Annotated in this window: 50 protein-coding genes, 2 tRNA genes and 1 pseudogene (1 of these 53 cut by a window edge); 22 read left to right on the plus strand and 31 right to left on the minus strand. The window is 64.1% G+C overall.

Going from position 1 to position 56,310, the window contains the following annotated elements; translation table 11 throughout:
- From A9K66_RS26150 to A9K66_RS26165, 4 genes are all read right to left on the minus strand, one after another.
- On the minus strand, window positions 1-642 hold the start of the coding sequence (locus A9K66_RS26150; RefSeq protein WP_197507523.1) for a glycosyltransferase family 39 protein. Its footprint begins 867 nt before the window's first position; 642 of the gene's 1,509 nt are visible here — the first part of the coding sequence; it begins with the start codon at window positions 640-642; the stop codon falls past the left edge of the window.
- 92 nt (window positions 643-734) lie between these two features.
- Window positions 735-3,305 (minus strand): FAD-dependent oxidoreductase, encoded by a 2,571-nt coding sequence (locus A9K66_RS26155; RefSeq protein WP_067329350.1) that lies wholly within the window; start codon window positions 3,303-3,305, stop codon window positions 735-737.
- A complete protein-coding gene (locus A9K66_RS26160; protein WP_082954097.1) occupies window positions 3,302-3,787 on the minus strand; it encodes a DUF559 domain-containing protein in 486 nt (161 codons plus the stop codon). Before A9K66_RS26160 ends, A9K66_RS26155 begins: the two co-directional genes overlap by 4 nt.
- A gap of 554 nt (window positions 3,788-4,341) precedes the next feature.
- Window positions 4,342-5,919 (minus strand): trimethylamine methyltransferase family protein, encoded by a 1,578-nt coding sequence (locus tag A9K66_RS26165; protein WP_066999726.1) that lies wholly within the window; start codon window positions 5,917-5,919, stop codon window positions 4,342-4,344.
- A gap of 255 nt (window positions 5,920-6,174) precedes the next feature.
- Between A9K66_RS26165 and A9K66_RS26170 the strand changes: the two genes are divergently transcribed.
- From A9K66_RS26170 to A9K66_RS26185, 4 genes are all read left to right on the plus strand, one after another.
- The gene (locus A9K66_RS26170; RefSeq protein WP_067329632.1) at window positions 6,175-7,335 is read left to right on the plus strand and encodes an MFS transporter; all 1,161 of its coding nucleotides are present in this window, start codon (window positions 6,175-6,177) and stop codon (window positions 7,333-7,335) included.
- An 89-nt stretch (window positions 7,336-7,424) separates the two neighbouring features.
- Entirely contained in the window at window positions 7,425-9,494 is a 2,070-nt protein-coding gene (locus A9K66_RS26175) for a prolyl oligopeptidase family protein (protein ID WP_067329353.1), read from the plus strand.
- A 32-nt stretch (window positions 9,495-9,526) separates the two neighbouring features.
- Window positions 9,527-9,649, plus strand: coding sequence for a capsid protein (locus A9K66_RS26180; RefSeq protein ID WP_066999731.1), 123 nt, complete (start codon window positions 9,527-9,529; stop codon window positions 9,647-9,649).
- 51 nt (window positions 9,650-9,700) lie between these two features.
- Window positions 9,701-11,080 carry an aspartate aminotransferase family protein gene (locus A9K66_RS26185; RefSeq protein WP_067329356.1) on the plus strand — a complete coding sequence of 460 codons (1,380 nt, stop codon included), beginning with the start codon at window positions 9,701-9,703 and terminating at the stop codon, window positions 11,078-11,080.
- Window positions 11,081-11,401: 321 nt separating this feature from the next.
- Here the strand turns inward: A9K66_RS26185 and mmsB are convergent, their stop codons facing one another.
- On the minus strand, window positions 11,402-12,286 hold the full coding sequence (mmsB, locus tag A9K66_RS26190) for a 3-hydroxyisobutyrate dehydrogenase (protein WP_067329360.1): 885 nt from the start codon (window positions 12,284-12,286) through the stop codon (window positions 11,402-11,404).
- A gap of 24 nt (window positions 12,287-12,310) precedes the next feature.
- Window positions 12,311-13,477 carry an isobutyryl-CoA dehydrogenase gene (locus A9K66_RS26195; RefSeq protein ID WP_067329363.1) on the minus strand — a complete coding sequence of 389 codons (1,167 nt, stop codon included), beginning with the start codon at window positions 13,475-13,477 and terminating at the stop codon, window positions 12,311-12,313.
- A gap of 138 nt (window positions 13,478-13,615) precedes the next feature.
- Between A9K66_RS26195 and A9K66_RS26200 the strand changes: the two genes are divergently transcribed.
- Together A9K66_RS26200 and A9K66_RS26205 are read left to right on the plus strand one after the other, a co-directional pair.
- A complete protein-coding gene (locus tag A9K66_RS26200) occupies window positions 13,616-14,221 on the plus strand; it encodes a dimethylsulfonioproprionate lyase family protein (protein ID WP_067329367.1) in 606 nt (201 codons plus the stop codon).
- A complete protein-coding gene (locus A9K66_RS26205; protein WP_067329370.1) occupies window positions 14,221-15,696 on the plus strand; it encodes a cobyric acid synthase in 1,476 nt (491 codons plus the stop codon). The genes A9K66_RS26200 and A9K66_RS26205 overlap by 1 nt, the downstream gene beginning before the upstream one ends.
- Window positions 15,697-15,974: 278 nt before the next feature.
- On the opposite strand, the gene A9K66_RS26210 is transcribed toward A9K66_RS26205, so the two are convergent.
- The 4 genes from A9K66_RS26210 to A9K66_RS26220 all read right to left on the minus strand — a co-directional run bounded on the left by A9K66_RS26210 (window position 15,975) and on the right by A9K66_RS26220 (window position 18,414).
- Entirely contained in the window at window positions 15,975-16,394 is a 420-nt protein-coding gene (locus A9K66_RS26210; protein WP_067329373.1) for a VOC family protein, read from the minus strand.
- 86 nt (window positions 16,395-16,480) lie between these two features.
- A complete protein-coding gene (locus A9K66_RS26215; RefSeq protein ID WP_067329377.1) occupies window positions 16,481-17,314 on the minus strand; it encodes a helix-turn-helix transcriptional regulator in 834 nt (277 codons plus the stop codon).
- A gap of 91 nt (window positions 17,315-17,405) precedes the next feature.
- A complete protein-coding gene (locus A9K66_RS29895) occupies window positions 17,406-17,576 on the minus strand; it encodes a hypothetical protein (protein ID WP_082954093.1) in 171 nt (56 codons plus the stop codon).
- A 52-nt stretch (window positions 17,577-17,628) separates the two neighbouring features.
- Window positions 17,629-18,414 (minus strand): TSUP family transporter, encoded by a 786-nt coding sequence (locus A9K66_RS26220; protein ID WP_067329380.1) that lies wholly within the window; start codon window positions 18,412-18,414, stop codon window positions 17,629-17,631.
- Between the two features lie 112 nt (window positions 18,415-18,526).
- Here A9K66_RS26220 and A9K66_RS26225 point away from each other — a divergent pair, with 112 nt between their 5' ends.
- On the plus strand, window positions 18,527-18,952 hold the full coding sequence (locus tag A9K66_RS26225; RefSeq protein ID WP_066999766.1) for a TerB family tellurite resistance protein: 426 nt from the start codon (window positions 18,527-18,529) through the stop codon (window positions 18,950-18,952).
- 15 nt (window positions 18,953-18,967) lie between these two features.
- Here A9K66_RS26225 and A9K66_RS26230 read toward each other — a convergent pair whose 3' ends face one another.
- The 5 genes from A9K66_RS26230 to A9K66_RS26250 all read right to left on the minus strand — a co-directional run bounded on the left by A9K66_RS26230 (window position 18,968) and on the right by A9K66_RS26250 (window position 25,300).
- On the minus strand, window positions 18,968-20,590 hold the full coding sequence (locus A9K66_RS26230; protein WP_067329383.1) for a dipeptide ABC transporter ATP-binding protein: 1,623 nt from the start codon (window positions 20,588-20,590) through the stop codon (window positions 18,968-18,970).
- Entirely contained in the window at window positions 20,587-21,456 is an 870-nt protein-coding gene (locus A9K66_RS26235) for an ABC transporter permease (protein WP_067329386.1), read from the minus strand. The genes A9K66_RS26230 and A9K66_RS26235 overlap by 4 nt, the downstream gene beginning before the upstream one ends.
- Window positions 21,453-22,400, minus strand: coding sequence for an ABC transporter permease (locus A9K66_RS26240; RefSeq protein ID WP_067329389.1), 948 nt, complete (start codon window positions 22,398-22,400; stop codon window positions 21,453-21,455). Before A9K66_RS26240 ends, A9K66_RS26235 begins: the two co-directional genes overlap by 4 nt.
- A gap of 28 nt (window positions 22,401-22,428) precedes the next feature.
- The gene (locus A9K66_RS26245) at window positions 22,429-23,907 is read right to left on the minus strand and encodes an ABC transporter substrate-binding protein (protein ID WP_067329392.1); all 1,479 of its coding nucleotides are present in this window, start codon (window positions 23,905-23,907) and stop codon (window positions 22,429-22,431) included.
- Between the two features lie 115 nt (window positions 23,908-24,022).
- Window positions 24,023-25,300, minus strand: a complete 1,278-nt coding sequence (locus tag A9K66_RS26250) for an acetylornithine deacetylase/succinyl-diaminopimelate desuccinylase family protein (RefSeq protein ID WP_067329395.1) — start codon at window positions 25,298-25,300, stop codon at window positions 24,023-24,025.
- Between the two features lie 255 nt (window positions 25,301-25,555).
- Here A9K66_RS26250 and A9K66_RS26255 point away from each other — a divergent pair, with 255 nt between their 5' ends.
- Together A9K66_RS26255 and A9K66_RS26260 are read left to right on the plus strand one after the other, a co-directional pair.
- A complete protein-coding gene (locus A9K66_RS26255; protein WP_066999783.1) occupies window positions 25,556-25,987 on the plus strand; it encodes a L,D-transpeptidase in 432 nt (143 codons plus the stop codon).
- A gap of 188 nt (window positions 25,988-26,175) precedes the next feature.
- The gene (locus A9K66_RS26260; RefSeq protein ID WP_127245695.1) at window positions 26,176-27,021 is read left to right on the plus strand and encodes a hypothetical protein; all 846 of its coding nucleotides are present in this window, start codon (window positions 26,176-26,178) and stop codon (window positions 27,019-27,021) included.
- A 141-nt stretch (window positions 27,022-27,162) separates the two neighbouring features.
- Here the strand turns inward: A9K66_RS26260 and A9K66_RS26265 are convergent, their stop codons facing one another.
- From A9K66_RS26265 to A9K66_RS26305, 9 genes are all read right to left on the minus strand, one after another.
- On the minus strand, window positions 27,163-28,149 hold the full coding sequence (locus A9K66_RS26265; protein WP_067329401.1) for a lipid A biosynthesis lauroyl acyltransferase: 987 nt from the start codon (window positions 28,147-28,149) through the stop codon (window positions 27,163-27,165).
- Between the two features lie 6 nt (window positions 28,150-28,155).
- Window positions 28,156-29,184 (minus strand): zinc-binding dehydrogenase, encoded by a 1,029-nt coding sequence (locus A9K66_RS26270; protein WP_067329404.1) that lies wholly within the window; start codon window positions 29,182-29,184, stop codon window positions 28,156-28,158.
- A gap of 38 nt (window positions 29,185-29,222) precedes the next feature.
- Window positions 29,223-30,494 carry a beta-ketoacyl-ACP synthase gene (locus A9K66_RS26275; RefSeq protein WP_067329407.1) on the minus strand — a complete coding sequence of 424 codons (1,272 nt, stop codon included), beginning with the start codon at window positions 30,492-30,494 and terminating at the stop codon, window positions 29,223-29,225.
- A gap of 17 nt (window positions 30,495-30,511) precedes the next feature.
- Window positions 30,512-31,702 carry a beta-ketoacyl-ACP synthase gene (locus A9K66_RS26280; RefSeq protein WP_067329411.1) on the minus strand — a complete coding sequence of 397 codons (1,191 nt, stop codon included), beginning with the start codon at window positions 31,700-31,702 and terminating at the stop codon, window positions 30,512-30,514.
- 46 nt (window positions 31,703-31,748) lie between these two features.
- A complete protein-coding gene (locus tag A9K66_RS26285) occupies window positions 31,749-32,030 on the minus strand; it encodes an acyl carrier protein (protein ID WP_066999801.1) in 282 nt (93 codons plus the stop codon).
- Between the two features lie 177 nt (window positions 32,031-32,207).
- Entirely contained in the window at window positions 32,208-33,353 is a 1,146-nt protein-coding gene (locus A9K66_RS26290) for a slipin family protein (RefSeq protein WP_067329414.1), read from the minus strand.
- Between the two features lie 354 nt (window positions 33,354-33,707).
- A tRNA-Met gene (locus A9K66_RS26295) sits at window positions 33,708-33,776 on the minus strand.
- Window positions 33,777-33,850: transfer RNA gene (locus A9K66_RS26300), tRNA-OTHER, on the minus strand.
- A 221-nt stretch (window positions 33,851-34,071) separates the two neighbouring features.
- Entirely contained in the window at window positions 34,072-34,620 is a 549-nt protein-coding gene (locus A9K66_RS26305; RefSeq protein ID WP_066999807.1) for a histidine phosphatase family protein, read from the minus strand.
- A gap of 163 nt (window positions 34,621-34,783) precedes the next feature.
- Between A9K66_RS26305 and A9K66_RS26310 the strand changes: the two genes are divergently transcribed.
- The 3 genes from A9K66_RS26310 to A9K66_RS26320 all read left to right on the plus strand — a co-directional run bounded on the left by A9K66_RS26310 (window position 34,784) and on the right by A9K66_RS26320 (window position 38,462).
- Window positions 34,784-35,734 carry an AEC family transporter gene (locus tag A9K66_RS26310; RefSeq protein ID WP_067329418.1) on the plus strand — a complete coding sequence of 317 codons (951 nt, stop codon included), beginning with the start codon at window positions 34,784-34,786 and terminating at the stop codon, window positions 35,732-35,734.
- A 152-nt stretch (window positions 35,735-35,886) separates the two neighbouring features.
- Window positions 35,887-37,344, plus strand: coding sequence for an NAD-dependent succinate-semialdehyde dehydrogenase (locus A9K66_RS26315; RefSeq protein ID WP_066999819.1), 1,458 nt, complete (start codon window positions 35,887-35,889; stop codon window positions 37,342-37,344).
- 95 nt (window positions 37,345-37,439) lie between these two features.
- On the plus strand, window positions 37,440-38,462 hold the full coding sequence (locus tag A9K66_RS26320) for an aldose epimerase family protein (RefSeq protein WP_067329421.1): 1,023 nt from the start codon (window positions 37,440-37,442) through the stop codon (window positions 38,460-38,462).
- Here A9K66_RS26320 and A9K66_RS26325 read toward each other — a convergent pair.
- A complete protein-coding gene (locus A9K66_RS26325; RefSeq protein WP_067329424.1) occupies window positions 38,459-39,379 on the minus strand; it encodes a sugar kinase in 921 nt (306 codons plus the stop codon). The genes A9K66_RS26320 and A9K66_RS26325 overlap by 4 nt on opposite strands.
- Window positions 39,380-39,533: 154 nt before the next feature.
- Between A9K66_RS26325 and A9K66_RS26330 the strand changes: the two genes are divergently transcribed.
- A complete protein-coding gene (locus tag A9K66_RS26330) occupies window positions 39,534-39,977 on the plus strand; it encodes a FixH family protein (RefSeq protein ID WP_067329635.1) in 444 nt (147 codons plus the stop codon).
- 7 nt (window positions 39,978-39,984) lie between these two features.
- Window positions 39,985-41,193, plus strand: coding sequence for a cytochrome c peroxidase (locus A9K66_RS26335; protein WP_067329428.1), 1,209 nt, complete (start codon window positions 39,985-39,987; stop codon window positions 41,191-41,193).
- Window positions 41,194-41,252: 59 nt separating this feature from the next.
- Here the strand turns inward: A9K66_RS26335 and A9K66_RS26340 are convergent, their stop codons facing one another.
- Entirely contained in the window at window positions 41,253-41,705 is a 453-nt protein-coding gene (locus A9K66_RS26340; protein WP_067329432.1) for an Lrp/AsnC ligand binding domain-containing protein, read from the minus strand.
- 165 nt (window positions 41,706-41,870) lie between these two features.
- On the opposite strand from A9K66_RS26340, the gene putA reads away from it, so the two are divergent.
- Window positions 41,871-45,479: a bifunctional proline dehydrogenase/L-glutamate gamma-semialdehyde dehydrogenase PutA gene (gene putA / locus A9K66_RS26345; RefSeq protein ID WP_067329435.1), complete on the plus strand. Its 3,609-nt coding sequence runs from the start codon at window positions 41,871-41,873 to the stop codon at window positions 45,477-45,479.
- Window positions 45,480-45,512: 33 nt separating this feature from the next.
- On the opposite strand, the pseudogene A9K66_RS29900 reads toward putA, so the two are convergent.
- The 4 genes and pseudogenes from A9K66_RS29900 to A9K66_RS26360 all read right to left on the minus strand — a co-directional run.
- Window positions 45,513-45,635 (minus strand): annotated as a pseudogene (locus A9K66_RS29900) (antibiotic biosynthesis monooxygenase); the annotation flags it as partial.
- Between the two features lie 9 nt (window positions 45,636-45,644).
- On the minus strand, window positions 45,645-46,505 hold the full coding sequence (locus A9K66_RS26350) for a TonB family protein (RefSeq protein ID WP_245307693.1): 861 nt from the start codon (window positions 46,503-46,505) through the stop codon (window positions 45,645-45,647).
- A gap of 216 nt (window positions 46,506-46,721) precedes the next feature.
- Entirely contained in the window at window positions 46,722-47,159 is a 438-nt protein-coding gene (locus A9K66_RS26355) for a hypothetical protein (RefSeq protein ID WP_067329442.1), read from the minus strand.
- Between the two features lie 5 nt (window positions 47,160-47,164).
- Window positions 47,165-49,354, minus strand: coding sequence for a TonB-dependent hemoglobin/transferrin/lactoferrin family receptor (locus tag A9K66_RS26360; RefSeq protein WP_067329445.1), 2,190 nt, complete (start codon window positions 49,352-49,354; stop codon window positions 47,165-47,167).
- Window positions 49,355-49,557: 203 nt separating this feature from the next.
- Between A9K66_RS26360 and hemP the strand changes: the two genes are divergently transcribed.
- The 5 genes from hemP to A9K66_RS26385 are packed head-to-tail and all read left to right on the plus strand — an operon-like array spanning window position 49,558 to window position 53,684.
- Window positions 49,558-49,764, plus strand: coding sequence for a hemin uptake protein HemP (hemP, locus tag A9K66_RS26365; RefSeq protein ID WP_066999851.1), 207 nt, complete (start codon window positions 49,558-49,560; stop codon window positions 49,762-49,764).
- Between the two features lie 50 nt (window positions 49,765-49,814).
- Window positions 49,815-50,876 carry a hemin-degrading factor gene (locus tag A9K66_RS26370; protein WP_067329637.1) on the plus strand — a complete coding sequence of 354 codons (1,062 nt, stop codon included), beginning with the start codon at window positions 49,815-49,817 and terminating at the stop codon, window positions 50,874-50,876.
- Between the two features lie 11 nt (window positions 50,877-50,887).
- Entirely contained in the window at window positions 50,888-51,781 is an 894-nt protein-coding gene (locus A9K66_RS26375) for a hemin ABC transporter substrate-binding protein (RefSeq protein ID WP_067329448.1), read from the plus strand.
- A gap of 6 nt (window positions 51,782-51,787) precedes the next feature.
- Entirely contained in the window at window positions 51,788-52,888 is a 1,101-nt protein-coding gene (locus tag A9K66_RS26380; protein WP_067329451.1) for an iron ABC transporter permease, read from the plus strand.
- Between the two features lie 7 nt (window positions 52,889-52,895).
- Window positions 52,896-53,684, plus strand: coding sequence for a heme ABC transporter ATP-binding protein (locus tag A9K66_RS26385; RefSeq protein ID WP_067329454.1), 789 nt, complete (start codon window positions 52,896-52,898; stop codon window positions 53,682-53,684).
- Here A9K66_RS26385 and rirA read toward each other — a convergent pair.
- Entirely contained in the window at window positions 53,681-54,142 is a 462-nt protein-coding gene (gene rirA / locus A9K66_RS26390; protein ID WP_066999863.1) for an iron-responsive transcriptional regulator RirA, read from the minus strand. The genes A9K66_RS26385 and rirA overlap by 4 nt on opposite strands.
- Before the next feature lie 195 nt (window positions 54,143-54,337).
- Here rirA and A9K66_RS26395 point away from each other — a divergent pair, with 195 nt between their 5' ends.
- A complete protein-coding gene (locus tag A9K66_RS26395) occupies window positions 54,338-55,633 on the plus strand; it encodes a DUF445 domain-containing protein (protein ID WP_067329456.1) in 1,296 nt (431 codons plus the stop codon).
- A 67-nt stretch (window positions 55,634-55,700) separates the two neighbouring features.
- Window positions 55,701-56,129, plus strand: a complete 429-nt coding sequence (gene phaP / locus A9K66_RS26400; protein WP_066999869.1) for a TIGR01841 family phasin — start codon at window positions 55,701-55,703, stop codon at window positions 56,127-56,129.
- The last annotated feature ends 181 nt before the right edge of the window (window positions 56,130-56,310 follow it).

Consider the following 56,310-nt stretch of genomic DNA (forward strand, 5'->3'; position numbering starts at 1 on the left):
GAAACGGCGATCGAAGATCGCCTCACGTGTTTCGCGGACGGACAGCGCCGCGAGGAACAGCGCAGCGAGAAAGATCACCTCATTGTATTTCGACAGCATTGCGGCAGCCGTCGCCAAGCCAAGCAGCACATAGGCGGTAGTCGAGCGCCGTTTCTGCAACTCGGCGATCACCAGCAGCAGCAGCGATGAAAAGCAAAAAACCGCGACCGAGTGGGTGAGGGCATGCTGCATCTCCCATACGATCTGTGGAAACAGCAGCAGGCCGAACATGGCGGCGGTCGCCGCGCGGGCCGTGTAGCCCAGGCGGCGCACTGTGGCGAAGGACGCGACCAATCCACCGGCCAGCAGCGTGTATTTGACGATCTTGAGCGCGAGAATGCTGGTTCCAACCAGCGAGGCCGTGAGGATGCCGAACCAGGTGTATAAAGGCGGCTGCGAGCCGCCATAGCCGGCCGCGAGGAAGCGCATCGCCATCAACTGTTCGGCGTCGTCGACGCCGACGCCAGTGCCCACGAAATGGGACGAGAGCGGCATCACCAGGATCTGGACCAGGCAATAGGCAAGTGCAAACGCGATTGCGGCACTGAAAGGACCGACCCGTTCATCGCAGAGCCAGTCGGTCCATTTCTCCAGCTGCCGCAAGGGTCGTCTTCTCATCTGATGCATTGGTGGCCGGTTGCTATATAGCCGGCCACCAACACGATCCGAAAGCGGTACATTGCGGCTTCCTGGAATCAGGTGCGCATCTTCTCGCCGCTCGGGTCGAAGGGCGGTTCGACGTTGATGCGGGCCGGGCGGCGGTGGCCGAGGATCTCGATCTCGAACAGGCCGGCGCTCTCGTCCTCGGCAAGGGCCGCCGGCACATAGCCCTGCGCCATCGACTTTTGCACGTAGTGCGCATAGCCGCCCGAGGTCACCCAGCCGACAACGCGCCACTCGCCATCGACGATGCCGCGCACGGCCGAAGCGCCTTCGGCGGCTTCGGAGCCGCGCACTTCCTTACCCGTCTCGTCGAAGCGCGGCGCGCCGTAGCCATGCGGTTTCTCCACCGTGCCATAATCCTTGCTGACCTTGGCCCAGATCGGCTCGTCGCCCATCACGTCGGCGTCCGCAGCATCGACGATGAAGGAGACGCGGCGCAGCTTCGGCCCTTGCGCCTGCTCCCTGGCAGCCGCCTCGCGGCCAATGAAGTCGTTCTTCTCCAGCTTGATGAAGCGGTCCATCGAGCCTTCGAACGGCCCGTAGATCGGACGCAACTCGCGGAACCAGGTAGGGAAGTTCTTTTCGAGACGCATCGACAGCAGTGCGCGCATGCCGAAATCGACGAGGCCGAATTCCTCGCCTGCTTCCTTGATCGTCTTGTAGACGAGGCGCTGATAGGCGGGGGCCATCCAGATCTCGTAGCCGAGGTCGCCGGTATAGGTGATGCGGTTGACCATGCAGGGCGCGCCGCCGACCGCCATCTCGCGGAAGTCCATGAAGCGGAAGGCCTTGGTCGAGACGTCGACGTCCACGAGTTTCTGCAGCAAATTCCGCGCGCTCGGTCCGGCGATCGACAGGCCGACCAGCGTCTGGTCAAAGCGGTGGATGCGCACAGAACCATCCTTGGGCAGGTGCTTCTCGAACCAGCGCATATGGTATTTCTGCGCGGCTGAAGAGCCCCAGATCATGAAACGGTCCTCACCGGTCTTGGCGATGGTGAAGTCGCCGATCAGCCTGCCGAACTCGTTGACCATCGGGGTGAGCACAATGCGGCCGGTCTTCGGCATCCGGTTGGTCATCAGCCGGTTGAGGAAATCCTCGGCGCCCGGCCCGGAAACTTCGTACTTGGCAAAGTTGGCGATCTCGGTGACGCCGACCCGCTCGCGCGTCGCGCGAACTTCCTCGCCGATCGGGCCGAAATCGTTGGAGCGGTGGAAGGAGACGATGTCCTTTGGCTCGGTGCCCTTGGGCGCGAACCAGAGCGGGGTTTCCAGTCCCCACGAGTCGCCCATGACCGCATTGTTGGCGAGCATCGTGTCGTAGAGCGGCGTCGTCTGCGCCGGCCGGGCGGCCGGCAGTTCCTCGTTCGGGAAGCGGATCGAGAAGCGCCGCGAATAGTTCTCGCGCACCTTGGCGTTGGTGTAGCGCAGCGTCGCCCATTCGCCGAAGCGGGCGACATCCATTCCCCAGACGTCGAAGCCCGGATCGCCGTGCACCATCCAGTTGGACAGCGCCAGGCCGACGCCGCCGCCCTGGCTGAAGCCGGCCATGACGGCGCAGGCGCACCAGAAGTTGGTCAGGCCCTGGACCGGGCCGACCAGCGGGTTGCCGTCGAGCGCGAAGGTGAAGGGGCCGTTGACGATCTGCTTGATGCCGGCCTTCTCGATGCCGGGGAAATGCTTGAAGCCGATCTCCAGCGACGGCGCGATGCGATCGATGTCGGGCGGCAGGAGTTCATGCCCGAAATCCCAGGGCGTGTTGACCGGCGACCACGGCTTGCAGGCCTTTTCATAGGTGCCGAGCAGGATGCCGTTGCGCTCCTGGCGGGTGTAAATTTCGCCCTTGAAGTCGAGCACGCCGATCATCTCGCGGCCGGTCGATCTGTTGAATTCCTCGACCTCCGGCATCGGCTCGGTGAGCAGGTACATGTGCTCCATCGCCAGCACCGGCAGCTCGACGCCGACCATGCGGCCGATCTCGCGCGCCCACAGGCCGCCGCAATTGACGACATGCTCGGCTTTCACCGTGCCTTGCTCGGTGACGACGTTCCAGGTGCCGTCGGCTTCTTGCGTCAGCTCGACGACGCGGTTGCGCAGCACGATCTCGGCGCCGAGTTTTCGCGCGGCCTTGGCGTAGGCGTGGGTCGTGCCGGAGGGGTCGAGATGGCCTTCGACGGGATCCCACATGGCGCCGACGAAATTCTTCTCGTCCATCAGCGGGAACATCGCCTTGGCTTCCGAGGGCGTGATCAGCTCGGTATCCATGCCGAGATAGCGGCCCTTGGCATGGGCGAGCCGCAGGAAGTCCATGCGCTCGGGGGTATCGGCCATCATCACGCCGCCGGTCAGATGCAGCGAGCAGGACTGGCCGGAAAGCTCCTCGATCTCCTTGTAGAGCTGGACGGTATAGGCCTGCAGCTTGGCGACGTTCGGGTCGCCGTTCAGCGTGTGGAAGCCGCCCGCCGCGTGCCACGACGAGCCGGAGGTCAGCTCCGAGCGCTCGATCAGCATTATGTCGGTCCAGCCGGCCTTGGCGAGGTGGTAGAGCACCGAGCAGCCGACGACACCGCCGCCGATGACAACCGCTTTAACATGGGATTTCATGAAGATAGGTCCGTTTTTGCAGAGACTGAAACGAGTGAGCGGGGCGTGAAAACAAAGCGGAGATCGGATACCGCGATGTTCTCGGCCAGCCTGCCATCAAGGGCGGCAAGGATGGTTTCACAGACGGAAGCGCGATGCTTCAGGACGTCATGGTTCCAGAAACGCAGGATCGAATAGCCTTGAGCCCGCATGAAGGTGTCGCGGCGGCGGTCATATGAACTGTCGGCGTGTTGGTGTCCATCAACCTCGACTACCAGCCAGCGCTCGCGGCAAGCGAAGTCCACGAAATAAGGATCGATGGAGAACTGGCGCGTAAAGCGATAGCCGCCAAGCCTGCGCGCCTTTAGTTCAAGCCAAAGCAGCGCCTCCGCTTGATTGCCAGCTTGCCGCAGATTTCTTGCTCGCTGGGTTGTGCCTTGTTTGCGGCGGCTTCGCGTTTGAGCAGCGCCTTCCCCCGATCCGTCGCCGCTTCGCGGCGACACCTCTCCCCCCTCCGAAGGGAGAGGAAGGGCGCCAACTGGAATCGCCTCGCGCCTTTCCTCTCCCCCGTCGATCGGGGGAGAGGTGTCGAGCGAAGCTCGACGGAGTGGGGGTCGACTGTTCGCTAGATCCGCTTGAGCTTGCTGCTGCTTCGTCGTCCCTATTTTGCGGCGACTTCGCGTTTCAGGAACGGCTTCCCCCACTCCGTCGCCGCGTCGCGGCGCCACCTCTCGCCCCTCCGGAGGGAGAGGAAGGGCGCCAACTGGAGTCGCCTCGCGCCTTTCCTCTCCCCCGGGTCGACTGTTCACTAAATCCGATTGATTGCCTGCTTGCTGCTGCTTCGTCGTCCCTATTTTGCGGCGACTTCGCGTTTCACGAACGGCTTCCCCCACTCCGTCGCCGCTTCGCGGCGCCACCTCTCCCCCCTCCGGAGGGAGAGGAAGGGCGCCAGCTGGAATCGCCTCGTGCCTTTCCTCTCCCCCGTCGATCGGGGGACAGGTATCGAGCGAAGCTCGACGGGGTGGGGGTCGACTGTTCATTCGACTAAAACAAGTGATCAAAAGTCGGTCGGCGCGCCGCCTTCGGCGCGGCGCTTCTCGACGAAGTCGTTGAGTTCCTCGCGGATGGCAGGGTCCATATAGGGCTCTTCGTATGCCGCGAGGCGCTCCTTCCACACCTTGTTGGTGCGTTCCAGCGCCGTCGGCGAGCCCGCCTCGGTCCAGGTCTCGAAATTGCGCCAGTCGGAGACGATCGGCGAGTAGAAGGCTGTCTTGTAGCGCTCCTGCGTGTGCTGGGTGCCGAAGAAATGGCCGCCCGGGCCGACCGACTGGATGGCGTCGAAGCCGAGCGCGTCTTCGGAGAGATCGAGCGGGGTGAGAAATTCGGCCACCATCTGCAGGAGGTCGATGTCGAGGATGGTCTTTTCGTAGGAGCAGCGCAGGCCGCCTTCCAGCCAGCCGGCGCCGTGCATCATCAGATTGCCGCCGCCCTGGATGGCGCCCCAGAGCGAAAAGACGCTTTCATAGGCAGCCTGAGCGTCGACCGTGTTGGCGGCGCAGGTGTTGGAGGTCCGGTAGGGGATATTGTAACGGCGGGCAAGCTGGCCGCCGGCGAGCTGCGCCTTCATGTATTCGGGCGTGCCGAAGGCCGGTGCGCCCGACTTCATGTCGACATTGGAGGTGAAGCCGCCATAGCCGACCGGCGCGCCCTTCTTCACCATCTGGGCAAAGGCGATGCCGGAGAGCGCCTCGGCATTCTGCTGCACCAGCGCGCCGGCGATGGTGACGGGCGCCATGGCGCCGGAGAGCGTGAACGGCGTGACGATCACCGCCTGGCCCATGCTGGCCATCTGGATGATGCCTTCCATCATCGGCACGTCGAGCTTGAGCGGCGAATTGGTGTTGATGATGGTGAAGACCGACGGCTCCTCCATCAGCTGCTCGCGGCTGACGCCGCGCGCGATGCGGGCGATCTCGATGCCGTCGACATTGCGTTCCTTGCCGAGCGAATAGATGTGGAAGACCTTGTCGGTCAGCGTGGCGAGGTCGCGGATGCATTCGAGATGCCGGACCGAGGGATGGATGTCGATCGGCTCGACCGGATAGCCGCCGGTGCACTGCAGGATGTTGTGCATCTGCGCCAGGCGCAGGAAATTGCGGTAGTCGACCTGGTTGCCGGGGCGGCGGCCGCGGTCGAGGTCGGAGCAGTTCGGCGCCGAGGCCATCATCGACAGGATGACGTTGTTGCCGCCGAAGCGCAGATTGTGCGCCGGGTTGCGGGCGTGCAGCGTGAACTCCGGCGGACAGTACGCGATGAGCTCGAGGATCATGTCGCTGTCGAAGCGAACGCGCTCGCTGCCTTCGCGAACGTCGGCGCCATGCGCCTTCATGATGCGGCGGGCTTCGTCATGCAGCACGTCGACGCCGATCTCCTTCAAAACGCGCAGCGAGGCGAGGTGGATCGATTCCAGTTCGTCGTCGGACACCAGCCTGGTGGGCACCAGCGGGTTCTTAAGCTGCCGGAACGGCGGCTGCTCGAAGGCTGCCGATCCGCCGGCGCGTTTGCCAGCACGGCCGCCGCGGCGGGCGCGATCTGTTGCCAATGCCGGTTCGGCGGGATGAAGGGCGGCAGTCATGAGAGGCCTCGTGGGGATGCGAAAGTGGTCGGCATAATGGACCGGCGGCAATGCTGCCGGTAAGGAGGCGGCGACCACTAGGGCGAGGGAAGCGACATGACGGAAGGGCAGATTGGCCCGCCGAATTGCCGCCGCCAAAGCATTCCCTGCCGGCGTTCCTGACAAGGATTGGCTGGAACATGCGCCCTTGCCGTCAGTTGGCCCTTACGGCTGTCGCCGGCAGCGGCTAAGCCTCCGTTGAATGGAGCAGGAATGATGGCTCTGGCGAAATCAGAGACCGGCGAGACGGTGCAGTGGGCCGCGATTACCGGCGTGATCGCGACCGTGTCGGTGTTCGCCATCGCGCAGGGGCTTTCCTATCCGCTGCTGAGCTTCATCCTGCAGCGTCAGGGCGTGTCGCCGGCGGTGATCGGCCTGTCGGCCGCGATGACGCCGGTCGGTTTCATCCTGTCCTCGCCGCTGATCCCGGGGCTGGCGCGCCGGTTCGGAGCGGGGCGGACTGCGCTCATCTGCGCCGGGCTCTCGGCCCTGGTGCTGGCGCTGATCGGCTGGACCCAGGACGTCTATTTGTGGTTCCCACTGCGCTTCCTGGTCGGCGTGGTCACCAATCCGCTTTATGTGCTCAGCGAAATCTGGGTGATCGCGCTGGCGCCGCCGTCGCGGCGCGGGCGCGTCATGGGCATCTATTCGACCATCATCTCGGCTGGGTTCGCGGCCGGACCGCTCTGCCTGCTGGCGGTCGGCACGGAGGGTTGGCCGCCTTTTCTGGTCGGCATCTTTGCTTTTCTTTTCTGCGGCGCCTGCCTGGCGGTCGTGGTGAAACGTCTGCCTAGGGTCGACGAGGCAGGTGAAAAAGTTTCTGTGCTGGGCTTCATGCCGCTCGCCTGGCTGCTCCTGTCGGCGGTCGTCGCCGCCGCCGGTTTCGAGCAGTCGGTGCTGGCGCTGCTTCCCGTCTATGGCACCCACTTCGACATTCCCGAGACGCGCATGTCGGCGCTGCTGTCGACGATGATCGCCGGCAACATCGCCATGCAGGTGCCGCTCGGCCTGCTCGCCGAAAGACTGACGGCGCGCCTCGTGCGATTCGGCTGTGTCTCGGTGACGGTTCTTGGCTGCGCGCTCTTGCCGGCGCTCATCGAGACGCCGCTGATCTGGCCTTGCGTCTTCATCTGGGGCGCGGTGTCCTACGGGATCTATACGATGTCGATCATCGAGCTCGGCGAGCGTTTTACCGGCTCGGCGCTGGTCGCGGGCAATGCCTCCTTCTCCTTGATGTGGGGCGTCGGTGGCATCCTCGTGCCGCCGCTGACCGGCGGTGTGATGGACCTGATCGGCGCCGCAGGGCTTCCGGTGACGCTCGGCGCGATCTGCGCGGCGCTGGCTGTAGCCACCGTCATTCGCCGGCGGGTGATGTAGGGCCGGCTGGCTGAGCGCAGGCAGCGCTGCTCTTGAATGTTGGCACGGCGAACGCGATGTAGGCAGGGCCGCCAGACCCGGAGACCAGCATGACCAGCCCGATGACCCAAACCCAGCCTGAATTGCCGGTCGAGGATCCTTTCCTGTGGCTGGAGGATCGCAACGGCAAGGAAGCGCTTGAGTGGGTCCATCGCCAGAATGCGACGACTGTCGCCGAACTGCAGGGCGATCCATCCTATCAGGCGGCATTCGAGACCGCGCTCGACCTGATGACGGCCGAGGACAATATCCCGGTCGGATCGGCGCTCGCCGGTTACGTCTACAATTTTTGGCAGGACAAGACCAACGCGCTGGGCTTGTGGCGCCGCACGACGGTCGCCTCCTACAAGACCGACAAGCCGGAATGGGAAACGATCCTCGATTTCGATCAGCTCTCGGCCAAGGAAGGCGTGAAATGGGTGTTCGGCGGCGCGAGCCGGCTCTATCCCGATTTCGACCGCTGCCTGCTGTTCATGTCGCCGGACGGCGGCGACGCCAGCGAGATGCGCGAGTTCGACATTGCGACCAAATCCTTCGTCGAGGACGGGTTTCGGGCACCGGCTTCGAAGTCGGGGTTTTCCTGGCTGGACAGGGATACGGTGATCGTCTCGGCGGCTTTCGAGGACGAGGACAAAACTCAGTCAGGCTATCCGCGGGTGATCAAGCTCTGGCGGCGCGGCACGAAGCTGGAGGAGGCGACGCCGATCTTCGAGGGCGAAAAAAATCATCTCGCGGTCGGCGGCGGCGTGGAGTTCGATGGCGACAAGAAACATGTCATGCTCGGCAAGACCATCGACTTCTTCACCTCGCACAGTTTTCTCCGGCTGGCTTCGGGCGAGAACCGGCGCATCCCGCTGCCCGACGACGCGACCGACACCGCGATCTTCAAGGGAGAGCTCGTCTTTGGCGTCCGCAGCCCGTGGACGGCGCCGGACGGCACGCGCTGCCTGCCGGATGGGCTCTATTCCGTGGATTTCGACCGCTGGATTGAAACCGGTTCGTTCGAGCCGGTCGAGACGCTGCTCAAACCGGAGCACCGCGTTTCAATCGCAGGTCTCTCGAGGACGCAGGACCGGCTGTTCATCAACCTGATGGACAATGTGCGCGGCAAGGTCGTCGTTTGCGACCGCACCGGCAATGGCTGGTCGGTGAAGCCGGTCGACCTGCCCGACAACGGCAATGTCGGCATCAGCCATGCCGAGCATTTCGGCTCCAGCGTCTCCTTCTCCTTCACCGATTTCCTGACGCCGAGCTCGATCATTTGGTCGGACGACAATGGCGACTCGCTTCAAACCGTGAAATCGCAGCCGGCGCGCTTCGATGCATCGCCCTATGTTTCGGAGCAGTTCGAGGCGCGCTCGAAGGACGGTACGATGATCCCGTATTTCGTCGTCAGGCGGCGCGACCAGACGGGACCGGTGCCGGCGCTGCTCTATGGCTATGGCGGCTTCGAAGTACCGCTCTTGCCCGGCTATGCCGGTATCCGCGGCAGGCTCTGGCTGGACAAGGGCCATGCCTATGTGCAGGCCAATATCCGCGGCGGCGGCGAGTTCGGCCCGGCCTGGCATCAGGCGGCGCTCAAGGGCAAGCGCCAGAAAGCGTTCGATGATTTCGCCGCGGTCGCCGAGGATGTGGTCAGGCGCGGCATCACCACGGCGGCACAACTCGGCATCCAGGGCGGCTCGAATGGCGGCCTGCTGACCGGCGTCTCGCTGACGCAGCGTCCGGAGCTGTTCGGCGCCGTCATCATCGACGTGCCGCTGCTCGACATGCTGCGCTACACCGAACTGCCGCCCGGTGCCTCGTGGATGGCGGAATATGGCGATCCGTCAAAGCCGGAGGAGGCTGCATGGCTCGCCGCCTATTCACCCTATCAGCGTGTGGCGACCAGTGCCGTTTATCCGCCGGTGCTGCTGATGACCTCGACCGCGGACGACCGCGTCCATCCGGGGCATGCGCGCAAGATGGCGGCGCGGCTGCAGGCCGCCGGTCACGGCAAGACGCTGTTCTTCGAGGAGACCGAAGGCGGCCATGGCGGGCGCGGCGATCGCCGGCCCCAGGCCGCGCAAACGGCGATGCGCTACCTCTTTCTGCAGCGCACGCTTGCCGGTCCAGCTTGAATTGCTGGCCGTTGGCGGCTTAAGGTGCCGCCATGGTCCGCATCAGCACATCAGGCGCCTTCGGGGTCGCGGTGACGCCGTCACCGCGCACGCTGCGCGCCGAGCTTTTGCGGCTGTGCGCCCGCATCGGCTATTCGCCGCCCCGTTTCCTCTGACGAATCCGCCCCGGCCACCGCCGGATTGATTCAAGAGGAAAGACAAAACCCATGACCTATCAGAATTATTCGCTGAAGCAGCTTCAGCAGATCGATGCCGCGCATCACCTTCATCCCTTCACCGACCATAAGGAACTGCGTGAAGCGGGCTCTCGCATCATCACCCACGCCAAAGGGCCGTTCATCTATGATTCCGACGGAACGGAAATCCTCGACGGCATGGCGGGCCTCTGGTGCGTCAATGTCGGTTACGGCCGCGACGAACTGGCGGAGGCCGCCTGCGCCCAGATGAAGGAGCTGCCCTACTACAACTCCTTCTTCAAGTGTTCGACGCCTACACCGGTGCTGCTGTCGCAGAAGCTGGCGGAACTGGCGCCGGAGCATGTCGGTCAGGTCTTCTACGGCTCGTCCGGCTCCGAGGCCAACGACACAGCGCTGCGGCTCGTGCGCCACTATTGGGCGCTCGAAGGCAAGCCTGAGAAGAACCGGATCATCTCGCGCAAGATGGCCTATCACGGCTCGACGATCGCCGGCACCTCGCTCGGCGGCATGGAGCCCATGCACAAGCAGCTCGGCGGCGCGGTGCCGAACATCGTCCATGTGATGATGCCCTATGCCTATGAGCTCGCGCTGGCCGGCGAAAGCGACCACGATTTCGGCCTGCGCGCCGCCAAGGCCGTCGAGGACGCCATCCTCGAAGCCGGCGCCGACAAGGTCGCCGCCTTTATCGGCGAGCCGGTGATGGGTGCGGGCGGTGTGAAAATCCCGCCGATCAGCTACTGGCCGGAGGTGCAGCGCATCTGCCGCAAATACGATGTGCTCTTGATGCTCGACGAGGTGATTACCGGCTATGGCCGCACCGGCGAATGGTTCGCGGCGCAGACCTTTGACGTCCAGCCCGACACCATCACCACCGCCAAGGCGCTGACCTCCGGCTACCAGCCGCTGTCGGCGCTCCTGGTCGGCGACCGCATCAGCAGGACGCTCGTCGAAAAGGGCGGCGAGTTCTACCACGGCTACACCTATTCCGGTCACCCGGTCGCGTGCGCGGTGGCCCTGAAGAACCTGGAGATCATTGAACGGGAAGGTCTGGTCGAGCGCGTCAGGACCGACACCGGTCCCTATTTCGCGCAGGCGCTGCAGGAGCGCATCGCCGGCCACAGGCTGGTCGGCGAGGTGCGCTCGATCGGTCTTATGGGTGCGATAGAGATCGTCAAGGACAAGGCGACCAAGGAACGATACCTGCCGTCGGGAAGTGCGGCGGTCGTCGTGCGCGATCACGCGATCTCGCAGGGCATGATGCTGCGCGCCACCGGCGACACGATGATACTGTCGCCGCCGCTGATCTGGACGCGCGACACCATCGACATGGCCTGCGAGCGCATCGCCAAGGCGCTCGACCTTGCGGAGGCGGATTTGCGGAAGCGCTGAGAAAACACAGCCGGGCGCCCTTGCTGGAGGGTGCCCGGCGACCCGAATCTGCAGCGAAGCCTTGCCCAGACGCAAAAACCGCGTCCCAGAAGGGAACGCGGCTTTGCCAGATACGCATGGCGTTTCGCTACTCGAGACCTGCGAAACTTACGGGCTCCGGTACGCGAGACCTGATCCGGAGCGCCGGGCGGTTGCGATGTCCGCCTCGCAGTCCGTTTTAAAGGCACATCGTTACCGGTGAGTTAGCGAGACCTTAAGCAAATCTAAATTTGCCGGATTTCTGTCGAAAAAATTTGCTAATAACCCTTTGCAAGCAGCTGCTTAGGTTTGATCGCCGCGCAGGAAATTTATGATGCCGGAAAAGTCGGCGCCTGCGTTGCCCTGCGCATTGAACAGAGCGTAGAGCTGCGTCGCCTCGGCGCCCAGGGGCGTCACGGCGCCGGCGCTTTGCGCGGCTTCCTGCGACAATTTCAGGTCCTTGAGCATGAGGGCGGCAGCAAAACCCGGCTTGTAGTCGCGGTTGGCGGGCGACGCCGGAACAGGGCCGGGCACCGGGCAGTAAGTGGTCAGTGACCAGCACTGGCCGGAGGAGGTGGAGGCGACGTCGAACAGCGCCTGGTGCGACAGGCCGAGTTTCTCGGCGAGCACAAAGGCTTCGGCGACGCCGATCATCGAAATGCCGAGAATCATGTTGTTGCAGATCTTGGCGGCCTGGCCGGCGCCGTCACCGCCGCAATGAACGATGCGGCCGGCCATCGGCTTCAGGATCGGCTCGGCAGAGGCGAATGCTGCATCCGACCCGCCGGCCATGAAAGTGAGCGTGCCGGCGGTGGCGCCGCCGGTGCCGCCGGACACAGGCGCGTCGATCGAAGGCAAGCCGTGCCTGGCGGCAATGGCGTGAGCCTTGCGTGCCGATTCGACATCGATGGTCGAGGAATCGATCAGCAAGGCGCCTTTCTTCGCCTTGGGCGCGATGTCCTCGTAGACCGACAACACATGCTTGCCGGCGGGAAGCATGGTGATCACCACGTCGGCGTCCTTCACCGCGGCGACGGCATTGGCCATGACGGTGACGCCATGCTCTTTTGCGATCGTGAGGTTCTCCGGCACGAGGTCGAAGCCTTGCACCGCATACCCCGCCTTTACGAGGTTGGCAGCCATTGGGTTGCCCATATTGCCAATTCCGATGAAGGCGATCGTTGCCATCGTTGTCTCCCGAAATTTGCTGCTTCAGCGGCCGATCAGCGTTCGCGCGATGATGACGCGCATGATCTCGTTGGTGCCTTCGAGGATCTGGTGGACGCGCAGATCACGCACCAGCTTCTCGATGCCGTAATCGTGCAGATAGCCGTAGCCGCCATGCAACTGCAGCGCCTCGTTGGCGATGTCGAAGCCGATGTCGGTGACGAAGCGCTTGGCCATCGCCGACCATTTGCCGGCATCCGGCGCCTTGCGATCGAGCTTCGAGGCGGCGGCATAGAGGAAGATGCGGGCCGCCTGCAGCTCCGTCTCCATGTCGGCCAGCCTGAACTGCAGGGCCTGGAACTGGTTGATCTTCGATCCGAAGGCCTTGCGCTCGCTCGTGTAGGCGAGCGCCTTGTCGAGCGCCGACTGCGCGCCGCCCAGCGAGCAGGCGGCGATGTTGAGCCGGCCGCCGTCGAGCCCGGCCATGGCGATGCCGAAGCCCGCGCCTTCGGTGGCAAGCAGGTTCTCGGCCGGCACCTTGCAATCCTCGAAGATGACCTGGCGGGTCGACTGCATATGCCAACCCATCTTGTGCTCATCGGCGCCGAAGGAGAGGCCGGGCGCATCCTTGGGCACCACCAGGGTCGAAATGCCTTTGGGCCCGTCGCCGCCGGTGCGCGCCATGACGACATAGAGGTCGCTGTCGCCAGCGCCGGAGATGAACTGCTTGGCGCCGTTCAAGACATAGTCGCCGCCGCTCCTCACCGCTCTCGTCTTCAAGGCGGCGGCATCGGAGCCGGAGCCGGGCTCGGTCAGGCAATAGCTCGCCAGCCATTCCATGGAGGTCAGCTTCGGCAGGAAGCGCCGGCGTTGCTCGTCGCTGCCGAAGCGGTCGATCATCGACGCCGCCATGTTGTGGATGGAGATGAAGGAGGAGAAGGCCGGATCGGCATGCGCCAGCGCCTCGAAGATCAGCACCGCATCCAGCCGACCGAGCGCCGAGCCGCCGACATCGTCGCGGACATAGATGCCGCCCAGGCCGAGCGGCCCGGTCTCGCGGATCACGTCGGCCGGAAAGTGCTTTGCCCGGTCCCAGTCGAGCGCGTTCGGCGCGACCCGATCGGCCGCGAAGGCCTCAGCCATCTCCTTCATGGCGCGCTGTTGCTCGGTGAGTTCGAATTGGCCAGTGCCCGCATCGACTGCCGCGTCCATGGCGTGCTCCCTGTCGTTTCAGGCCTTGTGGCCTGTCGTTTTTGGCTTTGCGCAGCGATCAATCTAGACCAATGATGCCGCCGCGCAACCCAGCCCGCCGCGGACCGGCTGTGCATGGATTGATCAACGGAGTCTTGCGTGCCGACAATTTTCGATCAGCTGCTGGACCGGTTCCACTTCTATCTCGCCGGCATCGACAGCGATCTGGTTGCGGACGCCGTCGCGCGCATCGATTGGCACATGCCCTCTCGTTCGCGCGAACCACGTGCGCTTCGTTGCCTTCGCCATCTCGATCGGATTGCGGAGCTTGCGCCGCGGGACGTCGGGCCGCTGACGCGGTTCATCGCGGACCATCGCAATGAGCTGTGCTGGGGCCAGACTTATACCGCTGCCGATTTCGGACAGCTCTTCATCGACAATTACGGCTGGCTGGAGGTGTTCGGCACGCGGGGGCATTTCGCCAATGACGAGGTCGCGGGCGGCGTGCTGATCCTCGGGCCCGACAGTGTCTACCCAGACCACCACCACACCGCCGAGGAGATCTACATTCCGCTGACCGGCAGCACCGAGTGGCGCATGGGCGGGGCCGGCTTTCGGGTTCGAGCGGCGGGCGAAATCATCCACCATGCGTCCAACGTCAATCACGCCATGCGTACCGGCAAGGAGCCACTGATGGCGCTCTATATCTGGCGAGGTGGACCGCTCGCGCAGAAATCTATCATCGGCGCGGAGGGCAGGGGCTGATGGCCAGGGCGATCATGCTGCAAGGCACCGGCTCGGATGTCGGCAAGACGGTGCTGGTGGCGGGGCTCTGCCGGGCAGCAAAAAAACGCGGACTGAAGGTCAGGCCGTTCAAGCCGCAGAACATGTCCAACAACGCCGCCGTCGCCGACATCCCCGGCAACAACAAGACCGGCGGCGGCGAGATCGGCCGCGGGCAGTGGCTGCAGGCGCTGGCCTGCGGGGTGAGGCCGACCGTGCACATGAACCCGGTGCTGCTCAAGCCGCAAAGCGACATCGGCTCGCAAGTGGTGGTGCAGGGCAAGGTTTTTGGCGAGGCGCGGGCGCGCGACTATCAGGCAATGAAGGCCAGGCTGATGGATGCGGTGCTCGATTCCTGGGCGAAGGTCGGCGAGGACGCCGACCTCGTCATCGTCGAGGGCGCCGGCTCGCCGGCCGAGATCAACCTTAGAAGCCGCGACATCGCCAATATGGGCTTTGCCACGCGTACCAACGTCCCGGTGGTGCTTATCGGCGACATCGACCGCGGCGGCGTCATTGCTTCCGTCGCCGGCACGCATCTGATCCTGCCGGAGGAAGACCGGCGCATGATCGCCGGCTATCTCATCAACAAGTTCCGCGGCGATGTCTCGCTGTTCGACGATGGGGTCAGCGCCATCGGCAAGTTTACCGGCTGGCGCTGTTTCGGCGTCGTGCCCTGGCTGAAGTCCGCGGCAAGGCTGCCGTCTGAAGATTCGGTTGTGCTCGAGCGACTTGCCTCGGGCGAAAGGCGGGCGCTGAAGGTGGCGGTGCCCATGCTGGCGCGGATCGCCAACTTCGACGATCTCGATCCGCTCAAGGCCGAGCCGCAGGTCGAGGTGGTGTTCGTGCCGCCGGGAAAGCCGCTCCCGGAAGATGCCGGGCTGGTGGTCATTCCGGGCTCGAAATCGACCATCGGCGATCTGATAAAATTCCGCGAGAATCGCTGGGATCGCGACCTTGCCGCGCACCGCAAACGCGGCGGCCATGTCGTCGGCATCTGCGGCGGATATCAGATGCTCGGCCGCAAGGTTCGCGACCCCGATGGCATCGAAGGCAGCGTCATCGAGACGGAGGGCCTTGGCCTGCTCGACATCGAGACGGTGATGGAACCGGAAAAGACGGTGCGCAACTCGAGCGCTCATTCGGTGCAATTCGGCCTGCCGCTCGAAGGCTACGAGATCCATCTCGGCCGCACCACCGGCCCGGACGCCGCGCGGCCTTCGGCGATCATCAACGGCCTCGAGGACGGCGCGGTCTCCGCCGATGGCAAGGTTATCGGTACCTATCTGCATGGGCTGTTTGCAGCGGACGCTTTTCGCGCGGCCTACCTTGCGAGCCTCGGGGTCAAGGATGGGGGCATCGACTATCGCGCCGAGGTCGAGAAGGCGCTGGACGAGGTCGCGGCCGAGCTGGAGAAGCATCTCGACTGCGATGCGATTTTCGGGCTGGCGCGGTAGGTCCTCCCGTCGATGCGCATACGCTTGCCATTAGCGAAAGCTTCCGCCGCATCGTCATCCACGGGCGGAGCAAGGAGCGAAGCGACGCGGCGCAGACCCGAGGATCCATTCCGTGACGGTAAGGCGTTGCTACCGTGCAGAATTCTGCTCCTCTGCGCCCTTCGATCGAGGTCACGGAATGGATCCTCGGGTCTTCGCGTCCGCTTCGCTCCCGCTCCGCCCGTGGATGACGAAGTTCAGGCGTTTTCGCCAGCCGCAAATGCCGGCGAGGATAGCAACTACGCCTTCTCGCCCGCCTTCGACCAGTAGGTGCCGAAGGACCAGACATTGCCTTCGGGGTCGAGGCAGATGAACTCGCGACTGCCATCGTCGCGGTCGACCAGTTCCTGGGTGATCCTGGCGCCGGCCTTCTTCGCCTTGGCATAGGCGGCATCGGCGTCATCGACGGCAATGTGGATGGACTTGCCGCCGCCACCGCCGGGCTCGCCGACCATCTTGACGTAATCGTCGTCGCGCGCGGTGCCCAGCATGATCATCGAGGACCGAAAGGTCAGTTCCGCGTGGTGAACGATGTCGCCATCGCCATAACGGGCGCGCAGTTCGAAGCCGAAGGCCTCGCTGAGCCAGTCGATCATCCTAGCGGCGTTCCTGTATCGCAGGGCTGGATAGAGACGGGGTGCTTCGTTTGTTGCTGGCATGACAATATCCCTGTGCTGGTTGAATGGATGCCAGTCTGTGCGAACGCGGTTTCCACGTCTTGAAGAAATGTTACCTCGCCTGAAGCTTAGATCCACGTGGCGAGCCCGGACGGCGTTTCGCCGGCAAGCTGACGGAATTCGCGCACCAGATGCGCCTGGTAGGCGTAGCCGCAATCGGCGGCAATGCCGGCCCAGTTGTCGTCCTGCCGCTTCGACAGCGACAGCGCGCGGTTGAAGCGCACGATGCGTGACAATGTCTTCGGGCCGATGCCGGTCGCGTCGGCGAATTTCGCCGCCAGATGCTTGCGGCGCCAGCCGATCTCGCTGGCGAGCGCCGAAATGCGGGTGCGGCCGCCCGATGCGATGATCGTCCGGTAGGGCCAGGCGATTTCGGGCGAAAGCGCATGCGCGTCCGCGAGGCGGCCTGCGATGAAACCCTCGGCAATGTCGAAGCGCTTGTCCCAATCCGACGCTTCGCCGAGCTGTTCGCGCAACGCGATGCCATCAAAGCCCATCGCATCGTCCAACCCGACCATGCGGTCGCGCAACTCACTCATCGGCAGGCCGAAGAATTGCCTGGCGCCGAGCGGCGTGAAATTGACCTGGACACAGCAGGCGGCGCCGAAGGATTTGATCATGACCGGGCCGGCATAGAGACCGGCGGCGAAGCTGGCGTAGCGATCGTTGTCGCCCGGGCTGCGGCCGAGCCCGATGGCGAACGCTTCGGCGAAGCTGATCACCAGGGGTACGGTCAGCGAGGCATATTCGACCATGCGGAAATGGCCGGGCCATATTTCCCGGTAGCCGCAGATATCCGTGACGATGCCTGCGAGCGAGGCGGCGGGTTTGCGCCGCACCATCTCGAAATGGAGAGCGGGAGAGCGAGTATCCTCCCGATGGCGCTCTGTCTCGTCGGACATGCCGCGAGCCTAGCAGAACACGCTCGCAAAAATCAAAAGCGCCCGGCAGGGCCGGGCGCTCCGAGTTGCTCCACACTTTTCCTGGATTGCTTTAGGCGCCGCGCATCAGGCAGCCGCCGGCGAGCACGACATAGGCGATGAGCATGATCCACACCGACGCGAGAGGAATGAACGCAAGAAGGCCGAGAGCGGCGAGAAGGCCGATGGCGGCGATGACCAACGAAATAATGAACACGATCTGCGTGGGCGCACTAAGATTCATGTCTGGTCCCTCCAACATGATTCGCAACACCCGAATTCTACCAGCAGGACAGTCACACACCAATGAGTTGGCGTAGGGGATTGGCCGGGTCGGCAAGCAGCTTCACCGCCAGCGCTACACACACGATCACCAGCAGCGGCTTGATCAGTCTTGCGCCGATTTTGATGGCGAGGCCTGCGCCGAGGCGGGCGCCCAGAAACTGGGCGACACCCATCATCAGACCGATCTTCCAGTCGATGACGCCGACGGCGGCGAAGACGACGAAGCCGCCGATGTTGGAGGCGAAATTGAGCAGCTTGGTGTGCGCGGTCGCCTTGAGCAGACCATAGCCGGCAAGGCTGACGAAGGCGAGCATAAGGAACGAGCCCGTGCCTGGGCCGAACAGACCGTCGTACAAGCCGATGGCAGGCACAACCGTTAGGCCGAATAGGAGCGGTGACAGACGCTCTGCGCGGTCAACGTCGTTCATGTTGGGTTTGAACGCGAAGTATAGAGCGATCGCGATCAAGAGAACCGGCAAAAGGGCACGCAGGAAGTCGCCGGGCACGATCGTCGCCAGCAGGGCGCCGATGGCGCCGCCAACAAGGGCCAGCAGCGCGGAAGGCAATTGTCGGCGCAAATCGACCTGGCCGTTCGCGGCATAGTGGATCGTGGCCGAGCCGGACCCGAACATGCCCTGCAGCTTGTTGGTGCCGAGCGCTGCCACCGGAGAGAAGCCCGCCAGGAGCAGCGCCGGGATGGTGATCAGGCCGCCACCGCCGGCGATCGAGTCGACGAAGCCCGCCGCGAAAGCGGCAGCGGTGAGCATGAAGACAGTCTGCAAGGTAAGGTCGATCATCGGGCTGTGGGTCAAGGCGGGGGACGGCTGCTTCCATCATGCTTAGACAGTTTGCGCAAGACCGATTCCACGCTAACAATTTCAACGGAATCGCAAGGGGAGGCTTACGGCGATGGCGCTGCTCGACCAGATACGTTCGATCTTCGACGGCGACCCGGGCGTGCGCAAGGTAGCGGACGATCCGGTGCTGTCGGCCGAGCTTCTGATGCTGTTCCGGATGATCCTGGCCGACGGCGCGGTGTCGGAGAGCGAGATGGTCGCCTTCCGGCACATCTGCAAGGAAGCCTTCGGCATTCCCGAAGCCTCGATCGACAGCGTCGTCGAATATCTCAACGACTACGGCTACGAGACCAACGGCTCACAAGCGATCGCGCTGTTCCGCGACCTCGATGTCGAGCGGCGAAAGCTGCTTGCGCGCCACATGGCCGAGATCGCGAAGGCGGATTCCAAGCTTGCCGAGAGCGAGGTGAAGCTGCTGCGTCGCACGCTCGACTTGCTCGACATCAGCCCGGTGGATTTGGTCAAACCGGAGGGCTGAGCGCGGGCTCGCGGCTTACCCTTGTTCCTGCATGCGTCGCGCGATCGCACGGTGAAGGTCCGGCGCCGCCGCGACCAGCGCCTGCGCGGCTTCCGAGCGCGGGCTGTCGAGCACATCGGCCGTCCTGCCGCGCTCGACTATCTTGCCCTCATGCATGACCAGCACTTCGTCCGACATGGCGCGGGCAACCGTCAGGTCATGGGTGATGAACAGATAGGCGATGCCGAGCTTCTGGTTAAGCTCGGCGAAGAGGTCGAGGATCTGGGCGCGGATCGAGACATCCAGCGCCGAGACCGGCTCGTCGGCGACGACCAGTTTCGGGCGAGTGATGATGGCGCGGGCGATCGACAGGCGCTGGCGCTGGCCGCCCGAGAATTCATGCGGGTATTTGTCCATGTCGCGCGGGCCGAGTCCGACCTCATGCAGCGCATGCGCGACCATCTCGCGCCGCTCGGCTTTCAACGGCTGGGTCTCCAGGAGATGCAACGGCTCGGCGACCAGCTTCTCGACCTTCTGGCGTGGATCGAAGGAGCCGTAAGGGTCCTGGAAGACCACCTGCATGTCGCGCCTGGCCGGCTTCAGCTCGGCCTCTGATTTGCCGGTGATGGTCTGGCCGCGAAAGCGGATTGAGCCCGCCGTCGACTTGTCCAATGCCAGGATCATGCGGGCGAGCGTGGATTTGCCGCAGCCGGAACGGCCAACGAGGGCTACCGACTGGGCCGGCTCGATGGTTAGCGATACATCGTCGACGGCGCGGATCGGCTCTGCCGCCCGGAACAGGGATTTGCGCCGACCCGGATAGTCGCGGCTCAGGCCTTCGACTTCGAGCAGCGGCTTTGCCGAACCGGCAAGGTGTTTTTTGGGCCGCGCCGGCACATGCATGGAAGCCAGCGCCAGCTCGCGCGTGTAGGGGTGGTGTTGTGCCGACAGCGTGCGCGCGGTGTCGCCGGCTTCCATCACTTCGCCACCGCGCAGGATGGTCAGGCGGTCGGCCATCTCGGTCACTACCGCAAGGTCGTGCGAGATGAGCAGCAGGCCCATGCGGTTTTCGCTGACCAGATCGCGCAGCAGGTCGAGGATCTGCGCCTGCAGCACCACATCGAGCGCCGTGGTCGGCTCGTCGGCAATCAGCAATTTTGGCTTCAGCGCGCAGGCGATGGCGATGACGACGCGCTGGCGCTGCCCGCCGGAGAGCTCATGCGGGTAGCGCGACAGTGGGAACTTGGCTTCCGGCAGGCCGACACGGTCGAGCATTTTTCGCGCGCGATCCTCGGCCTCGGCGCGGCCCGCCCTGGTGTGCCAGCGAATGCCCTCGGCCACCTGCTCGCCGATGGTCTTGACTGGATTGAGCGCCGTCATCGGCTCCTGGAAAACCATGCCGATGTCGTCGCCGCGCAGCGCGCACATCTGGTCCTCGCTCGCTGCAAGGAGGTCGATGCCGTCGAAAGTGACGCGTCCGCTGGTTTGAGCTAGATGCGGCAGCAGGCTCATGATCGTCAGCGCCGTCATCGATTTCCCGGAACCGGATTCGCCGACCAGGCCGACCACCTCGCCAGGCGCAATCGCAAGCTCGACCTGCTTCAGGATCCGCGTTCCGCCGATGACAAGCGACAGGTTCTCGATCTGGAGCAGGCTCATCGCCGCCGCCGCGATTTCGGATCGAGGATGTCGGCGATGCCGTCGCCGAGCAGGTTGAGCCCAAGCACGGTCACGATGATCGCCATGCCGGGAAAGATTGCCATCCACGGCGCCGTCACCATCCGCGTCTGCGCGTCGAACAGCATGCGGCCCCAGCTCGGCATTGGCGGCTGCGCGCCCAGGCCCACATAGGAAAGCCCCGCTTCGGCGAGGATGCCCAGCGCAAACTGGATCGTGCCCTGTACCAGCAGCAGCGTCGCGATGTTGGGCAGGATGTGCTCGACAGAAATCTGCGTCATGCCCTTGCCGGCAGCGCGCGCGGCGAGGATGAATTCGCGCGGCCAGATCGCCAAGGCGCCGGCGCGGGCGACGCGCGCGAAGACCGGGATGTTGAAGATGCCAATGGCGATGATGGCGTTGACGGCGCCCGGCCCGAAGATGGCGGTGATCATGATCGCCGACAGTAGTGCCGGGAAGGCGAAGACGAGATCGTTGATGCGCATCAGCGCCTCGTCGGCAAGGCCGCCCCGCGCCGCCGCGAAGGCGCCGAGCGGCACGCCGATGCCCATGCCGATGCCGACCGCCACCAGCGCTACCGCGATCGAGTTGCGTGCGCCGACCATGATCATCGAAAGGATGTCGCGACCGAAATGGTCGGTGCCGAACCAATGCGTCCACGAGGGCGCCTGCGTCTTGTCTGCGATGACCAGCTTGGTGACGTCGTAGGGCGTCCATACAAAGGAGAGCAGCGCAATCGCGGCCACCAGCAGCGTGATGGCGAAGCCGATCAGAAAAGAGCGGTTGCCGAAGGCTTTGGCCAGAACCCCGGCAAGCGTTTCCTCGGGCAGGTCGACGCGCATTATCATTGCCGGCCCCTGAGCCGCGGATCGACAACGGCGTAGGAGAAGTCGACCAGCAGATTGACGGCGATCACGGCGGCGACCAGCAGCATGACGACGCTCTCGACGACGATCAGGTCGCGCTGGGTGATGGCTTGGAAAACCAGCCGTCCAAGCCCCGGCAGATAGAAGACATTCTCGATGATGATGGTGCCGGCAAGCAGGAACGCGAATTGCAGGCCGAGAATGGTGAGCACCGGGATCATGGCGTTGCGCAGCGCGTGGCGCCAGAGCACGGCGCGGTAGGGCAGGCCTTTGGCGCGGGCGGTGCGGATATAGTCTTCGTTGAGCACCTCGATCAGCGCCGAGCGGGCGACGCGCGCCAGGATCGCCGCCTGCGGCAGCGCCAGCGCGATGGCCGGTAGCAGCAGCGATTTCACGGCCGGCCAGATCCCGGCGTCCCAGCCAGGAAATCCACCCGCCGGCACCAGCCGCAGCCATACGGCGAAGAGATAAATCAGCATCAGCGCGAACCAGAAATTCGGCACGGCAACGCCGAGTTGGGCAGCGCCCATGGCGAATGTGTCGCCGGCCCGGCCCTGGCGGCCGGCGGAAAACACCCCGACCGGAATGGCTATGACGGTCGACAGCGCCAGCGCGATTAGCGCCAGCGGCAGGGAAACGACGACGCGCTCACCCACGAGGTCGATGACGGGAACCGAATAGGTGTAGGAGCGACCGAAATCGAGGCTGAGCAACCCGCCCGCCCAGTGCAGGTAGCGCAGGACAAGCGGCGCGTTCAGGCCCATCTGGTTGCGCAACAGCTCGACCTGGTCGGCGCTGGCGTTGAAGCCCAGCATCAGGCGCGCCGGGTCGCCAGGCAGGATTTCCATCACCGCAAACACCACCATCGAGGCCAGCACCAGCGTGATGGTCGCGATGATGAGGCGCTTGAGGAGATAGGTGGCCATGGGAGGCGATCAGGCGACCGCGCCGGCGTCAATCCGTCCACTTCACCTTGGTAAGGTCATTGGCCTGAATCGGTGCATTCTCCCACAGGCCCTGCAGCTTCGCGTCCCAGACCCCGACCTTCGGCAGCTCGTAAAGGAAGCCGACCACGGCGTCGTCGGCGAGGATCTTCTGCGCCTCTGCTAGCAGCTCCTTCCGCTTCGCCTCGTCCGAGGTCAGGTTGAGCTTGGCGATGATGGCATCGAAGGCCGGGTTGTCGTAGTTGAAGTAATAGTCCTTGCGCGAATAGATATCGATGTCGTTCGGCTCGGTGTGGGAGACGATGGTGAGGTCGTAGTCCTTCTTGGTGAAGACCTGATCCAGCCATTGCGCCCATTCGACGGGGATGATCTCCAGATCGATGCCGACATCGCGCAGCTCGGACGCGATGATCTCGCCGCCAAGCCGCGCATAGGACGGCGGCGGCAGCTTCAGCGTCGCCTTGAAGCCTTTTTCTAGGCCGGCTTCCTTCAGCAGTTCCTTGGCCTTGTCGACATTGTGCGGATAGAGGCCGGTGAGGTCGACATAGTCTTTGTTGGCGGGCGACATATGCGAGCCGATCGGCACTCCCAGGCCCGCCGAGGCGCCGTCAATGATCGCCTTGCGGTCGAGCGCGAAGGAGATGGCCTGGCGCACCTGGAGCTTGTCGAAGGGCGGCTTCTTGTTGTTGATCGAAAGAATCGTCTCGCCTTCGGTGGAGCCGATCACCACTTTGAAACGCGGATCGTCCTTGACCTGAGAGACGCTGTCGGGATCGAAGAAGGGGAAGGCCTGGATGTCGCCCGAAAGCAGCGCCGGCACGGCGGCGGCGGCGTCGGGTACGATGCGGAACTCGACCTTGTCGAGCGCAACCGGGGCACCCCAGTAATTATCCGACTTCACAAGCGTGATCGACGAGCCCTTGGCCCAGTTCTGGAACTTGAAGGGGCCGGTGCCGACCGGCTTTTCCTTGTTGGTGTCGGCCGATTTCGGCGACACGATCACCGCGTCGCCCCAGCCCATATTGTAGAGGAAGGAGCCTTGCGGGTTTTTCAGCGTGACCTTCACCGTCGCCGGATCGACGACATCGACCTTGTCGATCTGCGCGAACAGCCCCTTTTGGGCGTTGACCGAATTGTCGGCCCGGGCACGGTCGAGGGAGAATTTCACGTCGTCGGCGCTGAAATCGCTGCCGTCGTGGAATTTCACGCCGGTGTGCAGCTTGAAAGTGTAGATCTTGCCGTCATCCGAGATGGTCCAGCTTTCGGCAAGGTCGGGGATCACCTCGCCATTCGGACCGATGCGGGTGAGACCTTCGAAGACATTGGCGTAGAGCACCTCGTCGATGGCGGCGGCGGCGCCCGCGGTCGGATCGAGATGCGGGGGTTCGAGCGGAATGCCGATGACGAGGTCGGTACGGGCCGAAAATGCCGACGTGGCGGCCGCGAAAGTAAGCACAGCGGCGGCCAAAATGGTCTTCCACAATTTCATTGCCGAACTCCCATACGGTCAAACGGACAAGCCCAGCGGATAGAAGCGTGATTTGGCCTGTGAGTAAATTGCGTTTCGTGCTGCCGGGTGGCGCCAAGCGAAATGTTTTTCCCGATCAGCCGGTCGTACCGCGCAGCAGCACGTCGAGGCCGATCGCCATCACCTTGGCCGCGTCCACCATGTCGGCGATGCCCACCCATTCGTCCGGCCGATGCGCGAGATCGAGGATGCCGGGGCCATAAGCGATGCAGTCGTAGATCTGGCCAATGCGGGCAACATGCTTCTGGTCGTAGGTACCGGGCGAGATGACGTATTCCGGCTCGCGGTCGAAGATTTCCATGATGCCCTTGGCGACGGCTTTCACGACCGGCGCGTCGCGCTCGGTCATCAGCGGCAGCACCTCCATCAGGTCGCGGATCTCGTAGTCGAACTTTTCTCGCTCGCGCTTCAGCCGGTCGAGGATGCCGGTGACTTCACCCTTGACGGTGGCGAGGTCTTCCTCGAGCAGGAAGCGGCGGTCGATGGTCAGCCGGCAGGAATCCGGCACGTTGGGCGAGGGCAGTCCCGGCCGGAAATCCTCGGTCTGACCGCCATGGACAGAATTGATGTTCATGGTCGAGCGCCGGGCGCCCTCGGGCACCACCGGCATGCGCGTCACCTTGCGGTCGAGCGCCGGGAAAAGCTCGTCCTCGAAGGCCTGCACGACGGCACCCATATGGCGCACCGCGTTGTCGCCGAGGAACGGCATCGAGCCATGCGCGATCTCGCCCTTGGTCTCGATCTCGGCCCACCAGACGCCGCGATGGCCAAGGCAGATGCGGTCCTTGTTCAGCGGCTCGGGGATGATGACGTGGTCGACCCTCGGCTTCGAGAAATAGCCGAGCTTCGCCAGATGGGCGACGCCGCCGAACCCACCGGATTCCTCGTCGACCGTGCCGGATATTTCTATGGCGCCGGGAAAGTCGGGATAGACCTCCATGAAGGCTTCGGCGGCAATGACAGAAGCCGCCAGCCCGCCTTTCATGTCGCAGGCGCCGCGGCCGTAGACCCTGCCTTCCTTCACCAGGCCGGCGAAAGGATCGACGGTCCAGCCTTCGCCGGCCTCGACCACGTCGATATGCGAGTTGAAATGGACGCAGGCACCGGGCGAGCGGCCGTCGAAGCGGGCGACGACATTGACGCGCGGGTAGCGGTCGGTGTCGCCGGGCGTGCCTTCTGCGCGAATGAATTCGGTTTCGAAGCCGAGCTTCTTGAGGCGTGCGCCGAGATACTCGGCACATGGCCGGTAGGCCTCGCCGGGCGGATTGACGGTCGGAAAGCGGATGAGCTCGGCGGTCAGCGCGATCAGGTCGTCGACCCGGTCATCGACGGCCCGGAGGAGTCGTTCATTCATCCTGCCGATTGAAAAAGCAACGCGGCGCTTTTGCAAGCTGCCTTTCGCGGTTGCCGGACAATGATTGAGGGCAGGCTCGCGCTTAAACCGTTGAGAGTGGGCAGCGGCCCAGCAACTATGACGGGAAATCATTCAAATTCGCGAAATCGAATTGGCGAATTTGTCAAGGAGTGTGTGGTACTTAACGCACCTGCCGGCGAAAATGATGGAAAAGAGACCACGTGATGGCAGGGGGCAATCGAAGGGGTTCATCGCATGAAAAAATCCAGCCTCATGGCGGCCGTGCTGGCAACCACGTTGCTCGGCACGTCGATCGCAAGCCGGGCGGCTTCGCTGGTCGCCAATATCGACGTCTCGACGCAGACGATGACCGTCAGCAGATACGGCCAGGTGCTGTATCGCTGGAATGTATCGACGGCCCGAAGGGGCTACTTCACACCGCGCGGCAGCTACCGGCCGCAATGGACCGCGCGGATGTGGTACTCGCGCAAGTATGACAATTCGCCGATGCCGTATTCGGTGTTCTTCCGCGGCGGCTACGCCATTCACGGCACCGGCGCCGTGAAGTATCTCGGGCGTCCGGCCTCGCATGGCTGCGTGCGCCTGCATACGGCCAATGCCGCGACTTTCTATTCGATGGTGAAGGAAGCCGGCTACGGCAACACGCGAATCGTCGTCACCGATTGAAACGGGCCGGAGAGGGCTGCCTAGGCCGCAGGCAGCATTTGATGGCTGCGCCTGCTCGGAGCGTTGCAGCAATGCCGCACATGCTTCAAAAACAAGCAGCTTATACTAGCGTGAGCATCGCCGGAGCTGGTTTGCATGACGGCGCAGTGGTAAGTACGAAGCGTTGTTCTGGCTGCTTGGGGACTTTAATGTATCGATTTCTATTGAGCGCTGCGATCGCGGCAACCGCAACCTCGGCTTTTGCTGCCGATGCACCCGTTCTTCTGGACCAGGAACTCGCGCAGCCGCATATATCAGGTTATGGCGAAATCTATCTCGGAGGTCTCTATTTCGCGACCCCTGGGGACGACTCGGATGGCACGACTGCCGGCGGCGCTGTTCGGGTGAATTTCCCGATCGACGCCCGCTGGAACATCCAGACTGACGGGGTGATCGATTCGCTTTGGGTCGAAGGCACGAACATCTACAGCTACGGCGGTGCGATCCACGGTTACTGGCGCGATCCGAGCTCATATGCGCTGGGTGGATTTGCGACGATAAACGGATTTGGCGGCGATAACGGCATCGGTGACTTAGACCTTTATACCTTCACTGTCGGTCCAGAGGCTCAGGCCTATTTCGGCAACGTGACGATCTACGGGCAGGCCTACTACGGGCAGTTGCGGGCCAGCGGCGAGTCCGAACATTTCGACAATTGGGGCGGCCGGGGTGTCGTGCGGTATTTCGCGCAAGACAATCTCCGCTTCGACGGTGAACTCGGCTTCTCGCGGCTGTCCGGTTTTGGCGGACATTTCGATACGGTAACGGCGGCCTTGCAGGCTACTTATCGGTTCTCAGGGACCCCTTGGTCGGTATTTGGCCGCTATCAGCTGGATCACCTAACCTTCTCGGAAGCTTCAGGCACCGTGAACATCCACAAATACGTGGTCGGCCTGCGGGCAAGCTTCGGCTCGGACACACTGCTTTCCGAGGATCGCAACGGTGCCACGATGGATACGTTCCGGCCGAACTTCACCATCCCCGCTCCGCTTTGAGACAGCTGAATCTGGAGCCGCGTGGACTTGGTCCTCGCGGCTTTGCGTTGCGCATTGGACGCAACACGCCTAGCAGCAGGCTATTTCAAAGCGGTTCCGCGTTTGATCCAGACGAAAGCGATCTGAACGTTCTGGGCCGCTTTAGCTGACCTTGGCCTGCTCACGCCGCTTACGTCGGCGGCCGCTCATCTCCCAGCGCTTGTGGAACCACATCCACTGTCCGGGATCCTCGCACACCCAGCGCTCGACGACGTCGGCGAGCAGCTGCGTGGTGGCGTGAACATCGACGCTGCCGGTTTCGGTGCGCGGCAAGTCAAGCTTGTCTTCGATTTCCAATCGGAAACGGTTTCCCGGCAGCCTGACGCAGCGCGCCGGATAGACATCGCAGTCATAGTGGCGGGCGAGCATGCCCAGCACCGGATTGCTCTGGCAGGGGCGGCCAAAGAAGGTCGTCTCGACGCCGTTCGTGAATTTCTGATCGACCAGCACGCCGATATTGCCGCCGTTTTCCAGGATGGCGGCAAGGGCGAACGATGCGCCGGTCGAGGACGGCAGCAGGCCTCCCATGCTCGAGCGGCGTGTCGAGTGGATGTAGTCGGCAAGGTAGGGATTGTTGGGCGGGCGGAACAGCGCGGTGATGTTCATGCCGAAGGTGGCGGCGGCGACCGGCAAAAGCTCGAAATTGCCGAGATGGCCGGTGAACAGGATATGCGGCTTCTTTTCACTGGCGATTTCGACGAAATGCTCGATGCCGCTGACCTCGACCCGGCCCGGCTTGGCGGCATTCGGGTCGAAATCGAAGAGGGCATCGAGGAAGATGTATTCGGCGGCAAGCCGGGCCATGTTGCCCCACATGTCGGACGCGATGGCCTCGATTTCGGCATCGCTCTTTTGCGGATAGGCAAGGCGCAGATTGTTGACGGCCACCCGGTGCCGTCCGACCATCGGCCCGATGCGGCGGGCGACGCGGTCGGCGAAGTTGAGCGCGCTGTCAGGCGGCAAAAGGCGCAGCAGGCCGATGACCGCCATGGCAAGCCGCGCCACCAGCCAGTGCTCCATTTGGCGTAGCCGCCGGCCATAGCGGAACATGAAGTCCCGGCGGGCTTTCTTGAGCACCTTGCCGACCATCTTGTCTTAGGAAACGCGAAGAATGATCTTGCCGAAGACGTCGCGGCCTTCCATGCGCTTCAGCGCGGCGTCGATGTCGTCGAAGCCGACTTCGGTGTCGATCACGGGCGCGACGAGACCGGCCGCCATTTTTTGCATGGCATCGGCCATGTTCTTCATGCGGCAGCCGAAGGAGCCGAGCAGCTTCAGCTGTTGCTGGAAAAGCTGCATCAGGTTGACCTGCGTCGAGACGCCGGAGGTCGAGCCGCAGGTGACGAGGCGGCCGCCGCGCCTCAGGCATAGCATCGAACCTGCAAAAGTGTCGGCGCCGACATGTTCGAACACGACATCGACGCCCTTTTTCTTCGTCAGCTTGCGCACCACGCCTTCGAAGCGATCCTCGCGATAGTTGATGACATGGTCGGCGCCAAGCGCCTTCGCCTTGTCGATCTTGTCGTTCGAGCCGACCGTAGTGATGACCGTGCAGCCCATGCGCTTCGCCAATTGGATGGCTGCGGTGCCGATGCCGGAGCCGCCGGCATGGACGAGGATGGTTTCACCGGGCTCCAGTTTCGCGTTGTCGAACAGCATATGCTCGACCGTGCCGAAGGTGACGGGTGCGACGGCAGCGCCGATCTCTGAGACACCGGGCGGCGCAGGCACCAGGAGACGGGCAGGCAGGTTGATCTTTTCCTGCGCGAAGCCGTCGAGATGAAAACCGTGGACGCCGGAGACGTGCTCGCAAAGATTGTCGCGGCCCTCGCGGCAGGCACGGCAGAGCCCGCAGGTTCGCGCGCCGTAGATCGACACCAGTTGCCCCGGCAGGAGGGTGGAGACGCCTGGCCCGACAGCCTCGACCTCGCCCGAGGCTTCGGCGCCGACGACCAGCGGCAGCTTGCGCTTGGCGAAGGCCATGCCGCGCCAGCCCCAGACGTCGATATGGTTGAGCGCCACCGCCTTGATGCGGAGCGTCACTTCACCTTGCGAAGGCGGCGGGGGAGGCGGAAGGTCCACCGTTTCAAGGCGGCGGTCCTCGATAAGTTGCAATGCGCGCATTTGGCCTGTCGGTACTTTGGAAGCGGGAAAACGTCCGCTTAGACCGGTTCCCGCGCCATGACAAGGCAGGTGTTCTGGCCGCCGAAGCCGAAGGAATTCGACAGAACCGTGCCGACCTCTGCGTTGCGCTTCTTGTTTGGCACCACGTCGAGCACGATTGCCGGATCAGGATTGTCGTAATTGATGGTCGGCGGGATGACGCTTTCGCGCATGGTCATCAGCGAGAACGCGGCCTCGACCGCGCCGGCAGCGGACAGCGTGTGGCCGATCATCGACTTGTTCGACGAGATCGGCATCGAGCCGATCCGCTCGCCGAACACGGTCGACAGCGACAGATGCTCCATCTTGTCGTTTTCCGGCGTCGAGGTGCCGTGCGCGTTGACGTAGTCGATCTCGTCCTCGCTCAAGCCGGCATCCGCAAGGGCGGCGCGTACCGCGGCGATGGCCGGCGAACCGTCAGGCTTGGAGCGGGTGCGGTGGAAGTCGTCGGCGCGCTCGCCGCAGCCGCGCATGATGCCGAGGATGGTGGCTCCCCGGGTAAGTGCCGCCTCCAGCGATTCCAGCACCAGCGCGCCGGAACCTTCGGCAAGGACAAAACCGTCGCGGTCCTTGGAGAAGGGTTTCGAGGCCTTTTCGGGAATGTCGTTGTGGGTGGAAAGCGCCGAGAGCAGCGAGAAGCGGATCAGGGCTTCGGCCGTGGCGGAGCCGTCGGCGCCGATCGACAGCGCCTTGTCGCATTCGCCGCGGCGGATCGCCTCGACACCGAGCTGGATGGCGGTGGCGCCTGACGCGCAGGCTGTCGACAGCGTGATCGGCAGGCCGCGCGTGCCAAAACGATCGGCCAGGCGATCGGCGATCGAGCCGAACTGGGTGGTCTCGAAAATGCCGAGCTCCTTCAGTCCGCGCGCCACGCGCAGCAATCTCTCGGAACCGCTTTCCTTCTTGTCGGAATTGTAGAGCGAGAAGCGGTCGGCCCAATCGAGCTCGACCGGCGGCGAGGCGAGAAAGAGCGGGCCGCCGAAATCGCCGGAATCGAGGCCGGCCTCCGACACCGCTTCCTGGGCGGCCGTCTCGGCCAGCTCGTAGGTGAGGGGACTGGCACCCTTGGAGCTCGACGGCAGGAAATCGACCATGCCGGAAATGCGGGTGTTCAGATGATCGACGGGAAAGCGGGTGATTGGATGGATGCCGGATTTGCCCGAGGTCAGCGCCGCCCAGTTGTCGGCCTTGCCGACGCCAAGCGAAGTCACCACGCCGATGCCGGTCACGGCGACGATAGGCCTGCCCATGTGATCGCAGAGATTGGCCATGTTCTGTCTGTCTCGCTCTAAGCGGCCTTGATCAGCCCCAGGCCCTCGAATTGGTGATAGCCGATCGCCGTTGCAAGGACGGAGCTGGGGGCGCCTTCGAATGGTTGCTCCACTGTGGCATCGAAGACAGGGTAGGGGGCCTTGCGGTCGACGGCGAGCGCGGCAAGCGCCACGGCGAAGGGGAACTGCGCTTCCTTCATGTGGCCGGTGAGCGTCGAGAAGGCGCGCACTGCAAGCCCCGGGTTGGCATCGAGTGCCACCTTTTCGGCCGCCGTGGCGGCATGGGCGCCGGAGGCACCGGAAATGGTCAGCAATTCGCCGGCGGGCAGCGCCGCCTGCTTCAGCAAAGCGGCGATTTCGGCATTCAGCTCGCCGCGCCGGCGCCTCGCCCGGCCGGAAATCACAGGACCGAGCTCAGCATAGATCTTGCGACCCCGGCTCTGCGCATGCTCGCGCTGTTCGAGCACCAAGAAAGCGCCGCCCGAGCCCGTCACCACGCCGCCGCCTTCCGCGCCCTGTCTTTGCCAGACCGGTCTCCACGGGCCGCGATGCAGATAACCGGCGAGCTCATAGCCGAGCAGCATGTCTGAGTGCTCGGTCTGGAAGGCGCCGCCGACCAGCACATGGGTCGACTGGCCCGAGCGGATGCGCGCGGCGGCCGTCTCAACGGCAGAGACGCCGGCGCCTTCCTCGCCCATGAAGGTACGAGACGAGCCGGTGACCTTGTGCACGATGGAGATGTTGCCGGCGAGCAGATTGGAAAGCTGGGCGAGGAACAGCGTCGGCCGCAATTCCGTGGTCAGCTTCTCGTTGAGCAGCACGTCGCGGTCGTTGCGGCTCTCGGACGCCGCCAGGATCGCGCTGTCCACGGCCTCGTCGCGCTCGCCGCCGCCGGCCGCCACAACCATGTCCATGGTCGCGCAAAGCTCGTCATTGCCCTTGATGCCGGCGTCGTCCAGCGCCAGGCCGGCGACATAGGTGCCGAGCCGCTGCCAGGTCTCCATCTGGCGCTGGTCGCCGCGCTTGGCGATCTGCAGGTTCCAGTCGATCTCGGGCAGGGGATGAATTGTGTAGGGCGCAAAGCGCGTCGCATCGAGCACCGGCTCAACGCCCGGCCGGGTCAGCTTCTGCCAATGCGCGTCCGGTCCTTCTCCCAGCGAAGAGACAAGGCCGATACCGGTGATGACGACGTCGCGCGGGCTGCTCATGAGCGGCTTTGCTGGTCAGGCTGGAGGTGGGACAAGGTCGCGCTCGTCAGGCGGCCTTGGCCGCGACCAGCGCGTCGATCTTGGCGCACAGGTTCTGCATGACGAAGTAGTCGTCGGTCGAAGCCTTGCCGTCATTGACCTCTTGCGTCCACTTCTCGAGCGGCACCTTGATGCCGAATTCCTTGTCGATGGCAAAGACGATGTCGAGGAAATCGAGGCTGTCGATGCCGAGATCGTCGATGGTATGGCTTTCGGGCGTGATGGTGTCGATATCGATCTCGCTGGTGTCGGCAATGATCTTGGCGACTTTCTCGAACGTGGTGGACAAGGGCTCTTCCTTCGGTTGCGGGCGGAATCTGTCCGCATCTTGTTTTGGCGCTGTCTAATCGGTTTTTCCGGGCAGGAAAAGGCCTGACACGCCGCGCGCAGATGGGATGCCGGCTTTGTGGACGCAAGAAGGGCCGCCGGGTTGCCGGCGGCCCTTCCCATTTTACGTGGCGTAAGCTCAGCCTTCGCGGAGCTTGACCAGATCGTTGAGCAGCCCGCCCGTCCCGTTGTGGACAGTCAGGCGCTCGACCTTGCCGGCGATGGCCTCGAGAGCCTCGAGTTCCTTCAGCCGCAGCATCACCGGATTCTCGGCCATCACCTTGGCCGTGTTGAGCAGCGAACGCGTGGCGTTCGTCTCCTCGCGGCGGCGGATGACGTTGGCCTCGGCCTGCTTCTCGGCCGAAACCACCTGGTTGAGGATCTCGCGCATCTCGCCCGGCAGGATCACATCCTTGAGCGCGATATCGCTGACCTCGAGGCCGATCGCGGCCATGTCGGAACGCACCTTGGCGGCTGCCTCCTCATCGACCGTGATCTTCTTGTCGAGGATCTGGTCGAGGGTGAGCGCGCCGAGCGTCTTGCGGAAGGCGTACTGCAGGGCGCGGTAGAGGGCTTCCGAGAAGTCCTTCACCATGCTCACCGCCGTCACCGGATCGACGACCCGGTATTCGGCGGCGATGTTGACGCGGATCGTCACGCGATCCTTGGTCAGCACTTCCTGCCCGTTGACATCAAGCGACTGCCGCTTGAGATCGACGACCTTCACCTGGACCATGCGCCCGACATTCCAGAAGGCGTGCACCCCCGCGACAAGCGTGCGGGTGTAGACGCCGTCCACGAACAGCAGACCGACCTGACCGTCCACGACCGGATGCAGGAACATGTGTTCCGTCTTCCGGGCCTGGCCGATCCGGCGCATCAAGGCCGGATCGGCGGCCAGATCGGCCGCCGCGTCGACGGAGGTCACCGCCCACGGGCCGGCACCCGTCCACAGCACGAGCTTGCGATCCGGAGCGAGAACGGCATGAAGGGCGCCGTCGCGCTCGATCACGGCAATGTCGGTGCGCCCGGTGCGAACCACGGTGAAGTGACGCGCGGCCACATCCGGGAGCTTGTCGAACAATGCCTTCTCGTAGGCCGAAACGAATTCCGGGTTCTTCAGGTCGTGCCTGGAGATTTCCAGGTTTCCGCGCCGGTTGTCGAGCCAATGTTCGCCCGGCATCAGGACAGCCTGGATCTCGCCCTTGTAGAGGGCAACGGCACGTTCATTTTCCTTCACGAGGACGCGCTGGCGTCCCAGAACCTTTTCGAGAATGGTCTTCATTGTCTTTACTCCTGTCGGGCATGGCCCCATGTGAGGCGTCACGTCATGCGTCGATCGTCCTTTCGTTTCTCGTTTCGTTTCCCGGCACGAATGATCCGGAGACCGGTGGCATCGCCAGGCGGCGGGCCTTCGGGAGCGGATCGCGGGGCGGCAAGGCGGGCGCCGGCGCCCGAAGGCTCCTTTGCCGGCATTGCCGCGCCTTGATCGTCACCGCGAGCCTGGCCGCGAGCCGATGGCATCGGACCGTTCGATACGGCCTCGGCCCGAAGGCTTAGCCGTCCGTCAGGTCTTCTGCATTCCGGTCCCCGGACCGTTTTGGATAACACCACCCAAAGGTGTCGGCTTAACAGGCCGTTGGAGAAGGAATCGAACCTTCGACAATCAGATTATGAGTCTGACGCTCTAACCAAACTGAGCTATCCGTGGTGCTGATGAAGGGACTCGAACCCCTGACCTCCGGACCCAAATCCGGCGCTCTTCCTCTGAGCTACATCGGCGATCCCAACACTCCGAAACGGCGCCGTACACAGCGCGGCAAAGCTGGCTGCGCGGGCGGAGACGAAAGCTCCAACCGTTGTGCTCGCTTCGGTTTTCGTGACCGGGAGCGCGCCTATAGACCCTGCGACGGCTTGTCGCAAGCGGCATTATCGCGGGGGCTTGCGGCTTCTTGCGGCTGTGGCATTTCGGACACAGTGCTGAGCTGGGCAGACCTATGCCGTCAGAAGGTGACGCGGCCGAGCACTTTGAGGCCGTCTCCATTAGGCGCCACGACCACGGCCTCGCCCTCGCGCGGCGAGACGCCGGTGAGCGCCTGGATGTTTTCCAGATGCGTGACCAGCACCAGATTGTCAGAGCCGGAATAGCCCCGGATCTCCTTCATCACCGCCTCCATCTGAGCGGCCTTCTCAGCCGAATCGGTCTTGAGCAAGTCGAGCGGCGCAAATGGTTTCGGTTCGGCCTCGAAAGCGATGCGGGCGGTATCAAGGCAGCGGCAGTAGCGGCTGGAGAGCACACGCTCGATGGGCGCCGCGCGCGCCGCAAACAGCGCCCCGATGCGGCTTGACTGCTGCTTGCCGCGCTCGGACAGGTTGAGCTGGGTGGCGCAATTGCCGATGTCGAAATTCGCCGGATCGGTGGTCCCGGTGACGAAGGCATGCCTAAGCAGGACGATATGGCCGCCATCGCGCAGCAGCGCCCAGCCGGCGTCGGTTGCGTGGGCGAGGGTGGGAACGGCAAGCAGGAAAAGCGCCAGGGCAAGTCGCAGCATGTGAAGTCCTTATGGCGGCCGGAGAGGCCGGGGCCATCTTCGGCATATAGGGACCGCAAAGCCGGCTGAAAAACAAGCAGAGGACCAACGGTCGGCCGGAGAACGGCCGATTGCACGGCGCTCGAGGCTTGCCTATCACGGTAAAGATGTCTCCGCCCGAACAATGACGCCGCTCACCGAAACCGTCCTGTTCGTCTTCAGTCTCGTTGCGCTCGGCTATCTCGCCGGCCTTACCGGCTATCTGAAGCCGGCAAGTGGTGAGGGCATATCCGAATTCGCCGTCAACGTGGCTATGCCGCTGCTCTTGTTCCAAACGATGGTGAACTCCGATTTCCATGGCGTGGCGCCATGGTCGCTGTGGAGCGCCTATTTTGCGGCAGTTGCCGTCACCTGGTCCGCCGGGCACTTGGTCATGACGCGCCTCTTCGGCCGCGATGCCCGCGCCGGCATCGTCGGCGGCGTGTCCTCGGCCTATTCCAATGTCGTGCTGCTTGGCGCGCCCTTCATCCTCGGCATATTCGGCACCAGCGGCTTCGAGGTGCTGTCGCTGCTGGTCTCGATCCACCTGCCTGTCATGATGATGGCGTCAATCGTGCTGTTCGAGATGTTCGGCCGTCAAGACGAAGAGTCCGTGCATCCGCTGCGCGTCATCCGGAATTTCCTCAGGCGGCTGTTCGTCAACCCGCTCATCATTGGCATTCTCGCGGGGCTCGCCTGGCGCTTCACCGGCGCGCCGCTGCCGCCGCTGATCGAGCGGCTGGTCGACGCGCTGGCCGATACGGCCGGGCCGGTGGCGCTGTTTGCGATGGGGCTCAGCCTGCGCCGCTTCGGCATTTCCGGGAACGTGCGCCCAGCGCTCGCGCTGTCGGCGCTGAAACTTTTCCTGATGCCGGCCTTGGTGCTGCTCGCGGTCTGGCTGCTCGGCCTGCCGCCGCTGACGGCAAAGGTCGCCGTGGTCGTGGCGGCGCTGCCTTCCGGCATTAATTCCTATCTCATCGCCGTCCAATTCAACACCGGCCAGGCGCTGGCGTCCAACCAGATGACGATCGCCACGGCCAGCGCGGTGCTCACCACATCCTTCTGGCTGACGGTGGTCCTGCACGTGTTCGGCTAGCGCTCGTTTTTACTGGCCCAACCCCTATATGCCATCTTGTGATTGCTTGCCGGGCTTTCCCTAGGTAAGAGCAATGCGCCGGCGTGCAGCCTTGCACGCCCCCGAATATCCAGAAAAATGGCCGATCAGCGCGCCGAAACGGAGGCCAGACCATGCTTCAGAAAACCAGTCATTTCATGCGCCAGGCCAATCTCATCAACGGCGAATGGGTGCAGGCCGACAGCGGCCAGACCATCGACGTCAACAATCCGGCGACCGGCCTGAAGATCGGCACTGTGCCGAAGGCCGGCAAGGCCGAAACCCGCCGCGCCATCGAGGCCGCCGATGAAGCCTTCAAGAGCTGGCGCAAGACCACCGCGCTCGAGCGCTCGAAGCTTCTGCGCAAGCTGCACGACGCAATGATGGACAATCAGGACGTGCTGGCCGAGTTGCTCACCATCGAGCAGGGCAAGTCGCTGTTCGAATCCAAGGGCGAGATCGGCTCGGCCGCGAGCTATATCCTCTGGTTCGCCGAGGAAGGCCGCCGCACCTATGGCGACATCGTGCCGTCGCCCTGGGGCGACCGCCGCATCCTGGTGACGAAGGAGCCGGTCGGCGTCATTGCCGCCATCACGCCATGGAACTTCCCGTCCTCGATGCTCGCCCGCAAGCTTGGACCGGCGCTGGCCGCGGGCTGCACCGCCGTGGTCAAACCGGCCTCGCAGACGCCTTATTCGGGCCTCGCCTGGGGCGCGCTCGCCGAAGAGGTCGGCTTCCCCAAGGGCGTCATCAACATCCTGACCGGTTCGGCCGGCGAGATCGGCGACGAGATCTGCGCCAACCCGCTGGTCAAGAAGATAACCTTCACCGGCTCGACCGAGGTCGGCAAGATCCTGATTCAGAAGTCGTCGACGACGGTCAAGAAAGTGTCGATGGAACTCGGCGGCAATGCTCCGTTCCTGGTCTTCGACGATGCCGACATCGATCGCGCCGTCACCGGCGCCATCACCGCGAAGTACCGCAATTCCGGCCAGACCTGCGTCTGCACCAACCGCTTCCTCGTCCAGGCGGGTATCTATGACAAGTTCGTCGAGAAGCTGGCCGCTGCCAGCAACAGTCTGAAGGTCGGCTCCGGCCTGGAAGAAGGCGTGCAGCAGGGGCCGCTGATCGACGAGAAAGCGGTCGAGAAGGTCGAGGAACTGATCGCCGATGCCACCTCGAAGGGCGGCAAGGTCGTTGCCGGCGGCAATCGCCATGCGCTCGGCGGCTCGTTCTTCCAGCCGACGGTCATCGCCGACGCCACGCCCAAGATGCGCTTCATGAAGGAAGAGATCTTCGGGCCGGTCGCCCCCGTGTTCAAGTTCGAGACCGAGGAAGAAGCAATCGCATTGGCCAACGACACCGAGTTCGGCCTCGCCTGCTATTTCTACACCGGCGATCTCGGCCGCGCCTTCCGCGTCATGGAAGGGCTGAAATACGGCATGGTCGGCGTCAATGAAGGCCTGATCACCACGCCCGAGGCGCCGTTCGGCGGCGTCAAGGAATCGGGCCTCGGCAAGGAAGGCGGACATCAGGGCATCGAGGACTATCTCGACACCAAATATGTCTGCCTCGGCGGCCTCGGCCTCTGACACCGCTCGACTGGTGAGGCAGGCATCAGGCCTGCCCTTGCCGGAGACGGCCGGCGTAGTCCACAGATCATGAACTGACGTTTTCGGGCACAGCGATGAAGGACGGCGAGGTCTTCGGCACGACGCAGGCGGGCGAGGCTGTTCGCCGCTTCACCATCCGTGGCGGTGGTCTCACGGCCAACATCATCGGGGTTGGCGCGATCATCCAGGATCTGCGGCTCGCCGGCCATGATGCGCCGCTGGTGTTGGGCTACGACCAGTTCGAGCCCTATGAGACCGACCGCGCCTATTTCGGCGCCGTCGTCGGCCGCTTCGCCAACCGCATTCGCGACGGTCGCTTCACCATCGCCGGCAAGCGCTACCAGACCGAGCGCAATTTTCTAGGGAAACACACGCTGCATGGCGGCTCGCAGGGCTATTTCCACCGGCCATGGTCGGTCTCGCTGCACGGGCGCGATTTCGTGACGCTGACACTGCACGATCCCGACGGCACGATGGGCTTTCCAGGCGCGCTGGACGTCACCTGCACCTATCGGCTGAAGATCCCCGGCACGCTCAGCATGGAACTGACCGCCACATGCGAGGAGCCGACGCTCTGTAATCTTGCGCAGCACTCCTACTTCAATCTCGACGACGGGGGCGCGGGCGACACTCTCGACCACCGGCTGATGCTCAATGCCGGCGCTTATACGCCCGTCGACGCAGAGATGATCCCGACCGGCGCGGTGAAGCCCGTCGACGGCACGCCCTATGACTTCCGCCAGGCGCGGCCGCTGCGCATGGAATCGGAAGGCGAGCAGCTTCCCTACGATCTGAATTACTGCCTCGCCTCCAGCCGTGGACCGCTGCACCAGGCAGCCTGGGTGCAGGGCGCCAGTTCCGGCGTCGAAATGGAAGTCTGGACCACCGAGCCCGGCCTGCAGCTCTATATCGGCCAGTATGTCGCGCCGTCCTCCCCTGGGCTGGACGGGCGCGGCTACAAAGCCTTTTCAGGCTTCTGCCTCGAAGCTCAGACCTGGCCCGACGCGCCGAACCGGCCCTATTTCCCACAGGCCACGCTTTGGCCGGGCCAGATCTACCATCAGGTGACGGAATACAGGTTCCGGCTCCCTAGCTAGATCCCAAAGGCTGTTCTTAGAATCTCGAACGGCGCGAGCGCGCCGCGCACCTGTACGACGGCCGCAGCCACCCGATGCGCGCGCCGAACCGCGTCGACTGGGGCGTGACCGGCAAGCCGGGCGGCGAGATAGCCGCCGTTGAAGGAATCGCCGGCGCCGGTTGTATCGACAGGCGAGGCGACATGCACTGCCTCGATTGTTTCCGAGGCGCCGTCCATGGCAATCAATGCCGGCTGCTCGCCGTTCTTGACGACAACCTCGCCGACCACTCCTCCGAGACGCCTGGCAGTTGTTTCCGGCGCCTCATCGCCAAACAGCATCTGCTCATCCGGAAAAGTGGGCAATGCGATATCCGCGACGGCGAGCGCTTCCAAGATCGCAGCCTGCGCGGTTTCACGGCTCGGCCACAGCCTGGGACGGTAATTCGGGTCAAAGGCGACCAGCGAACCCGCCGCGCGTGCTGTCGCGACGGCCGAAAGCAGGGTTTTGCGCGCGGCATCATCCAGAATTGCCAAAGTGATTCCGGAAAAATAGACAAGCGCCTGGTTTTCAAGACTTTTCGCCAGTGCCGCTGCATCGGAGGCAAGCTGGCGCGCGGCAGCATCGCTTCGCCAGTAAGTGAAGGCGCGCTCGGCTCCAGTGAGCGTGATGGCGTAAAGGCCCGGTCTTGCGCCGGCAATGACCGGGCTGCTGCCGATACCGATGCCGTTCTGGGCTAAGAACGCGATCTGATCGCGGGAAAAAGGGTCGTCGCCGAAGGCCGAGACATAGGTCGCGGGCCGGCCGGGGCTGAGCGCATGCAGCGCCCATAGCGTATTGAAGGTGTCGCCGGCAAAGCCCATACGCCAGTTCGGTCCTGCCTGGCCCGACAGTTCGAGCATGCATTCGCCGATCGACGCGACACCATTGGCTTCCATATGACTTGTCCTCCTAAAGCTTTGGTGCTGTAGCTTTTTGCAGCCAGCAGCGCCATGCTTGGCGCAGGCCGATTTTTGCGCCAGAAGCGATTTCCCACAGGCGGGAGGGATGCTGCGCGCAGCCCGTGACGTTATCAGCCGAAAAGGAGCCGGTTTGGCATCGATATGGCGTTACATTCTTGCGGGTCTCGGTCTTGCTGCCCTGCTGGTCGGCATTCTGACTGTCGTCTACCTGACGGCGCCGCATTCGGCACCGGGCCCCGATACGTCGCGTTCGAAAAAGACGGCGAGCGGCCTGTTCGTTGCGAGCTTCGAGCCGGAGCGCGGCGTCATCCGGCAGGGCGAGCTGCAATCCTGGCTGCTGACGCTGAAGACCTCCGCCGGCGCTCCGGTGGAGGGGGCCGCGATCACCGTTTCCGGCGGCATGCCGCAGCACAATCACGGCCTGCCGACCAGCCCGCAGGCGACCGACTATATGGGGGCGGGACGCTACCGCATCGACGGCGTGAAATTCACCATGACCGGGTGGTGGCAATTGCGCTTCGCGATCTCGGCGGCGGCGGGTTCCGATTCCGTCGTCTTCAACATCGTGTTGTGAGCGGCCGATGAAGCGTCTTCTCCGCCTCGCAAACCTGTCCGCTCTGGCTGCGCTCGCTTGGCTTGGCGGTTGCGGCGAGCCCGAGTTCAGCGACGCCGAGAAGAAGGCCATCGCCTCGCTGGCGTTGAACACGCTGCCGGCGCTCAAAGCGGACATGACGAACCAGTATGCCGATGTGCCGGCCGCTGCGGCGCTCGGATCGACGCTGTTCTTCGATGTCGGCATGAGCCGCGACGGCACGGTGTCCTGCTCGACCTGCCACAAGATCGACCGTCAGTTCCAGGACGACCTGCCGCGGGCGGTCGGCGTCGGCCACACCAATCGCCGAACCATGCCGCTGGCCGGCGTGGCGCGCGATCCTTGGTTCTTCTGGGACGGACGTCGCGACAGTTTGTGGGCGCAAGCGCTGACGCCGCTCGAAAACCCGCTGGAGCAGGCCGGCAACCGCGCGGCCTTCGCGCATTACATCAAGGACCGGTTCGGCGAGCGCTATGAGCGCATTTTCGGGCCGCTGCCCGATCTTTCCACCGTGCCGGCCAATGCCAGCCCGCTCGGCACCGAGGCCGAAAAGGCGGCATGGAACGCCATGCCCGCCAGGCAGGCCGAAGACGTCAACCGCGTCTTTGCCAATATCGGCAAGGCAATCGCGGCCTTCGAGCGCTCGATCGAACCTGGGCAGACGCGTTTCGACCGCTTCGCGATCGACCTCGCGACCGGCACCAAGCCGCAAGGCGATGCTGCCTTCTCGCCGGAAGAGATCCTCGGGCTGAAGCTGTTCATCGGCAAGGCCAATTGCGTGACCTGCCATAACGGGCCGCGCTTCACCGACAGTTCGTTCCACAACACCGGCGTGCCGCCGGTCAAGGATCTGCCGCCCGACCGCGGCCGGGTCGATGCCGTGGCTCAAGTGCAGGCGGACCCGTTCAACTGCTTCGGCAAGTTCCGCGACGGCGATGAAAGCGCCTGCCGCGAATTGCGCTTCATGGTGAAGGACGGGCAGCAACTCGTGCGCGCCTACAAGACGCCGTCGCTCAGGGGGGCAGCTACGCGTGCGCCCTACATGCATGCCGGGCAGTTCTCGACCCTCGACGAGGTAGTGGCGCATTATTCGAAAGCGGCGTCCAGCGTTGAAGGCGTTTCGGAGATCCACCCGCTCGAGCTCTCCGATCGCGAGCGCGCCGCTCTGGTGGCGTTTCTGAAGACTCTGTCGGAGTAAAGTCTTAATTTTGTGCAATTCCGGACGGAAAACGGCTGCGCACTTTTCCTGGAACTGCGCTAGCGATCCTTCACCGTTTCCATCGCCACAAAGGTGGAAGTCTGTGCCACGTGGGGAAGGGCCGAAATGCGCTCGCCGAGCACGCGGCGGTAGGCGGCGATATCGGTGGTGCGGACCTTCAGGAGATAGTCGAAGCTCGACGCCATCATATGGCACTGCTCGATCTCCGGCACGCCCTGCACCGCGCGGTTGAACGCGTCGAGCGCCGCCGAGCGCGTATCCGACAGCTTCACCTGGACGAAGGCGACATGTCCTTCGCCCATGCGCTCCCGGTCGATAATCGCGCGATAGCCTCTGATGTAGCCCTCCTTCTCAAGACGCTTCACACGGGCCTGCACCGGGGTCTTCGACAGCCCGACCTTCAAAGCCAGCTCGGACATTGAAAGCCGGCCGTCGCGCCCGAGCGCGGCCAGGATGTTGCGGTCAATGCGGTCCAATTGGTCTTCGTTCATCGGTCTTACGGTCAAAATGGCGGGAGCTAAGCCTATACGATAGCTCGAATGGACTGTCTCGTCGATTTCTTTGGACCGACCTGGGCTCCCAGCTGTGCTAGCTTGCGCCAATCGGTCCGGCGACCGCCAGACCTGCTCGCTAACGCTTGCTCTCATGGATCCGACATGCCGCTCGATGCCATCCGCCAGCAGATCCGCGCCAACTATTTGCCCGACGAAGACGAGGCGGTGAGGCGACTGTCCGCGGCTGCCGGGTTTTCGGCGGAAGAGCGCAAGGCGATCTCGGCGCGTGCGGCCGATCTGGTGCGCGCGGTGCGCGGCTCGACCGACCCTCGGCTGATGGAGGTTTTTCTTTCGGCCTATGGCCTGTCGACCAAGGAAGGCGTGGCGCTGATGTGTCTCGCCGAGGCGCTGCTGCGCGTTCCCGATGCCGAGACGATGGACGATCTCATCGCCGACAAGATCGCGCCGCACGACTGGTCGGCGCATTCGGGCAGCTCGAGTTCCATTTTCGTCAACGCCTCGACCTGGGCGCTGATGCTGACCGGCCGCGTGCTCGATGAAGGCGAGGGCGGCATCGAAGGCACGCTGCGCGCCATGGTGCGCAGGCTCGGCGAGCCGGTCATCCGCAAGGCCGTGGCGGCGGCGATGCGCGAAATGGGCGAGCAGTTCGTGCTCGGCCGCACCATCGCCGAGGCGGTCAAGCGCGGCCGTCCGATGACGCAGAAGGGCTATCTCTATTCCTTCGACATGCTGGGTGAGGCGGCCCGCACCGAGGCTGATGCGTTGCGCTATCACCGCGCCTATGCGGATGCGATTTCCTCGCTCGACGCGGGGTCCAATGGCCCGGACATTCGCTACAACCACGGCATTTCGGTCAAGCTTTCGGCACTGCATCCACGCTATGAGGTGGCGCAGAAGGAGAAGATGCTGCCGGTGATGGCCGAGCGGTTGTTGTCGCTGGCGCTTGCCGCGCGGCATTCGCGCATGGGCCTCAACATCGATGCCGAAGAGGCCGACCGGCTCGATTTGTCGCTCGACGTCATCGAACGCGTGCTCGCCGAACCGGAGCTTGCCGGCTGGGATGGTTTCGGCGTCGTCGTCCAGGCCTATGGCCCGCGCGCGGCCTTCGTCATCGACTGGCTCTATGCGCTTGCCAAAAAATACGACCGCAAGATCATGGTGCGGCTGGTGAAGGGCGCCTATTGGGACACCGAGATCAAGCGGGCACAGACGCTTGGGCTTGCCAGCTATCCGGTCTTCACCCGCAAGACCAACACCGACGTCTCGTATGTGGCCTGCGCGCGAAAACTGCTGTCGATGACCGACCGCATCTATCCGCAATTCGCCAGCCACAACGCGCACACGGTGGCTGCCATCCTGTCGATGGCGAAGGATCGCGACTCCTTCGAATTCCAGCGTCTGCACGGTATGGGCGAATCGCTGCACGAGACGGTGCGCAAGGCCGAAAGGACGCGCTGCCGCATCTACGCGCCGGTCGGTGCGCATTCCGACCTGCTCGCCTATCTGGTGCGGCGGCTCTTGGAAAACGGCGCCAACTCCTCTTTCGTCCACCAGTTGACTGACGAGGAGGTCGAGCCGGAAGAAATCGCCCGCGACCCGCTGGAGGCTGTAGAGAAACAAGGCCCCGCCGCCAATCCGGCGATCGCGCGGCCCGCCGCGATCTTCGGCGCCCACCGGCGCAATTCAAAAGGGTTCGACATCAGTGACGCGGTGACGCTTGCAGCCATCGACAGGGCACGGGCGGAATTCGCGGGAGCGGATCGCTGGCATGCCAAGCCGATCACGCGCGCCGCCGGCTACGGCAAGCCGCGCCAGATCGTCAACCCGGCCAAGCCCGATGAGGTCGTCGGCACCGTGCATGAGGCGGCGGCCAGGCAGGTCGCGACGGCCGTTCGCATCGCTGTGCAGGCGCAGCCGGCCTGGGCAAAACGCCTGGTTGCCGAGCGCGCCGCGATCCTCAACCGCGCCGCCGACCTCTACGAGGCCAATGCCGCCGAGTTCTTCGCTTTGGCCACTCGAGAGGCCGGCAAGCCGTTGGCCGACGGCGTCGCCGAAGTGCGCGAGGCGGTCGATTTCCTGCGTTACTATGCGGCCGAGGCGGCGAATGCCGAAGCGGGCACTGAAGCCCGTGGCGCGATCGTCTGCATCTCGCCGTGGAATTTCCCGCTGGCCATCTTCACCGGCCAGATCGCGGCGGCGCTCGTCACCGGCAATTCGGTGATCGCGAAGCCCGCCGAGCAGACGCCGCTGATCGCCTTCCGCGCCGTCGAGATGCTGCGCGAGGCCGGCGTGCCGGAGGATATCATCCAGCTCCTGCCGGGTGACGGTGCGTCGGTCGGAGCGCCGCTCACCGCCGACCCGCGCATCGCAGGTGTCTGCTTTACCGGCTCGACCGAGGTCGCCAAGCTGATCGAAAAACAGCTGGCCGAAACGGCGGCGCCCGATGCCATGCTGATTGCCGAGACGGGTGGGCTGAACGCCATGATCGTCGATTCCACGGCGCTTCCCGAGCAGGCGGTGCGCGACATCCTCGCCTCCGCCTTCCAAAGCGCCGGGCAGCGCTGCTCGGCGCTGCGCGTGCTCTACGTGCAGAAGGATGTCGAGAAGAAGATGCTGGCCATGCTGAAGGGCGCTATGGAAGCCCTCAATGTCGGCGATCCGTGGCTGATCTCGACCGATGTCGGCCCGGTCATCGACGATGAGGCGCAGGCCTCGATCGGCGACTACTGCAAGAAAAAGGGGCTGGAGGGGCGCCTCATCGCCAAGCTCGAAGCGCCGGCTGCCGGCCGCTTCGTCGCGCCGCATGTCTTTCGGGTCAAAGGCATCGAGGAGATGGAGCGCGAAGTGTTCGGTCCGGTGCTGCATGTCGCCACCTTCGACGCCGACGACATCGACGCGGTGATTGCCGGCATCAACCGCAAGGGCTACGGCCTGACCTTCGGCCTGCACACCCGCATCGAGGGCCGCGTCCAGCATTTCGTCGACGGCATCCATGCCGGCAACATCTATGTCAACCGAAACCAGATCGGCGCCGTCGTCGGCTCGCAGCCCTTCGGCGGCGAGGGTCTGTCCGGCACCGGGCCGAAGGCCGGCGGGCCACATTATCTGCGCCGCTTCCGCAAGGGCCCGCAAGCCGGAACGGAAGTCGGCGACGGCCACAAGGTGACGGCGACGGAACTCGCGGACAATCTGCCGGACCCGACGCTTGGCGGTTGGTCGACGCGACCCGATCGCGTGGCGATTCTGAGAAAACATCTGCGCGGCAAGGGGGCTGCGGCCATCGCCGCCGCAGCGGGCCTCGATTTCGGGCAGGTCGACCTGCCGGGCCCGACCGGCGAGGCCAACACGCTGTCGCTGGCGCCGCGCGGACGGGTGCTCTGCCTCGGGCCGGATGCCGAGACGCTGCTTGCGCAGACAATCCAGGCTTTAGCCGCCGGCAATGCCGTTCTGGCAGTGGCGCCAGGCGCGCCGGCGGCGCTGTCGGCGCTGACCGGCAAGGGCCTGCCACTGGCGGCGATCGACGGTCGGCCGGACCCGGTCGAGGCGCGCTCGCTGCGCGTCGACGTCGTTGCCTTCTCCGGCACGCCGGAAGCGGCGCGCATCGTGCGCAAGGTGGTTGCCGAGCGCGCCGGGCCGATCGTGCCGCTGGTCAGCGAAGTGCTTAATCCGGCGGCTTATGCGCATGAGCGCGCGGTCTGCGTTGACACGACGGCGGCCGGCGGCAATGCCAGCCTGCTCGCGGCAGCCTAATCAGGTGCGGGAAGGCCGCCGCGTTAGCGGCGGTCAGGCGCCCTCGACGACCAAAAACCCTTCGAACTCGGGGTGGCCAAGATAATGCACCTTGGCGGTGCCGGCGTTGCGATGGGCGGCGCGGAAGTTCTCCGACTTCGTCCAGGCGATGAAATCGCGGAGGCTTTAAAAAGGGCCGATCCGCGCCTTGAACACCCAACTTGATTTGCCGGTCTCGGGTGGAATGGGAGGGAACGGGGCTTGCTTGCGCACCAGCGTCAAAGCGAACTGATCGAGCTCGGCGGACCCTGAACTTTCAGTGAGCTGCAGGTCGCTGACGCTGCCGTCGGCCGCGACGACGAAAACCACCCTGGCGTTGTTGCGAGCCTTGGCCTGGATCGATTTCGAAACGCGACGGTTGGCGCGCGCAAGTTTCTTCTGGATTTCACCGCTGTAGTGGGATTCCAGGGCATTGCCGGCAGCGGCCTGTTTCTTGCCCTTGCTGGCGGCAACAGGCGCGTCGCGTGTATCGCCATCCGCCGTGCCGCCGGTTGCATTGGTCTGGTCTGCCGCTGCCGATGGGGCTGGGGCGCTCGATGTCGCACTGGGGACCGGTGGCTGTTGAGGCTCGGCAAGTGGCGCTTCAGCGCTTTGCAGTTCGGTCGCGGGCGTAGGTTTGCTGTCGTCGGGGACAGTCTGGTCATCCTGGCGTGGGCTGGTGGCCGCCACGATATCCGGCGCGGAAGCGGCTTCCTTGACGGCTTGCGGCGGAAGCTGAGGCGTCGAGGGTTCGCTTGCTGGTTCCTGCGCTTCGACCGGCGGTGCGGGCTGCGCGGCCTGGCGTTTCACCGGCTGCGGATCGGGCACCAAGGTGACATCCACGGCGCCGGACGACTGGTCGTCCAGGGCGCTGCCGGTGACGTTGGCGCCGGACTGATCTGTGCCCTCGGCCCGAATCGCGTCCATGGAGTCGAATATCCCGGCAGGCGCGAACAGGAACGCGGCCGCCGCAGCGCCATGGAGCAGGCCGGAAGCGATGATCGCCACCGGCCATTTGCGATGCCCGGCCGAGTGCCGCGGCTGCATGAGCGGCTCGGCCGGCGTGATCGCCGGTTCGCTGCCTGCATCGGAGGAGTGATTGATGTCCTGCATGTCTCGCGCCGAGACCTGCTGTACGCGATAAGAAATTGTCAGATCAAGATCGGTTGCCGCCCATGGCCCACGCCATGGCGTCTCCTGGCGGGCCGGATGCAATCCCCACCTCTATACGCCGAAGGCGATGGCGGTTTTAGTCGAGGTCTTCAGGTCGCGCATGCAGGCCGTCGGCTCGACGCCGGTTCCAGCGCATTCCGTCGCGCTGTTGATCAGCACGCGGCCGAGCTTGCCGCAGTCGGCGCCCGCGAGATCGAAGCGCGTGACTTTCGTCTTGCCGACCGGCAGGTCCTTGAAATCGAGCACGGTGAGGCGGTCGACAACGCCGGACTCATTGAACAGCGCGATTTCGAAAGCGGACTTCGACAGGTCGGCGCCGAGCGCGTTGTTGACGACGAAGGTCAGCCGGCAGCCCTTGTCCGAAGGCTGCACGGCGTTGAGTTCGAGATTAAGGGCCGGCGCTGGCGCAGACTGGCCGCGCGCCGGCACCGGGCCGAGCGACATCGCCAGCGCCGAGGTCAAGAGACGGAGCGATGTCGTCAAGTTCATGGTTCTCAGCCTCCAAAGCGCATGGTTGCCGCAAGCTTCAGCGTGATGCCCGGTTCGTAGAGGACGGCAGTCGTGCTTGCGTTGAGCGGATTGGTGTATTTGACATCGAACAGATTGTCGGCGCGGACGTCGAGCTTGAGGTTGTCGGTCGCCTGGTAACTGGCAAAGGCATTGACCAGCGTATAGTCCTTGGCCACCGGATTGCCCTTGGGCTTGCCGTTATATTGCACTTCACCGCCGACGGTGAGCCTGTCCTCGAGGAAGCGAAGGCCGAGCTGCGCCGTCACCTGCGAGGAGGGAATAGTGGCAAGGTCGGCCCGCTCGCCTTCATACGAAATAGTGTGGCCGTTGATGATCGAGGCCGAGAAGCCCGCATAGCCCCAGCCGGCGTCATAGACGCTTTCCAGTTCGAAACCGTTGATCTTGGCCTTGGCGAAGTTCTGGTACTGGAAGCAGATCGGGATGCCGGGGCCGAACGGGCAGCCGCTGGTCGGGTCGAAGGCCGACAGCGTGACGCCGTCGATATAGTCTTCGACATTGTTGTTGAAATAGGCGGCCTTGAGCCGCAGAGCGTCGCCGCCTTCGAAAATATCGTTCTGCTTGTAGTTGACGCCGAACTCGACGGTCTTGCCGGTCTCAGGCTTGAGATTTGGATTGGGCAGGAAGGGGAAGGTGACGCCGGCCGGATGGTTACCGCTGATCAGCGTCTCCGTCAGCGAGGGTGAGCGGTAGCCTTCCGCATAGGTGCCGTAAAACTGCAGGCCGGCGAGGTCAGCGCTTTCGAAGGGCGATACGCCGACGGTGATGCGCGGCGACAGCCGGTCGCCCGATGTCTCGTGCTCGGAGTCCTTCAGGCTGTAATTGTCGTAGCGCAGGCCGGTGATGACCTCCAGCCATTCCCAGGTCAGCTTGTCCTGGACATAGGCGCCGGACACGTTGCGCTTACCTGACGGCGTGTAGAAGCTGTCGCCGCCGGCTGTGCCCCCGGTTTCAACGTCGTCGCCGACCCAGTCACCGCCGTAAGTCAACTCATGCGCAATGCCGGCGGTCTCGAATCGCGACGTGTTCCATATGTCGATGCCGGTCGTCCCGACATCGAAAGTCGAGAGCGACCCGGCGGGCAGCACCACGGGCAGGCCGGTCGTCGGATCGAAACGGTTCTGCGGGACGAGCGTCGTCAGATCGAGAAGCGTCTTGTTGTAAGAGGCTTTGATGTGGAGATCGAGCCAGCTTTTGGCATCGTCGGTGATGTTGTAGCGGGCGGTGAAGGTATTCGATTTCAGGTCGACATCGTTGGCCGGAACGCCGCCACTGGTCTCCGTCCACCCGTCCTTCGCGCCGACCCAGCCGAGCTTCAACTCGCTGTTCTCGGTCGGGCGAATGGTGGTCTTGAGCAGGCCGCTCAGCACGTCGAAGCCGGTGCCGGCAACGGTGTCGCCGCCACCGTTCTTGTAGTCGCCGTAGTCGCGGTAGACGATGTTACCCAAAACGTCCCAGTTCTCGTTGAAGCGATAGGCGCCGCTAGCGCTGGTGGTCCAGCCCTTGCCATTCGTTTCATAGCGACCGGTGGCGGAAGCCGCCCAGCTTTCCTCCGGCTTGAGGAAATCTCCGGCGTCCTTCGTTTCGAAGAACACCACTCCGCCGATGGCGCCGGAGCCATAGGTGTTGGCGACCGGGCCGCGGATCACGTCGACGGATTTGATGAGCTCGGGATCGACATAGAAGGTCGACTGCGTGCCGTGGTCGGAGCGCTGGAAATCCTGCCTGGCGCCGTCGACGATCACCGCCACGCGGCCGAAATCCTGCAGGCCGCGGATGTTGATGCTGGAGCTGACGCGTCGCGCGTCGGCCTGCACTGCAACTCCCGGCACGCCAAGCAGCATCTCGTTCGGCGTCGTCGCCATGCGGCGCTCAAGCTGTTCCTTGTCGACATGGCTGGCCGAGGCCAGCGACTGGATCGCCGTCTCGCCGGTGCGGCTAATGACGAGGATCTTGTCGAGCAGCGTCGAGTCGCCTGCACTTTTCTGGTCAGTCTTCTTTGTCTGGTCGCTCTGCTGGTCAGCCGCCGGCTGGGTGGCCTGTTGCGCTTTGGCCGCCGGCATACAGAGCGCGATTGCCGCCGCGCCAGCCAGCAAGGCCGCCATTTCCTTCGCCATCGGCCGATCTGTCGGCCGTCCCCAATTCACCAACCCCATGCCCCAACTCCAGATTCTCAGGCTCGATGCTGGCTGGCGCGGGGCTCGCTCGCATTTTTGATCGCGTCCGGCGTCTTAAATGTTGACTCATTTAGTCCGGTAATGCACGACTATTAAACATGAGAAATCGAGTCAAGAATTTAATCGGCATTTGACGAGGCGACCGGCCCGGTGGCCGGCACAGGAAAAAGGGACCGAATGAGATGAACAGCCATAATCCAAGCGACTTTCGCTACCGCGGCCGCCGCTCCGACGACGTGCCCGCGCGTTTTGACCGCGTGGCGATGTCAGTGCGCACGCTCTCCAGCAACGCGCTGTTCCAGGGCGAGCATGAGATCGGCATCGAACATCATGGTGCTCTCTACCGTCTGAAGATCACCCGCCAGGGCAAGCTGATCCTCAACAAGTAAGCACGATCGGCAGACGAACAGGGCAGACAAAAAGTGGGCAGGTGGACGATATGGACCAACGCGTGAAGCCGTCGCCGGACGAGATCCGGGGTTCGCGGGAAGACAATCCGAAGATGCGCGAGCGCGATTTGGCGGCCCAACTCGGCATTTCGGAAGCAGAGCTGGTCGCGGCACATTGCGGCCATGGCGCCGTGCGCGTCGAGCCGCGCGTCAATGACTTGCTGAGCGGCCTCGAAGCGGTCGGCGAAGTGATGGCGCTGACCCGCAACGAAAGCGCCGTGCACGAAAAGATCGGCGTCTACGACAAGGTCGTCACTGGCAATCACAACGCCATGGTGCTCGGCGAGAACATCGACCTGCGCATCTTCCCGAAAGTGTGGGCACATGGCTTTGCCGTCGAGAAACGCGACGGGGGCGAGATCCGCCGCAGCCTGCAGTTCTTCGATGCGGCCGGCGAGGCCGTTCACAAGGTGCATCTGCGGGCAGCCTCGAACCTCTATGCTTACCAGAAGCTGATGGCGAGCCTTGAATCGTCGAACCAGGAGCCGACGATCGCAATCGCCTCAAGCGCGCCGGAGGACGAAGTGGAGGTGCAAGCCTCGGTAGCCAGCATCGACGACCTCCGCGACCGCTGGAGCCGGATGACCGACGTGCATCAGTTCTTCGGCATGCTGAAGACGCTGAAGCTCAGCCGCCGTGAGGCGGTGCGCATGGTGGGCCAGGACTATGCATGGCTGCTCGACAATGATGCCGTCAGCGCCATGTTCCACCACGCGGCGGAAGGCGAGATGCCGATCATGTGCTTCGTCGGCAACCGCGGCTGCATCCAGATCCACTCCGGCCCGATCACGTCGGTCAAGCCGATGGGACCGTGGATCAACGTGCTCGACGAGACCTTCCACCTGCATCTGAGGACCGATCACATCCATGAAGTCTGGGCGGTGCGCAAACCGACCAAGGATGGCCATGTCACGTCGCTCGAGGCTTATGACGCGAAGGGGGGCATGATCATCCAGTTCTTCGGCAAGCGCCATGAAGGCGAGGGCGAGCGCGAAGACTGGCGCTTCCTGGCCGAGAACCTGCCCCGTATCCCCAGCCCGACCGCTGCATGAGGCGAGACTCGATGCGTGTCGTTCACCGTTTCCGCTCTACGCTTGCGCCGCTGATCGGCGTTCTGCTTGCCGCCGCCGCTCTGCCTGCCGGAGCCGATGAAGGTAGGGCCGTCTTCTCCGACACCTCGCGGATTGCCTCCATCGGCGGCTCGATCACCGAGATCGTCTATGCGCTCGGCGAGGAAGGTCATCTCGTCGCCCGTGATTCGACCAGCTCTTTCCCGCAAGCCGCGCAGAAATTGCCTGATGTTGGCTATATGCGCGCGCTGTCGCCGGAGGGCGTTCTGTCGGTCAATCCATCGGGGATTCTAGCCCTGCATGGCAGCGGCCCGAAGGAAACCGTCGACGTGTTGAAGAAATCGAGCGTGCCCTTTATCGAGGTGCCAGAGCGCTACAGCCATGAAGGCATCCTCGAAAAGATCCGCACCGTCGGGAGGGCGCTGGGGGTCGAGGCTAAGGCGGAGCAGCTCGCTGCGGAGACGGACGCGAAGCTGAAGTCGGCCGAAAAGCAGACGGCCGCGATCAAGGAGCGCAAGCGCGTGCTGTTCGTGCTGTCGATGCAGGGCGGCAAGATCCTGGCCGCGGGCAGCGATACGGCCGGCGACGGCATCATCAGGCTTGCCGGCGCCGTCAACGCGGTCGAGGGTTTTTCGGGCTACAAGCAGCTGTCCGACGAGGCGATCGTCACCGCAAGGCCGGATGTGCTCCTGACCATGAAAAACGCCGGTCCACCGATCTCGGAAGATGAGCTGTTCGCCAATCCATCGATCGCTTCGACGCCCGCGGGAGCTGCCCGCAAGCTGATCAGCATGGATGGCGGCTACCTGCTGGGCTTCGGGCCGCGCACGGCCGCGGCCATCCACGACCTCGCCGTCTCGCTTTACGGCAATCAGGTCACGGACTGAGCGGTGATGGCTGAACAGTCGATTGCGGGGCCGGCGGGCAGGGTGAGGGCATCCGATGGCGACCGCTCGGCGCGGGCAAGGATCGTCATCCTGCTTTTGTCTGTCGCGCTTGCGCTGTCCATATTCCTGTCGCTGACCTCGGGCGCTTCGGACGCGTCCGCCGTTCGCGTCATCCGCGACTGGCTGACCGGAGGCGTGCCGGCCGATACGGCGCTCGCCGCGCGCCACCGGCTGATCGTCTATGACATCCGCATGCCGCGCGTGCTGCTCGGCGTGCTGATCGGCGCCGCGCTCGCCGTCTCCGGCGCGGTGATGCAAGGACTGTTCCGCAACCCGCTCGCCGATCCCGGCCTGATCGGCGTCTCGGCCGGCTCGAGCCTTGGCGCGGTGGCAATCATCGTGCTCGGCACAACCTGGCTTGCGCCTGTCACGCTCGCCCTTGGCACGCTCGCCCTGCCGCTGGCAGCCTTCCTCGGCGGCCTGGCGGTGACGCTGCTGCTCTATGCCATTGCGACGCGCCACGGCCGGACGTCAGTCGCCACGATGCTGCTCGCCGGCCTGGCGATCGCCGCCCTTGCCATGGCGCTCACCGGCATACTGGTCTTCGTGGCCGACGACAGCCAATTGCGCGACCTCACCTTCTGGCAACTCGGCTCGCTTGGCGGCGCCACTTGGCCGAAAATCGGCACTGTCGGGCCGGTGATCTTGCTGGCATTGGCGACGATGCCGTTCCTGTCGCGCGGCCTCGATGCGCTGGCGCTCGGCGAGGCGACCGCCGGCCATCTCGGCATTCCGGTCCAGCGGCTGAAATATACGGCCATCGTCGGCGTGTCGGCGGCGGTCGGTGCGTCGGTCGCCGTCAGCGGAGGCATCGGCTTCATCGGCATCGTCGTGCCGCATCTGTTGCGCCTCGCGATCGGTCCGGATAACCGCTACCTACTGCCGGCCTCGGCCTTGCTCGGCGCCTCGCTGCTTCTGCTTGCCGACGCGGTCGCCCGTACCGTCGTCGCGCCCGCCGAACTGCCGATCGGCATCGTCACGGCAGTGGCCGGCGCGCCGTTCTTCCTGTGGATCCTGCTGCGCAAGCGCGGCGTCATTGATCTGTGAGCAGCCGATGATCGAAGCCCGGGACATCTCCGTAGCGATCGGCTCCAGGCGCATCGTGTCGCATGTCGATTTCACGGCGCGGCCGGGCGAGGTAACGGCAATCGTCGGGCCCAATGGCTCGGGCAAGACGACGCTGCTCAAGGCGCTGACGGGCGAGCTCTCCTATACCGGCACTGTCATCCTCAATGGCCGAGACCTGGTTTCCATGAAGCCGGTGGAGGCAGCGACGCATCGCGCCGTGCTGCCGCAGTCCACCACGCTGTCCTTTCCCTTCACGGTGCTAGAGATCGTTCGTCTCGGCCTGATCGGCGGGCGTTCCGGGGTGCTGCCCGGCGAGGATGCGCGCTTGCCCGAGCGGGCGCTGGCGCGTGTCGATCTCGACGGCTTTGCCGGCCGCTTCTACCAGGAGCTTTCAGGCGGCGAGCAGCAGCGCGTCCAGCTTGCCCGTGTACTTTGCCAGGTCTGGGCGCCGGTTCTCGAGGGCAGGCCGCGCTACCTTTTCCTCGACGAGCCTGTCTCCAGCCTCGACGTCAAGCACCAACTGATCATCATGAATATTGCGGGCGATTTCGCGCGGCGCGGCGGCGGCGTGGTGGCGATCCTGCACGACCTCAATCTGACGGCCATGTATGCCGACCGGATTTTCGTGCTCTCTCGTGGCCAACTGGCTGCCGCCGGCTCACCTCAAGAGGTGCTCAATGACGAGCTGATCGAAAAGGTGTTCGACTGCCGGCTCAAGGTCGGCGCACTGCCTGCTGGAAGCGTTCCGTTCGTGTTGCCGCAATCGGCAGCTTAGGCAGCCGGGGCGCGCTGCTCCAGGAGATCGATGCCAAGCAGGTGGCGCACATTCGGGCGCGCGGCGACGAGGTCGGCGATCGTGTAGCGGGAGAGCACGGCGAAGAAGGCATTGAGCGCTTCGCGCAGTGCCGAATTCAAGGCGCAGCTGTCGACCAGCGGGCATTCGGCGGCGTCGTTCTCGAAGCACTCGGCCATGGCGAAGCTCTCTTCGGTGACGCGCACGACGTCGAACAGGCTGATCTGCTCCGCCGGGCGGCCGAGCCTGACGCCGCCATTGCGGCCGCGCACCGTCTCGACCAGGCCGGCCTCGACCAGCGGCTGCAGGATCTTGAACAAAAACAGCTCCGAAACCGAATAGGCGGTGGCGATCTCGGGGATGCGGCTCAGGCGGTCGCTGTTCGCGGCGCAATACATCAGTATGCGCATCGCATAGTTCGTCTGGCGCGTGAGCCGCATGGTATCCTCGCGAAATGAGCTTGGGCCGAATATGGCCCATAGTTTGGAACAATTCCAGACTGGACCGCTACATAGCTGAATAAACTTATCAACTTTTTGTGCGTGTCCGCCGCATCGCGCCGCAATGCGCTTTGAGCGAGCGTTTCCCCGGCGCAGGCCCTAGATAAGTCCGGGTGCAATAGGGAAGGCCTTTCCATGTCACAATCAGCTCAGGCCCTCGCGCCGGTTCGATTCGACGCCGATGCGCAGGCAAAGCTCTCGGCATTGCGGCGGACCAAGTTCGTCGCCGCCGCAGCGCTTGGCCTGTGCATCCTTGTCTTCGCGCTCGCCAAGTCTTTAGAGATCACCCATCCGTGGCTCGGCTTTGTTGCCGCGTTCGCCGAGGCGGCGATCATTGGCGGGCTGGCCGACTGGTATGCGGTCGTGGCGTTGTTCAGGCGCCCGCTCGGCCTGCCGATCCCGCACACGGCCATCATTCCTGAGAACCAGCACCGCATCGCCGACAATCTCGGCCGGTTCATCGAGGCCAATTTCCTTGCGCCGGAGCCCGTGCGGGAAAAGCTCGCCGAGGTCGACTTTGCCGCCCTCGTCGCCGACTGGCTGGCCGACGCCGAACGCGCCGCCGACCTGTCGCGATTCGTCGCCCGCCTGGTGCCGCAGACGCTGACCGCCGTGGAGCAGTCCGGGCTGCGCGACTTCGTCACCAGCCGCTTGCTGGAGCAGATCGAAAAAGTGCCGCTAGCGCCTTTAGCCGCGGAGCTGTTGTCGGCGCTCACCGACGACCGGCGCCACCAGAAACTGTTCGACGAGTTCACCAGGGTGGTCGGGCGCTTCCTGAACGACGAGAAGGCGCTGGCGACGATGCGCGAAAAGATCCGTGAGGAACTGCCGTCGCTGTTCAACCTGTTTCGCGCCGACGCCTATCTGCTCAAGAAGATTGTCGCTTCCGCCGGGTTGCTGCTGGAGGAGGTGCGGGCCGATCCCGATCATCCGGCGCGCGCCGAGTTCGACCGTTTCGTACTTGGCTTCGTCGAGCGGCTCAGGACCTCGAAGCAATATGCAAGACGCGCCGAAAGGCTGAAGCGCGATTTCCTGGGCCGTCCGGAAGTCAGGGCTCTCGCCGGCGAGACTTGGGCAAGCCTGCGCTTGTTCATCGAGCAGGACGCCAACGCGGCCAATTCGACGATCCGCGAGCACCTCGCCAACCTGTTCGTCGAGGTCGGCCGGCATTTGGCCGACGATGCCCAGATCAGGGCCGACATGAACCAGGGTTTTGTTGTGGCGCTCGCCTCCTTCGTCGAAAGCCAGAAGAGCGGCGTGTCGAAATTCATCGCCGATCAGGTCAAGCGCTGGGATCTGGCCCAGCTGACGCGGCTGATCGAGATCAATATCGGCAAGGACCTGCAGTATATCCGCTTCAACGGCATGGTAATCGGCGGTCTGGCCGGCTTGGCACTCTATACGGCGGAGCGGCTGCTTCTCCTCAATTGACGCGGACCGGGCGCGCACTATTCTCCCTAGTGGGCGCTGTAAGAGCGGCAGATCGGGAGGCGACGACATGGCAAGACAACCGGAATCCGACTCTTTTCTGGACATCTTCAGCAGGTTCGGCCGCGACTTGAAGCTGCCGAAGGTCGACATCCAGGCGATCCTCGATCACCACCGCAGGAATCTCGAGGCTCTGGAGAAGTCGGCCCGGGCAAGCGCCGCCGGCGCGTCATCCATTCTGTCGAGACAGCACGAAATGGTGCAGGAGGCGCTCGGCGAAATTACCCGGATGGCACGCAACTACCAGCCTCCGGGCAATCCGCAGGAGTTGATGACGAAGCAGGTGGATTTCGCCAGGAAATCCTTCGAGACAACGCTGAAGAATGCCGGCGAGGTCGCCGACCTGGTTCGGAAATCCGGCACCGAATCGGTCGAAATCCTGCGCGACAGGATCAAGGACGCGATGGCGGAAATCCGGGCCGGCTACGACGGGAAGTGAGCAATCCAGGGCGCCTATTCGGGTTTTCCGGATCGGGTTCAGGCGGCTGAGCAATCGGCGCGTGCGGCTGCGCGTTCGCGGCTTGCCGTAAAACCGTCAAGTCTGAGGGTGAAATCGAGGCGCCGCGAATTGACAGGAGCCGCCGGTTCATGGTCGGGAGATTGGCAGAAGCCAGCAGGAA

It is taken from the genome of Mesorhizobium sp. AA23, from assembly GCF_001672435.1.
GTDB lineage: Bacteria > Pseudomonadota > Alphaproteobacteria > Rhizobiales > Rhizobiaceae > Mesorhizobium.

What these genes read in the sequence shown, in the direction of transcription:
- A9K66_RS26340 (WP_067329432.1), bottom strand. Translation starts at nt 41,705, where the DNA reads ATGAACGAAGACCAATTGGACCGCATTGACCGCAACATCCTGGCCGCG.
- A9K66_RS26320 (WP_067329421.1), top strand. Translation starts at nt 37,440, where the DNA reads ATGAAGGACGGCGAGGTCTTCGGCACGACGCAGGCGGGCGAGGCTGTT.
- A9K66_RS26165 (WP_066999726.1), bottom strand. Translation starts at nt 5,919, where the DNA reads ATGACTGCCGCCCTTCATCCCGCCGAACCGGCATTGGCAACAGATCGC.
- A9K66_RS26395 (WP_067329456.1), top strand. Translation starts at nt 54,338, where the DNA reads ATGTCACAATCAGCTCAGGCCCTCGCGCCGGTTCGATTCGACGCCGAT.
- A9K66_RS26195 (WP_067329363.1), bottom strand. Translation starts at nt 13,477, where the DNA reads ATGGACGCGGCAGTCGATGCGGGCACTGGCCAATTCGAACTCACCGAG.
- A9K66_RS26370 (WP_067329637.1), top strand. Translation starts at nt 49,815, where the DNA reads ATGGACCAACGCGTGAAGCCGTCGCCGGACGAGATCCGGGGTTCGCGG.
- A9K66_RS26270 (WP_067329404.1), bottom strand. Translation starts at nt 29,184, where the DNA reads ATGCGCGCATTGCAACTTATCGAGGACCGCCGCCTTGAAACGGTGGAC.
- A9K66_RS26230 (WP_067329383.1), bottom strand. Translation starts at nt 20,590, where the DNA reads ATGAGCCTGCTCCAGATCGAGAACCTGTCGCTTGTCATCGGCGGAACG.
- A9K66_RS26375 (WP_067329448.1), top strand. Translation starts at nt 50,888, where the DNA reads ATGCGTGTCGTTCACCGTTTCCGCTCTACGCTTGCGCCGCTGATCGGC.
- A9K66_RS26310 (WP_067329418.1), top strand. Translation starts at nt 34,784, where the DNA reads ATGACGCCGCTCACCGAAACCGTCCTGTTCGTCTTCAGTCTCGTTGCG.
- hemP (WP_066999851.1), top strand. Translation starts at nt 49,558, where the DNA reads ATGAACAGCCATAATCCAAGCGACTTTCGCTACCGCGGCCGCCGCTCC.
- A9K66_RS26255 (WP_066999783.1), top strand. Translation starts at nt 25,556, where the DNA reads ATGAAAAAATCCAGCCTCATGGCGGCCGTGCTGGCAACCACGTTGCTC.
- A9K66_RS26250 (WP_067329395.1), bottom strand. Translation starts at nt 25,300, where the DNA reads ATGAATGAACGACTCCTCCGGGCCGTCGATGACCGGGTCGACGACCTG.
- A9K66_RS26170 (WP_067329632.1), top strand. Translation starts at nt 6,175, where the DNA reads ATGGCTCTGGCGAAATCAGAGACCGGCGAGACGGTGCAGTGGGCCGCG.
- A9K66_RS26280 (WP_067329411.1), bottom strand. Translation starts at nt 31,702, where the DNA reads ATGAGCAGCCCGCGCGACGTCGTCATCACCGGTATCGGCCTTGTCTCT.
- A9K66_RS26155 (WP_067329350.1), bottom strand. Translation starts at nt 3,305, where the DNA reads ATGAAATCCCATGTTAAAGCGGTTGTCATCGGCGGCGGTGTCGTCGGC.
- A9K66_RS26185 (WP_067329356.1), top strand. Translation starts at nt 9,701, where the DNA reads ATGACCTATCAGAATTATTCGCTGAAGCAGCTTCAGCAGATCGATGCC.
- A9K66_RS26380 (WP_067329451.1), top strand. Translation starts at nt 51,788, where the DNA reads ATGGCTGAACAGTCGATTGCGGGGCCGGCGGGCAGGGTGAGGGCATCC.
- A9K66_RS26215 (WP_067329377.1), bottom strand. Translation starts at nt 17,314, where the DNA reads ATGTCCGACGAGACAGAGCGCCATCGGGAGGATACTCGCTCTCCCGCT.
- A9K66_RS26335 (WP_067329428.1), top strand. Translation starts at nt 39,985, where the DNA reads ATGAAGCGTCTTCTCCGCCTCGCAAACCTGTCCGCTCTGGCTGCGCTC.
- rirA (WP_066999863.1), bottom strand. Translation starts at nt 54,142, where the DNA reads ATGCGGCTCACGCGCCAGACGAACTATGCGATGCGCATACTGATGTAT.
- A9K66_RS26305 (WP_066999807.1), bottom strand. Translation starts at nt 34,620, where the DNA reads ATGCTGCGACTTGCCCTGGCGCTTTTCCTGCTTGCCGTTCCCACCCTC.
- putA (WP_067329435.1), top strand. Translation starts at nt 41,871, where the DNA reads ATGCCGCTCGATGCCATCCGCCAGCAGATCCGCGCCAACTATTTGCCC.
- A9K66_RS26325 (WP_067329424.1), bottom strand. Translation starts at nt 39,379, where the DNA reads ATGGAAGCCAATGGTGTCGCGTCGATCGGCGAATGCATGCTCGAACTG.
- A9K66_RS26180 (WP_066999731.1), top strand. Translation starts at nt 9,527, where the DNA reads ATGGTCCGCATCAGCACATCAGGCGCCTTCGGGGTCGCGGTGACGCCG.
- phaP (WP_066999869.1), top strand. Translation starts at nt 55,701, where the DNA reads ATGGCAAGACAACCGGAATCCGACTCTTTTCTGGACATCTTCAGCAGG.
- A9K66_RS26245 (WP_067329392.1), bottom strand. Translation starts at nt 23,907, where the DNA reads ATGAAATTGTGGAAGACCATTTTGGCCGCCGCTGTGCTTACTTTCGCG.
- mmsB (WP_067329360.1), bottom strand. Translation starts at nt 12,286, where the DNA reads ATGGCAACGATCGCCTTCATCGGAATTGGCAATATGGGCAACCCAATG.
- A9K66_RS26360 (WP_067329445.1), bottom strand. Translation starts at nt 49,354, where the DNA reads ATGGGGTTGGTGAATTGGGGACGGCCGACAGATCGGCCGATGGCGAAG.
- A9K66_RS26265 (WP_067329401.1), bottom strand. Translation starts at nt 28,149, where the DNA reads ATGGTCGGCAAGGTGCTCAAGAAAGCCCGCCGGGACTTCATGTTCCGC.
- A9K66_RS26260 (WP_127245695.1), top strand. Translation starts at nt 26,176, where the DNA reads ATGTATCGATTTCTATTGAGCGCTGCGATCGCGGCAACCGCAACCTCG.
- A9K66_RS26275 (WP_067329407.1), bottom strand. Translation starts at nt 30,494, where the DNA reads ATGGCCAATCTCTGCGATCACATGGGCAGGCCTATCGTCGCCGTGACC.
- A9K66_RS26240 (WP_067329389.1), bottom strand. Translation starts at nt 22,400, where the DNA reads ATGGCCACCTATCTCCTCAAGCGCCTCATCATCGCGACCATCACGCTG.
- A9K66_RS26290 (WP_067329414.1), bottom strand. Translation starts at nt 33,353, where the DNA reads ATGAAGACCATTCTCGAAAAGGTTCTGGGACGCCAGCGCGTCCTCGTG.
- A9K66_RS26315 (WP_066999819.1), top strand. Translation starts at nt 35,887, where the DNA reads ATGCTTCAGAAAACCAGTCATTTCATGCGCCAGGCCAATCTCATCAAC.
- A9K66_RS26175 (WP_067329353.1), top strand. Translation starts at nt 7,425, where the DNA reads ATGACCAGCCCGATGACCCAAACCCAGCCTGAATTGCCGGTCGAGGAT.
- A9K66_RS26205 (WP_067329370.1), top strand. Translation starts at nt 14,221, where the DNA reads ATGGCCAGGGCGATCATGCTGCAAGGCACCGGCTCGGATGTCGGCAAG.
- A9K66_RS26225 (WP_066999766.1), top strand. Translation starts at nt 18,527, where the DNA reads ATGGCGCTGCTCGACCAGATACGTTCGATCTTCGACGGCGACCCGGGC.
- A9K66_RS26220 (WP_067329380.1), bottom strand. Translation starts at nt 18,414, where the DNA reads ATGATCGACCTTACCTTGCAGACTGTCTTCATGCTCACCGCTGCCGCT.
- A9K66_RS26385 (WP_067329454.1), top strand. Translation starts at nt 52,896, where the DNA reads ATGATCGAAGCCCGGGACATCTCCGTAGCGATCGGCTCCAGGCGCATC.
- A9K66_RS26355 (WP_067329442.1), bottom strand. Translation starts at nt 47,159, where the DNA reads ATGAACTTGACGACATCGCTCCGTCTCTTGACCTCGGCGCTGGCGATG.
- A9K66_RS29895 (WP_082954093.1), bottom strand. Translation starts at nt 17,576, where the DNA reads ATGAATCTTAGTGCGCCCACGCAGATCGTGTTCATTATTTCGTTGGTC.
- A9K66_RS26235 (WP_067329386.1), bottom strand. Translation starts at nt 21,456, where the DNA reads ATGATAATGCGCGTCGACCTGCCCGAGGAAACGCTTGCCGGGGTTCTG.
- A9K66_RS26210 (WP_067329373.1), bottom strand. Translation starts at nt 16,394, where the DNA reads ATGCCAGCAACAAACGAAGCACCCCGTCTCTATCCAGCCCTGCGATAC.